This window comes from Nesterenkonia sp. HG001 (genome assembly GCF_034438835.1).
Classification (GTDB): domain Bacteria; phylum Actinomycetota; class Actinomycetes; order Actinomycetales; family Micrococcaceae; genus Nesterenkonia; species Nesterenkonia xinjiangensis.
This window is the reverse complement of record NZ_JAOSZD010000009.1, coordinates 114,338-167,674: the sequence shown is the minus strand read 5'-3', so window position 1 is coordinate 167,674 and position 53,337 is coordinate 114,338. Positions and strand designations below refer to the sequence as shown.

65 protein-coding genes (2 of these 65 only partly in view) are annotated in these 53,337 nt (G+C 67.3%); 31 read left to right on the top strand and 34 right to left on the bottom strand.

From position 1 onward, the window contains the following. The 3 genes in view from argB to argC are tightly spaced (at most 9 nt apart) and all read right to left on the bottom strand, a layout consistent with a single transcriptional unit that may run on beyond the window. Positions 1-133, bottom strand: partial view of an acetylglutamate kinase gene (gene argB, locus ODE13_RS14785; protein WP_322479945.1) — the 5' portion only. Its footprint begins 812 nt before the window's first position; only the first 133 of its 945 coding nucleotides appear in the window; it begins with the start codon at positions 131-133; its stop codon lies off the left edge, out of view. 9 nt (positions 134-142) lie between these two features. Then, a complete protein-coding gene (gene argJ, locus ODE13_RS14780; RefSeq protein ID WP_322479944.1) occupies positions 143-1,309 on the bottom strand; it encodes a bifunctional glutamate N-acetyltransferase/amino-acid acetyltransferase ArgJ in 1,167 nt (388 codons plus the stop codon). Continuing rightward, on the bottom strand, positions 1,306-2,337 hold the full coding sequence (gene argC, locus ODE13_RS14775) for an N-acetyl-gamma-glutamyl-phosphate reductase (RefSeq protein WP_322479943.1): 1,032 nt from the start codon (positions 2,335-2,337) through the stop codon (positions 1,306-1,308). Before argC ends, argJ begins: the two co-directional genes overlap by 4 nt. A gap of 105 nt (positions 2,338-2,442) precedes the next feature. Here argC and ODE13_RS14770 point away from each other — a divergent pair, with 105 nt between their 5' ends. Beyond that, positions 2,443-3,450 (top strand): quinone oxidoreductase, encoded by a 1,008-nt coding sequence (locus tag ODE13_RS14770; protein ID WP_322479942.1) that lies wholly within the window; start codon positions 2,443-2,445, stop codon positions 3,448-3,450. 93 nt (positions 3,451-3,543) lie between these two features. Here the strand turns inward: ODE13_RS14770 and pheT are convergent, their stop codons facing one another. The 4 genes from pheT to ODE13_RS14750 all read right to left on the bottom strand — a co-directional run bounded on the left by pheT (position 3,544) and on the right by ODE13_RS14750 (position 9,582). After that, on the bottom strand, positions 3,544-6,081 hold the full coding sequence (pheT, locus tag ODE13_RS14765) for a phenylalanine--tRNA ligase subunit beta (protein WP_322479941.1): 2,538 nt from the start codon (positions 6,079-6,081) through the stop codon (positions 3,544-3,546). Positions 6,082-6,085: 4 nt separating this feature from the next. Further along, positions 6,086-7,189, bottom strand: a complete 1,104-nt coding sequence (gene pheS, locus ODE13_RS14760; RefSeq protein WP_322479940.1) for a phenylalanine--tRNA ligase subunit alpha — start codon at positions 7,187-7,189, stop codon at positions 6,086-6,088. A gap of 508 nt (positions 7,190-7,697) precedes the next feature. Then, entirely contained in the window at positions 7,698-8,642 is a 945-nt protein-coding gene (locus ODE13_RS14755; protein WP_322479939.1) for a serine hydrolase, read from the bottom strand. A 34-nt stretch (positions 8,643-8,676) separates the two neighbouring features. Then, complete coding sequence (locus ODE13_RS14750; protein WP_322479938.1) at positions 8,677-9,582, bottom strand: LysR family transcriptional regulator; 906 nt, start codon at positions 9,580-9,582, stop codon at positions 8,677-8,679. Between the two features lie 267 nt (positions 9,583-9,849). Between ODE13_RS14750 and bla the strand changes: the two genes are divergently transcribed. After that, complete coding sequence (gene bla / locus ODE13_RS14745; protein WP_322479937.1) at positions 9,850-10,623, top strand: class A beta-lactamase; 774 nt, start codon at positions 9,850-9,852, stop codon at positions 10,621-10,623. A 673-nt stretch (positions 10,624-11,296) separates the two neighbouring features. Here bla and ODE13_RS14740 read toward each other — a convergent pair. Beyond that, positions 11,297-11,566 (bottom strand): hypothetical protein, encoded by a 270-nt coding sequence (locus ODE13_RS14740; protein ID WP_322479936.1) that lies wholly within the window; start codon positions 11,564-11,566, stop codon positions 11,297-11,299. 116 nt (positions 11,567-11,682) lie between these two features. On the opposite strand from ODE13_RS14740, the gene ODE13_RS14735 reads away from it, so the two are divergent. Both ODE13_RS14735 and ODE13_RS14730 read left to right on the top strand, forming a co-directional pair. Beyond that, a complete protein-coding gene (locus ODE13_RS14735) occupies positions 11,683-12,027 on the top strand; it encodes a hypothetical protein (RefSeq protein ID WP_322479935.1) in 345 nt (114 codons plus the stop codon). 2 nt (positions 12,028-12,029) lie between these two features. Beyond that, entirely contained in the window at positions 12,030-12,608 is a 579-nt protein-coding gene (locus ODE13_RS14730) for an OmpA family protein (protein WP_322479934.1), read from the top strand. A 194-nt stretch (positions 12,609-12,802) separates the two neighbouring features. On the opposite strand, the gene ODE13_RS14725 is transcribed toward ODE13_RS14730, so the two are convergent. Together ODE13_RS14725 and ODE13_RS14720 are read right to left on the bottom strand one after the other, a co-directional pair. Beyond that, positions 12,803-13,252 carry an NUDIX domain-containing protein gene (locus ODE13_RS14725; protein ID WP_322479933.1) on the bottom strand — a complete coding sequence of 150 codons (450 nt, stop codon included), beginning with the start codon at positions 13,250-13,252 and terminating at the stop codon, positions 12,803-12,805. After that, positions 13,249-13,800 carry an SRPBCC family protein gene (locus ODE13_RS14720; protein ID WP_322479932.1) on the bottom strand — a complete coding sequence of 184 codons (552 nt, stop codon included), beginning with the start codon at positions 13,798-13,800 and terminating at the stop codon, positions 13,249-13,251. Before ODE13_RS14720 ends, ODE13_RS14725 begins: the two co-directional genes overlap by 4 nt. A gap of 41 nt (positions 13,801-13,841) precedes the next feature. Here ODE13_RS14720 and ODE13_RS14715 point away from each other — a divergent pair, with 41 nt between their 5' ends. The 6 genes from ODE13_RS14715 (at position 13,842) to ODE13_RS14690 (ending at position 19,741) form a co-directional block, all read left to right on the top strand. Beyond that, positions 13,842-14,423 (top strand): GNAT family protein, encoded by a 582-nt coding sequence (locus ODE13_RS14715; protein WP_322479931.1) that lies wholly within the window; start codon positions 13,842-13,844, stop codon positions 14,421-14,423. 216 nt (positions 14,424-14,639) lie between these two features. Next, positions 14,640-16,241, top strand: a complete 1,602-nt coding sequence (locus tag ODE13_RS14710; protein ID WP_322479930.1) for an ABC-F family ATP-binding cassette domain-containing protein — start codon at positions 14,640-14,642, stop codon at positions 16,239-16,241. A gap of 401 nt (positions 16,242-16,642) precedes the next feature. Next, complete coding sequence (locus tag ODE13_RS14705) at positions 16,643-17,269, top strand: YitT family protein (RefSeq protein WP_322479929.1); 627 nt, start codon at positions 16,643-16,645, stop codon at positions 17,267-17,269. Between the two features lie 18 nt (positions 17,270-17,287). Continuing rightward, the gene (locus ODE13_RS14700; protein WP_179540355.1) at positions 17,288-17,803 is read left to right on the top strand and encodes an O-acetyl-ADP-ribose deacetylase; all 516 of its coding nucleotides are present in this window, start codon (positions 17,288-17,290) and stop codon (positions 17,801-17,803) included. 169 nt (positions 17,804-17,972) lie between these two features. Next, a complete protein-coding gene (locus ODE13_RS14695) occupies positions 17,973-19,421 on the top strand; it encodes a DUF1538 domain-containing protein (protein ID WP_322479928.1) in 1,449 nt (482 codons plus the stop codon). Then, entirely contained in the window at positions 19,418-19,741 is a 324-nt protein-coding gene (locus tag ODE13_RS14690) for a P-II family nitrogen regulator (RefSeq protein WP_322479927.1), read from the top strand. Before ODE13_RS14695 ends, ODE13_RS14690 begins: the two co-directional genes overlap by 4 nt. An 18-nt stretch (positions 19,742-19,759) precedes the next feature. Here ODE13_RS14690 and ODE13_RS14685 read toward each other — a convergent pair whose 3' ends face one another. Further along, positions 19,760-20,347 carry a DUF664 domain-containing protein gene (locus tag ODE13_RS14685; protein WP_322479926.1) on the bottom strand — a complete coding sequence of 196 codons (588 nt, stop codon included), beginning with the start codon at positions 20,345-20,347 and terminating at the stop codon, positions 19,760-19,762. 86 nt (positions 20,348-20,433) lie between these two features. Here ODE13_RS14685 and ODE13_RS14680 point away from each other — a divergent pair, with 86 nt between their 5' ends. Genes ODE13_RS14680 through ODE13_RS14665 form a run of 4 tightly spaced genes read left to right on the top strand, consistent with a single transcriptional unit; the run spans position 20,434 to position 25,704 of the window. Next, positions 20,434-21,423, top strand: a complete 990-nt coding sequence (locus ODE13_RS14680; RefSeq protein ID WP_322479925.1) for a YafY family protein — start codon at positions 20,434-20,436, stop codon at positions 21,421-21,423. Positions 21,424-21,428: 5 nt separating this feature from the next. Continuing rightward, positions 21,429-23,096 (top strand): phenylacetate--CoA ligase family protein, encoded by a 1,668-nt coding sequence (locus tag ODE13_RS14675; protein WP_322479924.1) that lies wholly within the window; start codon positions 21,429-21,431, stop codon positions 23,094-23,096. Positions 23,097-23,098: 2 nt separating this feature from the next. Continuing rightward, entirely contained in the window at positions 23,099-23,659 is a 561-nt protein-coding gene (locus ODE13_RS14670) for a hypothetical protein (RefSeq protein WP_322479923.1), read from the top strand. Further along, positions 23,659-25,704 (top strand): hypothetical protein, encoded by a 2,046-nt coding sequence (locus tag ODE13_RS14665; RefSeq protein ID WP_322479922.1) that lies wholly within the window; start codon positions 23,659-23,661, stop codon positions 25,702-25,704. The genes ODE13_RS14670 and ODE13_RS14665 overlap by 1 nt, the downstream gene beginning before the upstream one ends. Before the next feature lies 1 nt (position 25,705). Here ODE13_RS14665 and ODE13_RS14660 read toward each other — a convergent pair whose 3' ends face one another. The 4 genes from ODE13_RS14660 to ODE13_RS14645 all read right to left on the bottom strand — a co-directional run bounded on the left by ODE13_RS14660 (position 25,706) and on the right by ODE13_RS14645 (position 29,691). After that, a complete protein-coding gene (locus ODE13_RS14660; RefSeq protein WP_322479921.1) occupies positions 25,706-26,281 on the bottom strand; it encodes a protein-L-isoaspartate O-methyltransferase in 576 nt (191 codons plus the stop codon). A 61-nt stretch (positions 26,282-26,342) separates the two neighbouring features. Further along, complete coding sequence (locus tag ODE13_RS14655) at positions 26,343-27,278, bottom strand: aldo/keto reductase (RefSeq protein WP_322479920.1); 936 nt, start codon at positions 27,276-27,278, stop codon at positions 26,343-26,345. Between the two features lie 9 nt (positions 27,279-27,287). Further along, positions 27,288-28,874, bottom strand: a complete 1,587-nt coding sequence (locus ODE13_RS14650) for an NAD-dependent epimerase/dehydratase family protein (RefSeq protein WP_322479919.1) — start codon at positions 28,872-28,874, stop codon at positions 27,288-27,290. Between the two features lie 82 nt (positions 28,875-28,956). Further along, entirely contained in the window at positions 28,957-29,691 is a 735-nt protein-coding gene (locus ODE13_RS14645; RefSeq protein WP_322479918.1) for a sulfite exporter TauE/SafE family protein, read from the bottom strand. Positions 29,692-29,780: 89 nt separating this feature from the next. Between ODE13_RS14645 and ODE13_RS14640 the strand changes: the two genes are divergently transcribed. After that, positions 29,781-30,110: a VOC family protein gene (locus tag ODE13_RS14640; protein ID WP_322479917.1), complete on the top strand. Its 330-nt coding sequence runs from the start codon at positions 29,781-29,783 to the stop codon at positions 30,108-30,110. Between the two features lie 9 nt (positions 30,111-30,119). Here the strand turns inward: ODE13_RS14640 and ODE13_RS14635 are convergent, their stop codons facing one another. After that, positions 30,120-31,160 carry a zinc-dependent alcohol dehydrogenase family protein gene (locus ODE13_RS14635; RefSeq protein WP_322479916.1) on the bottom strand — a complete coding sequence of 347 codons (1,041 nt, stop codon included), beginning with the start codon at positions 31,158-31,160 and terminating at the stop codon, positions 30,120-30,122. Between the two features lie 360 nt (positions 31,161-31,520). Here ODE13_RS14635 and ODE13_RS14630 point away from each other — a divergent pair, with 360 nt between their 5' ends. Next, positions 31,521-32,246, top strand: a complete 726-nt coding sequence (locus tag ODE13_RS14630) for a maleylpyruvate isomerase family mycothiol-dependent enzyme (RefSeq protein WP_322479915.1) — start codon at positions 31,521-31,523, stop codon at positions 32,244-32,246. Here ODE13_RS14630 and ODE13_RS14625 read toward each other — a convergent pair. Together ODE13_RS14625 and ODE13_RS14620 are read right to left on the bottom strand one after the other, a co-directional pair. Beyond that, positions 32,236-33,150, bottom strand: coding sequence for an NADP-dependent oxidoreductase (locus tag ODE13_RS14625; RefSeq protein WP_322479914.1), 915 nt, complete (start codon positions 33,148-33,150; stop codon positions 32,236-32,238). The two genes, ODE13_RS14630 and ODE13_RS14625, sit on opposite strands and share 11 nt — an antisense overlap. A gap of 56 nt (positions 33,151-33,206) precedes the next feature. Then, complete coding sequence (locus tag ODE13_RS14620; protein ID WP_322479913.1) at positions 33,207-33,965, bottom strand: potassium channel family protein; 759 nt, start codon at positions 33,963-33,965, stop codon at positions 33,207-33,209. 60 nt (positions 33,966-34,025) lie between these two features. On the opposite strand from ODE13_RS14620, the gene ODE13_RS14615 reads away from it, so the two are divergent. Beyond that, positions 34,026-34,853, top strand: coding sequence for an aldo/keto reductase (locus ODE13_RS14615; protein WP_322479912.1), 828 nt, complete (start codon positions 34,026-34,028; stop codon positions 34,851-34,853). Between the two features lie 6 nt (positions 34,854-34,859). Here ODE13_RS14615 and ODE13_RS14610 read toward each other — a convergent pair whose 3' ends face one another. The 5 genes from ODE13_RS14610 to ODE13_RS14590 form a co-directional block, all read right to left on the bottom strand. Beyond that, complete coding sequence (locus tag ODE13_RS14610; protein WP_322479911.1) at positions 34,860-35,468, bottom strand: OmpA family protein; 609 nt, start codon at positions 35,466-35,468, stop codon at positions 34,860-34,862. Continuing rightward, positions 35,465-36,166: a hypothetical protein gene (locus ODE13_RS14605; protein WP_322479910.1), complete on the bottom strand. Its 702-nt coding sequence runs from the start codon at positions 36,164-36,166 to the stop codon at positions 35,465-35,467. Before ODE13_RS14605 ends, ODE13_RS14610 begins: the two co-directional genes overlap by 4 nt. A gap of 109 nt (positions 36,167-36,275) precedes the next feature. Next, positions 36,276-36,734, bottom strand: coding sequence for a GNAT family N-acetyltransferase (locus tag ODE13_RS14600; protein WP_179540373.1), 459 nt, complete (start codon positions 36,732-36,734; stop codon positions 36,276-36,278). Between the two features lie 9 nt (positions 36,735-36,743). Further along, positions 36,744-37,181 carry a hypothetical protein gene (locus tag ODE13_RS14595; protein WP_179540374.1) on the bottom strand — a complete coding sequence of 146 codons (438 nt, stop codon included), beginning with the start codon at positions 37,179-37,181 and terminating at the stop codon, positions 36,744-36,746. Between the two features lie 80 nt (positions 37,182-37,261). After that, on the bottom strand, positions 37,262-38,068 hold the full coding sequence (locus ODE13_RS14590; protein WP_322479909.1) for an alpha/beta fold hydrolase: 807 nt from the start codon (positions 38,066-38,068) through the stop codon (positions 37,262-37,264). Positions 38,069-38,138: 70 nt separating this feature from the next. On the opposite strand from ODE13_RS14590, the gene ODE13_RS14585 reads away from it, so the two are divergent. Next, positions 38,139-38,438, top strand: a complete 300-nt coding sequence (locus tag ODE13_RS14585; protein ID WP_322479908.1) for a DUF1905 domain-containing protein — start codon at positions 38,139-38,141, stop codon at positions 38,436-38,438. On the opposite strand, the gene ODE13_RS14580 is transcribed toward ODE13_RS14585, so the two are convergent. After that, complete coding sequence (locus ODE13_RS14580) at positions 38,423-39,028, bottom strand: class I SAM-dependent methyltransferase (protein ID WP_322479907.1); 606 nt, start codon at positions 39,026-39,028, stop codon at positions 38,423-38,425. The two genes, ODE13_RS14585 and ODE13_RS14580, sit on opposite strands and share 16 nt — an antisense overlap. A gap of 24 nt (positions 39,029-39,052) precedes the next feature. Then, positions 39,053-39,472, bottom strand: coding sequence for a nuclear transport factor 2 family protein (locus ODE13_RS14575; RefSeq protein WP_322479906.1), 420 nt, complete (start codon positions 39,470-39,472; stop codon positions 39,053-39,055). A 116-nt stretch (positions 39,473-39,588) separates the two neighbouring features. Here ODE13_RS14575 and ODE13_RS14570 point away from each other — a divergent pair, with 116 nt between their 5' ends. Together ODE13_RS14570 and ODE13_RS14565 are read left to right on the top strand one after the other, a co-directional pair. Beyond that, positions 39,589-39,774, top strand: coding sequence for a hypothetical protein (locus tag ODE13_RS14570; protein WP_322479905.1), 186 nt, complete (start codon positions 39,589-39,591; stop codon positions 39,772-39,774). Beyond that, positions 39,732-39,980, top strand: coding sequence for a GNAT family N-acetyltransferase (locus tag ODE13_RS14565; RefSeq protein ID WP_322479904.1), 249 nt, complete (start codon positions 39,732-39,734; stop codon positions 39,978-39,980). Before ODE13_RS14570 ends, ODE13_RS14565 begins: the two co-directional genes overlap by 43 nt. Before the next feature lie 7 nt (positions 39,981-39,987). On the opposite strand, the gene ODE13_RS14560 is transcribed toward ODE13_RS14565, so the two are convergent. Next, on the bottom strand, positions 39,988-40,584 hold the full coding sequence (locus ODE13_RS14560; RefSeq protein WP_322479903.1) for a CGNR zinc finger domain-containing protein: 597 nt from the start codon (positions 40,582-40,584) through the stop codon (positions 39,988-39,990). Between the two features lie 94 nt (positions 40,585-40,678). On the opposite strand from ODE13_RS14560, the gene ODE13_RS14555 reads away from it, so the two are divergent. Together ODE13_RS14555 and ODE13_RS14550 are read left to right on the top strand one after the other, a co-directional pair. Next, complete coding sequence (locus tag ODE13_RS14555; RefSeq protein WP_322479902.1) at positions 40,679-40,882, top strand: hypothetical protein; 204 nt, start codon at positions 40,679-40,681, stop codon at positions 40,880-40,882. Positions 40,883-40,898: 16 nt separating this feature from the next. Next, positions 40,899-41,528, top strand: coding sequence for an isochorismatase family protein (locus ODE13_RS14550; protein ID WP_322479901.1), 630 nt, complete (start codon positions 40,899-40,901; stop codon positions 41,526-41,528). Between the two features lie 64 nt (positions 41,529-41,592). On the opposite strand, the gene ODE13_RS14545 is transcribed toward ODE13_RS14550, so the two are convergent. Then, on the bottom strand, positions 41,593-41,994 hold the full coding sequence (locus ODE13_RS14545) for a nuclear transport factor 2 family protein (RefSeq protein ID WP_322479900.1): 402 nt from the start codon (positions 41,992-41,994) through the stop codon (positions 41,593-41,595). A 109-nt stretch (positions 41,995-42,103) separates the two neighbouring features. Here ODE13_RS14545 and ODE13_RS14540 point away from each other — a divergent pair, with 109 nt between their 5' ends. Then, on the top strand, positions 42,104-42,493 hold the full coding sequence (locus ODE13_RS14540) for a helix-turn-helix domain-containing protein (protein WP_322479899.1): 390 nt from the start codon (positions 42,104-42,106) through the stop codon (positions 42,491-42,493). Between the two features lie 160 nt (positions 42,494-42,653). Next, the gene (locus tag ODE13_RS14535; RefSeq protein WP_322479898.1) at positions 42,654-42,932 is read left to right on the top strand and encodes a VOC family protein; all 279 of its coding nucleotides are present in this window, start codon (positions 42,654-42,656) and stop codon (positions 42,930-42,932) included. Positions 42,933-42,973: 41 nt separating this feature from the next. Here the strand turns inward: ODE13_RS14535 and ODE13_RS14530 are convergent, their stop codons facing one another. The 4 genes from ODE13_RS14530 to ODE13_RS14515 form a co-directional block, all read right to left on the bottom strand. After that, positions 42,974-43,378 (bottom strand): VOC family protein, encoded by a 405-nt coding sequence (locus ODE13_RS14530; protein WP_322479897.1) that lies wholly within the window; start codon positions 43,376-43,378, stop codon positions 42,974-42,976. Between the two features lie 75 nt (positions 43,379-43,453). Continuing rightward, complete coding sequence (locus tag ODE13_RS14525) at positions 43,454-44,056, bottom strand: dihydrofolate reductase family protein (RefSeq protein ID WP_322479896.1); 603 nt, start codon at positions 44,054-44,056, stop codon at positions 43,454-43,456. 49 nt (positions 44,057-44,105) lie between these two features. Then, on the bottom strand, positions 44,106-44,753 hold the full coding sequence (locus ODE13_RS14520; protein WP_322479895.1) for a dihydrofolate reductase family protein: 648 nt from the start codon (positions 44,751-44,753) through the stop codon (positions 44,106-44,108). Between the two features lie 45 nt (positions 44,754-44,798). Next, positions 44,799-45,464 (bottom strand): helix-turn-helix domain-containing protein, encoded by a 666-nt coding sequence (locus ODE13_RS14515; RefSeq protein WP_322479894.1) that lies wholly within the window; start codon positions 45,462-45,464, stop codon positions 44,799-44,801. A 119-nt stretch (positions 45,465-45,583) separates the two neighbouring features. Between ODE13_RS14515 and arfB the strand changes: the two genes are divergently transcribed. Both arfB and ODE13_RS14505 read left to right on the top strand, forming a co-directional pair. Next, on the top strand, positions 45,584-46,024 hold the full coding sequence (gene arfB / locus ODE13_RS14510; RefSeq protein ID WP_179540406.1) for an alternative ribosome rescue aminoacyl-tRNA hydrolase ArfB: 441 nt from the start codon (positions 45,584-45,586) through the stop codon (positions 46,022-46,024). Between the two features lie 66 nt (positions 46,025-46,090). Next, positions 46,091-46,999: a cation diffusion facilitator family transporter gene (locus ODE13_RS14505; RefSeq protein ID WP_322479893.1), complete on the top strand. Its 909-nt coding sequence runs from the start codon at positions 46,091-46,093 to the stop codon at positions 46,997-46,999. A gap of 34 nt (positions 47,000-47,033) precedes the next feature. On the opposite strand, the gene ODE13_RS14500 is transcribed toward ODE13_RS14505, so the two are convergent. Together ODE13_RS14500 and ODE13_RS14495 are read right to left on the bottom strand one after the other, a co-directional pair. Next, positions 47,034-47,630 (bottom strand): hypothetical protein, encoded by a 597-nt coding sequence (locus ODE13_RS14500; protein ID WP_322479892.1) that lies wholly within the window; start codon positions 47,628-47,630, stop codon positions 47,034-47,036. A gap of 102 nt (positions 47,631-47,732) precedes the next feature. Then, complete coding sequence (locus ODE13_RS14495) at positions 47,733-48,059, bottom strand: YciI family protein (protein ID WP_322479891.1); 327 nt, start codon at positions 48,057-48,059, stop codon at positions 47,733-47,735. Between the two features lie 305 nt (positions 48,060-48,364). Here ODE13_RS14495 and ODE13_RS14490 point away from each other — a divergent pair, with 305 nt between their 5' ends. From ODE13_RS14490 to ODE13_RS14475, 4 genes are all read left to right on the top strand, one after another. Beyond that, positions 48,365-49,264: an alpha/beta hydrolase gene (locus tag ODE13_RS14490; protein WP_322479890.1), complete on the top strand. Its 900-nt coding sequence runs from the start codon at positions 48,365-48,367 to the stop codon at positions 49,262-49,264. A 208-nt stretch (positions 49,265-49,472) separates the two neighbouring features. Beyond that, positions 49,473-50,045 carry a CGNR zinc finger domain-containing protein gene (locus tag ODE13_RS14485; RefSeq protein ID WP_322479889.1) on the top strand — a complete coding sequence of 191 codons (573 nt, stop codon included), beginning with the start codon at positions 49,473-49,475 and terminating at the stop codon, positions 50,043-50,045. A 90-nt stretch (positions 50,046-50,135) separates the two neighbouring features. Continuing rightward, positions 50,136-50,837: a TetR/AcrR family transcriptional regulator gene (locus ODE13_RS14480; protein WP_322479888.1), complete on the top strand. Its 702-nt coding sequence runs from the start codon at positions 50,136-50,138 to the stop codon at positions 50,835-50,837. 39 nt (positions 50,838-50,876) lie between these two features. Further along, positions 50,877-51,641, top strand: a complete 765-nt coding sequence (locus tag ODE13_RS14475; RefSeq protein WP_322479887.1) for a maleylpyruvate isomerase family mycothiol-dependent enzyme — start codon at positions 50,877-50,879, stop codon at positions 51,639-51,641. A gap of 415 nt (positions 51,642-52,056) precedes the next feature. On the opposite strand, the gene ODE13_RS14470 is transcribed toward ODE13_RS14475, so the two are convergent. Further along, the gene (locus ODE13_RS14470) at positions 52,057-52,893 is read right to left on the bottom strand and encodes an oxidoreductase (protein ID WP_322479886.1); all 837 of its coding nucleotides are present in this window, start codon (positions 52,891-52,893) and stop codon (positions 52,057-52,059) included. 237 nt (positions 52,894-53,130) lie between these two features. Between ODE13_RS14470 and ODE13_RS14465 the strand changes: the two genes are divergently transcribed. Further along, on the top strand, positions 53,131-53,337 hold the 5' portion of the coding sequence (locus ODE13_RS14465) for a Smr/MutS family protein (protein WP_322479885.1). The gene runs 45 nt beyond the window's last position; 207 of the gene's 252 nt are visible here — the first part of the coding sequence; it begins with the start codon at positions 53,131-53,133; its stop codon lies off the right edge, out of view.

Here is a 53,337-nt window from a genome sequence, read left to right as displayed (position 1 = left end):
ACTTGATGACGATGGTCTCCCCGACGAACTTCTGCATCCAGGGCAGCGCCTCGATCAGTGTGGCGGCCTTCGCACCGGCGTCTGCCCGCGGGTCCCGCTCACGGGGCTGCAGGCTGGTGATCTTCTCGGTCACTGGTTCCCCTCAGGTGGAGTAGGCGCTGTTCTCGTGCACGTAGTCGTGGGTGAGGTCATTGGTGAGGATGGTGGCCTCGGAGTCTCCGGACTTGAGATCGATGGTGACCTGCACCGTCCGGCCGGTCAGGTCCACCCCTGCACGGTCCTCGCCGATGCCGCCGCCGCGGCAGATCCACACTCCGTTGACCGCCACGTCGATCGTGGCAGGGTCGAAGGCGACGTCGGTGGTGCCCACCGCCGAGAGGATGCGGCCCCAGTTGGGGTCCTGGCCGAAGATCGCCGTCTTGAACAGGTTGGACCGCGCCACCGAGCGTCCGGCGGTCTCGGCGTCCTCCTCGCTGGCGGCGTTCACCGTGGTGATGGCGATCTCGTGGGCCGCGCCCTCGGCGTCGGCGATCAGCTGAGCGGCCAGGTCTCGGCAGACCTCCGTCAGCGCGGCCTGGAACTCGTGCAGATCGACCTCGGACTCCTGTGCCTGCGGATGCGCCCCGGAGGCCATCGCGATGACGGTGTCGTTGGTGGACATGCAGCCGTCGGAGTCGGCACGGTCGAAGCTCACCCGCACCGCCTCGCGCAGGGCGGAGTCCAGATCCTGCTGGGAGATGACCGCGTCGGTGGTGATGACCGAGAGCATGGTCGCCATGCCCGGGGCCAGCATGCCGGCGCCCTTGGCCATGCCTCCGACCACGAAGCCGGCCCCGGCGGCCTGCGCGGTCTTGGAGACGCTGTCGGTGGTCCGGATGGCGTCGGCGGCGGACGAGGCGGCGTCATCGTCATCGGCCAGGGCGGCCACGGCGGCGTCCACCCCGGGCAACAGGGCGCCCATGTCCAGCCGCTCCCCGATCAGGCCGGTGGAGCAGACCAGGACGTCCTGGGCAGAGAGGTCGAGGGCTTCGGCCACACGCTCGGCGGTGTGGTGGGTGTCGGCGAAGCCCTCCGGGCCGGTGCAGGCGTTGGCGCCTCCGGAGTTGAGCACGACGGCGTCGGCCCGGCCGTCGCTGATCGCCTGACGAGACCAGAGCACCGGTGCGGCGGCGACCCGGTTGCTGGTGAACACGGCGGCCGCGTGCCGCAGCGGGCCGACGTTGACCACCAGGGCGAGGTCGCGGCCCGCCGACTTCAGCCCGGAGGTGACCCCGGCGGCGGTGAATCCTGCGGCTGCGGTGACGCTCATGGGGAGACTCCCAACAGGTTCAGCCCGGTGGTCTCCTCGAGACCCAGGGCGATGTTCATGGACTGGACGGCACCGCCTGCGGTGCCCTTGGTGAGGTTGTCGCTGGCGGAGACCACGATGACTCGCCCGGCACGCTCGTCGACGGCCAGCTGCACGGTGACGTGGTTGGAGCCGATGACGTGTTTGGTGGCCGGCCACTGGCCCTCGGGCAACAGGTGAACGAAGGGCTCGGCCTCGTAACGGGCTGTGTAGGCCTCCCGTAGCTGGCCGGCCGTCGTCCCCTCGGCCAGCCGTGCGGTGGAGGTGGCCAGGATGCCGCGTGCCATCGGAGCCAAGGTGGGAGTGAAGGAGATCTGCACCTCGGTGCCGGCGATCCCGCCCAGGCCTTGCTCGATCTCCGGGGTGTGACGGTGGATTCCGCCCACGCCGTAGGGGCTCATCCCACCCATCGTCTCGGAGCCCAGCAGGTGGGGTCTGAGCGACTTTCCGGCCCCGGAGGTACCGGTGGCGGCGACGATGACGACGTCGGTCGGCTGGACCAGACCGGAGGCGAAGGCTGGGGCCAGACCCAGGAGGATGGTCGTGGGATAGCAGCCGGGCACGGCGATACGCCGGGCACCGGCGAGCCTCTCGCGCTGATCGGGCAGCTCAGGAAGCCCATAGGGCCAGGCCCCCTGATGCTCGGAGCCGTAGAACGCCTCCCAGGCCCCGGCCGACTCCAGGCGATGGTCCGCGGCGGCGTCGATCACCAGCACGTCATCGGCGAGCTGGGCGGCGATCTCACCGCTGGCTCCATGCGGCAGGGCGAGGAAGACGACGTCGTGGCCCGCGAGGTTCTCCGCGGTGGTCTCCAGGATGGTCTTCTCCGCGAGCGGACGCAGATGGGGCTGCACCGAGCCCAGGAGCTCGCCGGCCGAGGAGTGCGCGGTGACCGCACCGACCTCGACCTCGGGGTGGCCCGCGAGCAGGCGCAGGACTTCACCGCCTGCATAGCCGGAGGCGCCGGAGACGGCGATCGAGTAGCTCATGTCCGCCAGTCTACGCACATGTATGCAGCTTGATCAATATTTATGCATTGCTGGTCGCAGGACGCTGCGTTCTTCATGTCCAGGGGACTTCGATAGTCTGACCGCATGAACGAAAAGAACGTCTTCCCCGAGGACCTGCCCGGCGCCGCACGTGTCACGCGCGCTGACCAGGCCGGCGGACCTGAAGTGTTCACGACGGTCGAGACCCCCTTGCCCGAGCCTGGCCCGGGCCAGGTGCTGGTCGAGACGCTCGCTGCCGGGGTGAACTTCATCGAGACCTACCAGCGCAGCGGGGTCTACCCCGTGGAGTATCCTTTCGTCCCCGGCACCGAGGGCGCCGGCACCGTCATCGCCCAGGGCGACGGCACTGAGGGCCCGCAGATCGGCCAACGGGTGACCACCACCGAGGCCGCCACCGGCACCTACGCCAGCCACTTCCTGGTGGACGCCGCCAAGGCGGTCACCGTGCCCGATGACGTCTCCGACGATCAGGCGGCGGCACTGCCCCTGCAGGGAGCCACCGCGCACTACCTGATCAACTCGACCTACCGCGTGGCCCCCGGAGAGACCGTGCTCACCCACGCCGGCGCCGGCGGGGTGGGCCAGATCCTCACCCAGCTGCTCAAGGCCAAGGGGGCTCGGGTCATCACCACCACCTCCACACCGGAGAAGGCGGAGATCGCCCAGGCCGCAGGCGCCGACTATGTGCTGACCTACGACACCTTCGCCGACCAGGTGCGAGAGATCACCAAGGGCGAAGGCGTCTCGGTGGTCTACGACGGCGTCGGCAAGGACACCTTCACCGGTTCGCTGGAGAGCCTCGGAGTCCGCGGAACCCTCGTGCTCTTCGGCGGCGCCTCCGGCCAGGTCCCGCCGCTCGACCTTCAGGAGCTCAACCGGCGCGGCGGGCTCTTCGTGACCCGCCCTGCCCTGCACTGGTACCTGCGCAACGCCGAGGAGCGCGCCTGGCGGTTCTCCGAGCTGTTCAAGTCGCTCACCGACGGGGACCTGACGCTGAGCATCGGAGGCGCCTACTCGCTCTCCGAGGCCGGGCGTGCCCACGACGACCTCGAGGCACGCCGCACCACCGGCAAGCTCCTGCTGACACCCTGACCGCACGCCCGACGGGCCCTTCTGCGAGCGACGACGGCCCCTCCCCTGGTGATCCAGGGTGAGGGGCCGTCGTCGTCGGGACGTGCGCGACGGTCAGCGCTGGACGGCGCCGTGCCGCTCCGCGGCCAGGGTCACGGCCGCGCCGCGCGCCTCCGAGGCTTCGTCCGCGGTGAGGGTGCGGTCGGCGGCGCGGAAGCGTAGCGCGTAGGCCAGCGACTTCCTGCCGACCTCGACCCCCTCTCCGGAATAGACGTCGAAGAGCTCGATGGCCTCCAGGAGTTCTCCCGCGCCCTCGGAGAGCGTGGATTCCAGGTCACCGGCCGGCAGCGCCTCATCCACGATCAGCGAGACGTCCTGGGTGGACGGCGGGAACGCCGCGATCGGCTCCGCGACGATCTTCTCCGGCACGGCCGCCAGCACAGCGGAGAGGTCCAGCTCCATGGCCGCGGTGCGGGCCGGCAGGTCCCACTCCTCGGTGACCTTCGGATGCAGTTCACCGGCATAACCGACGACGGCGCCAGAGACCACCAGCTCAGCGGTGCGACCAGGATGGAAGGCCTGGTGGCGTCCCTGCCGCAGGGTCAGCTCCACACCCAGCAGCCGAGCCGCGGTGCGGGCCGCGTCGACGGCGTCGGCCCAGTCCCGGGCCCTCCCTGGCAGTCCCGGGGAGGCGGCAGGCTCGGAGCCGGTCAGCGCCACGGCCAGGTGCCAGGGCTGAGGCGGGATGCCGGCCTCGAGCGCAGCGAGCGTCTCCTCCCCCGGGCGCACACCCAGCGGAGGGATCGACGGAGCGCCCACCGTCTCACCCGGCAGATAGACCAGACCTGCCTCATAGAAGGCGAGATCGCCGAATCCGCGGGAGACGTTGCGCCGCAGAGTGTCCAGCAGACCAGGCAGCACAGTGGTGCGCAGCGTGCCCTGCTGGGAGGCGATCGGGTTCTCCAGGCGCAGCATCGCCAGCTGCCCGTCGTCCGGACGGCCGAACAGCGTGTTGGCCTCCTCAGAGTAGAAGGGGTAGCTCAGCGTCTCCGTGAACCCGGCCGCGGCCATCCCGCCGAGCACCTGACGGCGGTGCTGCTGCTCCCGGGAAAGGCCTCGGCCGGCCGGGGCGGCCGGCAGGCGTGAGGGGATCCGGTCATAGCCGATCAGCCGGGCGATCTCCTCGACCAGGTCCTCCCCGATGGTGAGGTCAGGGCGCCAGCTGGGCGGGGTGACGCGCAGCATCTGACCCTCCTCGCTCAGCTCGGCGCCGATGGCCCGCAGCGTGGAGCTGATCTGCTCCGGCGTGTACGCCACACCGGTGAGCTTCTCCGGCAGCGCCGGATCCAGCAGGATCGGCTCCGGCAGCACCGGGGCGCCCGCATCGGTGACCTCGCCCGCGTCGGTCCCGCCGGCCAGCTCCACCAGCAGGTCCACCACGCGCTGGGCGGCCAACGGCGGAAGCAGCGGGTCCACTCCGCGCTCGAATCGCTTGGAGGCCTCGGAGGGGAGCTTGTGTCGGCGCTTGCTGCGACTGACGCTGATCGGGTCGAAATGAGCGGCCTCCACGATCACTGTGGAGGTGGTGCTGTCCACCTCGGTCCGGGCCCCGCCCATCACTCCGGCGATGCCGATCGGACCGCCCTGATCGGCGATGACCAGGTCCTCGGAGTGCAGGGCGCGGACCTTCTCGTCCAGGGTGGTGAGCTGCTCCCCCGCTGCGGCCCGGCGCACTTCGATGCCGCCGTCGAGCTTGGCGGCGTCATAACAGTGGTTGGGCTGGCCCAGCTCGAGCATCACGTAGTTGGAGATGTCTACCGGAAGCGAGATGGGCCGCATCCCGGCCAGGCGCAGCCGGGCCGCCATCCATGGCGGGGTGGGTGCCTCCGGGTTGATCCCGGTGACCTTGTGTGCGACGAAGCGGCTGCAGCCGTCGACCCCGTAGATGGGTGCCTGATCGGCGAGGCTGACCTCAAGGCCGGGCTGGGCGGCGTCGTCGGTGCTGATCTGCGCGGCGGGATCGCTGAAGGGAGTCCCGGTGGCGTGGGCGTACTCGCGAGCCACCCCGCGGATGGAGAACGCGTAGCCGCGGTCCGGGGTCACGTTGATCTCCGCCGCCGCATCGGTCAGGCCGAGCAGCTCGAGGGCGTCGGAGCCGATCTCCGGATCCAGGCCCAGGGTGGAGAGCACGAGGATGCCGTCGTGGTCCTCCCCGATGCCGAGCTCCCGGACCGAGGAGATCATGCCGGCGGAGACGTGGCCGTAGGTCTTCCGGGCGCTGATCCGGAAGTCCCCGGGCAGCACCGCACCGGGCAGGGTCACCACGACCTTGTCCCCGACCTCGAAGTTGTGGGCCCCGCAGACAACGCCCTGGATGCCGTCGGGCGAGATGCCCTCACCGGTGAGGGTCTGCTCCTGGCCCTCAGGGACCACGCGGACCTGACACCAGTTGATGGTCTTGCCGTTGCTCTGCGGCTCCGGGGTCTTCTCCAGGACCTGCCCGACGACGATCGGGCCGGTGATCTCGTCGGAGGGACGGTGGACGTCCTCCTCCTCGAGACCGACGCGGACCAAGTCCGCCATGAGGTCCTCGGGCGTGGCGTCCGCCGGGAGCTGGGTGTGTTCACGAAGCCATGACAGGGGGATGCGCATGCCCTCAGACCTCCATTCCGAAGTGCTGGCTGAAGCGGACGTCGCCCTCGATCATGTCGCGCATGTCGGAGACGTCGTTGCGGAACATGAGCGTGCGCTCCACGCCCATGCCGAAGGCGAACCCGGTATGGACCTCAGGGTCCACTCCGGCGGCGCGCAGCACGTTCGGGTGGACCATGCCGCAGCCGCCCCACTCGATCCACTGCGGGCCGCCCTTGGCCCCCGGATGCCAGATGTCCATCTCGGCGCTGGGCTCGGTGAACGGGAAGAAGGAGGGGCGCAGGCGGATGGCGGCCTCGGGGCCGAACATCTGCCGGGCGAAGTGCTCCAGGGTGCCGCGCAGGTCGGCCATGGTCAGGCCCTTGTCCACGGCGAGGCCCTCGAACTGGTGGAATACGGGAGTGTGCGTGGCGTCGAGCTCATCGGTGCGGAACGTCTTCCCGGGGCAGAGCACGTAGACCGGCAGCTCACGCTCCAGCAGCGAGCGCACCTGCACCGGCGAGGTGTGGGTGCGCAGCACCAGATGCGAATCCTTGGGCTCCACGAAGAAGGTGTCCTGCATCTCGCGCGCCGGGTGGTCCGGATCGAAGTTGAGGGCATCGAAGTTGAACCACTCCGACTCGACCTCGGGCCCCTCGGCGATCTCCCAGCCCATGCCCACGAACACGTCACTGACCCGCTCCTGCAGGACGGTCAGCGGGTGACGCGCGCCGGCAGGACGGCGGCGGGGCGCGGCGGTGACGTCGACGGTCTCCTCCACGAGGATCCGCTCGGCATGATCGGCCTCCAGCACCTCGGTGCGTGCGACGAGCGCCTTCTGGATCCGGCCGCGGGCACCGCCGAGCAGCTTGCCGGCCGCCTTCTTGTCCTCCTTCGGGAGGTCCTTGATCTGCCGGTTCGCCAGCGCGATGGGGGCCTTCTCACCGCTGTGCGCGAGCCGGACCTCCTTGAGCTGCTCGAGGTCGGAGGCCTGGTCGAAGGCGGCGAAGGCGTTCTGGACGCAGGCTTCGACGGCGGCCTCGTCGAGCGGGTGCGGGACGGCGCCGTCGACGACGCCGGGCGCAGCCTCCTGCTCCCGGGTCTCCGGGCTGGTGTCAGTGCTGGACATGCTTCTCCAACTGTCAGCGGGTGGGGGCGAACCTGCTCAGTTTATGCGGTTCGCGATGGCGCTGCCGAGTCGAGTCACGGCCAGCCCTCGAACCAGTGTTCTGACAGTTTTCTCACAGACTTCTCGACTCGAACACACCTTCGATAGTGGACCAGGAAGGCTTGCAGGATCCCTAGAATACGTGTTCTAATGGCAGGGCGCGATGGGAAGCGCGACGCGCGCAGAAGCCCTCCTCACTGCTTCTGCGCGCGTCTCCCATGTCTGGGGCCTCCATCCTTGACGCGCCAGAGGTGCGGGGCCGCGTGGACACCTCGCGAACAGGTGCCCACGTCTCAGCGGATGGCGCAGCGTCTGGAGCTCGACTCCACGCAGATGCTCCACCACATCAAGGGGGCACGCGGTCGTTCCGAGGAGGAGCTGAGCAGGGCGCCCAAGCCCGGCCCGTATGGGTCCATCACGGCAGCTCCATCAGCCAGGGGTCGAACTCGACAGCCACGCCAAGGCTGAGTCATCGGGCTGGGTGAGGGTCTTCGAGAGATCGCACGTAGTCATGGAGCTGGCGAGCAACGCCTGCCATCACCGCCTCGGCTCCGGGCTGTGCAGCGGCGGTCACCCGGGACTCCGTCAGCGCGGCGATCGCCACCACTGCACCATCGGCATGCTCCACCACGCCGATCTCGTGACGAAGGTTCAACTGCGTGCCGGTCTTCGACGACCAGCGACTCGCATCGGAGGCGAAATCTGGCGTCAGACGGTGACGATGGACGTTCGCGCCCATGAGGTCCCGCATACGACCTGCGACCCATGGGTCAAGCAATGAGGGGCCTCGTGACGACGGGGACCCTGCGGGCGAGAGGGCCGTCCAGACCGTGTCGAGCATGTCCACCAGCCCTCGCGCCGAACCCACGTTCGTGCGGTCGACGTCGAACTGCTCAAGTCGGTGACCACCTCCTTCAGTGCGCTTCTCAATCGCCAAGGCATGAGCCAGATCAGCGTCCTCCGGCGAAAGCACCTCGGCGGGCGTGCGAGTGAGCGGCGAGAGACCCTCCCGCACAGTGATCGAGCCGATGTTCCATCGCCCGAGGGCAGCCATCACGTCAGGAGGGGTGACCAATCCGAACAGCGCGTCGGCCGCAGCATTGTCGCTGAGAGAGACCGCCAGCGAGAGCGCATCTTCGACCGCGATGTCGGCGACGTGCTGAAACCTCGTGATCCCTGTGGGACCAGGCACTGTGATGCGCCCAGGCCGAACGTGCAGTCGGCTGGCAGGATCGAGTGTCCCGAGTCGGATGTTCTCCAGAACTGCCAACCCCAGCGGCACTTTCACCAAAGAGGCCAAGGGCAGCGGCAGATCAGGCTCGACGCTGAGCTCCTCGCCGGTCGAAAGGTCTCTGACGAGGTATGAACCTCTCAGGCCCGCTCGTTCGAGCTGGCCGCGCAGGTCATCCGTCAAAGCCGCGGCGGGTATGTCAGCATTCGTAGGCACACTATGAAGATACGCCGTCCATCATGGTATTAGCATCGCCGACTCCCAGCGCTTGGCCGATCGGCTCACGGAGTGACTCAGCGAGTCCCCCGGGGTCACTGCCAGAGACGCCACGAAGGGCGTATGTGCGTTCAAACGCGCCGACGGCGATAGCGCGCCAGTGAAGTCCGAACTCAGCGGCCTGTCGGGACGAACACATCACCAGGTCCCCCGAGGCGAGTGTCTCGGTGACAGCGCCGGTCAGGGTCGATGCCAGCTGCACCTGGGAGGGAGCCAATCCGACTGCGTCTCGGAGGCGCAGGAAGCGGTCCCGGGTCGTCGCTACGTCGTCCTCGGGCTGCAGCCAGATTCGCCGTGCCACGCCTGCGGGGCTGTGGCGTCGAGCCCTCAACGTATCGAGATGGACAGGACGGGAGCCTTCATCGTGGCCCGAGGCCAGCCCCAACGGCACAGTCCAGTGTGCTTGATCCGGTGCGACAGCGATGAGCGCGACCTCGACGTCGTGGGTGCGCAACTGTTCAGCCCGGTCGGCGGGGTCTGCCTGGTGCAGGTCCAAGACCACGCCTGCTTCTTTGCTCGTCTTCCCCAATTCCGCGAGGTCTCTTACTGTGCAGATCGCTGGTACGGCGCATCGTACGGGAGCCTCGCGGGCATGTGCGGCGTCGCGGCGCAAGGAATCGGCAAGGTGGACCAGCCGCCGGGCTCGGGGCAACAGCTTGACGCCGAAAGGGGTGGGAGCGGCTCGACGACCTGAGCGGTCGATCAGTCGGGCGCCGAGCTCACGTTCCAGAGCGGCGACCCGTCGACTGGCAACTGATTGAGGTATCTGGGCCACGGCAGCACCGATCGTGAAGCTGCCCATGTCGCTGACGCTGACGAAGGCGCGACAGGCCGCCAAGAAGTCCATCCCCACATCGTATGCCGTTTCAGCATCATTATGGTGCTTTCGTGCTTGGACGGCATGAGACCTCGTACTGCACGCTGAAAATCGCTCGATCCGCATCTCGCTGATCAGTTGAACCCGTAAGGAGACCCCATGACTTCCCCCAGCCTTCGACGCCTCAGTGCTTTCGGCATGTTCGCGCCTGTGGCGTTTCTGATGGCCGCATGTTCTGGCGCCGCACCCGACGACGCCACCTCGTCGGCGAGTCCTTCCCCAGAGCAGACACCGATCGTGGACAGTTTCGAGGAGCTGGAGTCGCGTTTCGATGCCACCCTCGGCGTCTATGCCGTTGACACCGCTACCGGTGAAGAAGTGACCTGGCGTGAGGATGAGCGGTTCGCCTATACCTCCACGATCAAGGCGATCGCCGCTGGCGCGGTCCTGGACGACGTCGGCGTCGCCGGACTCGAGACAGAGATTCCCGTCGAGGAAGAGGACATCGTGCCCCACTCTCCGGTCACCGAGAACCATGTCGGTCAGACGATGACTCTCGGAGAGATCGCGGAGGCCGCTGTGACGGTGAGTGACAACGCGGCTGCCAACTTCCTCTTCGATGCGCTCGGCGGTCCTGGCCAGCTCGACGCTGCCCTGGAGGATTTGGGCGATGACGTCACTGAGGTGGTACGTCGTGAGCCCGATCTCAATGAGGCGACTCCAGGTGATGACCGGGATACCACCACGGCTCGTGCGATCACAGGCGATCTGCGGGAGTACCTCTTCGGCACGGTCTTGGATGACGAGGAGAAGTCTCAGCTCGGCGAGTGGTTGATCGACAGTGAAACCGGCGGCACTCTCATCCGCGCCAATCTTCCTTCCGACTGGACCATCGGGGACAAATCTGGAAACGGCGGCTATGCGAGTCGCGGCAACGTCGCGGTGATCTGGCCTACCGATGGTGATCCGATCGTGATGGCGGTCCTGTCCTCACGCGATGAAGCGGACGCCGAACACGATGACCAACTCATCGCCGAGGCAGCCGAGGTGGCCATCTCCCAGCTTCGCTGACGATGCTCCACGTTCTGTCCCACGAACCTCGCCGAGGTGGGTTCTGGCTTCGGCCTGCCTCGGCGAGGACGCTGTCGCAAGAACCTGCGCCGATTCTCGGTATGGCCCGCGGCTATACACCGACCACCTGAACTGCTTCTCGAGACAGGCAGAAGCCCTCCTCACTGCTTCTGCGAGCGTCTCCCATGTCCGGGGTCTCCATCCTTGATGTGCTGGTTCTGTCGCCGGGGCGTGACGCAGGATCCCCTGAAGAAGAACTACAGCCCCCAGCAACTCACTCCGGCTGCGTCACAAGTTCCCCACACCTGACGAGATCGCCCGGCACCGCGCGTCTCGACGTTGATGGTCACCCCGACGAGTCAGTCGCCTGAACCGCGGAATCAGCGACGGCCCTCGAGGTTAGTCATCACGAGCCTGAGAAGTCGACGCGAAAAACTGAACTGACAACATCGTCAAGATGGATGATGAAACAATGGACGCTGACGCTCTCGAGGACACTCGACTGGGGCTCGGTACATTGCGGACCCCAGGGGGCGAAGAACCGGCGCAGAAAGTCCGGATGCCACGCACCTGATGGGCGTCGAGCTTCGCTTCGAAGATGACAACACCCCCGGCGGAACCGTCTCACGCATGGGATGACAGATACCGAAAGGTAAGCATCATGAATCGTATTTCAGACCAGGACTGGCTTCCCCGTGCCGGCCTCGGCGTGACCGCCCTGGCGGCTCTGACCCTCACTGGCTGCGCTTCCGGTGAGGATCTTGAGCTCGAAGACGACGAATCGACGAGCCACGACGAAGGTGCCGAGGAGGCTGGGGAGACCGCCGATCCCCAGGGCGCCGCTGATGAGGATGGCGCAGGGGTCGACGAAGAAGACCTGGATGCTGATCCCACGGGTGCGGCTGAAGGCGATGGGACGCCCCCGAAGAGGACGACACCGCATCAGCCGGGCCGCTCGACCCCGACGACGCCATCGAGGCCATTGCCTACGAGGTGCCGGGAGAGAGCAGCTCCACGATCGACGTCGGCCTCCATGATCTGCGTGTCGAGGATGACGTGATGCTGCTGGAGCTCTCATTCACAGGGGATTTCGCCGGCGACGACGCCAAGAACATCTACACCATGTTCAGCAGAACTGCTGTCTACCCAGAACTGAACGACCGGGAGAACCTCACGCAGTACACCGTGATCGGCGACAGTCACAACCGATGGGCGACGGATTCCACCAACTCAGGAGTTCAGTACGAGAGTGGCCAGACCGCACCCTATTGGGCCTATTACCCAGCGCCGGTGGATGATATCGAAACCATCGCCGTCACAGTCGTCCCCGGTGCAGTGGAGTTCGAGGACGTGGAGATCGACTGGGATGGGAATGAGCATTCCGATGTCGAGGATGGTGAGTGACGATGACTGCACAGACACCCGGCCTGCGCGTCCTGCCCCTCCTGACCGCCTGGGCCGTCACCGGCCTGCTATCTGTCAGCACCTTGCCGGCAGCTGCGGCGCAGATGGACGACCACGAGCCTCCGCCCGAGCCCGAGGGCGGAGTTTCACAAGGAGACCTCGATGCGTCGATCCATGTCTGGGACGTCACAGACAACATCATCGATTTGGGGCAGAACGAGGACGAGGATGACGTCGTCGTCCTCGAGACCGACCTCCTCTTCGCCTCCAATGCGTGGGAGCTGACGAACAGGGCCAGCGCGCGGATCACTGAGCTCATCGAGGAGATCGCCGAGGGAGCCTCGGTAGAGGTACAGGGCCACACAGACTCACGCCCGGTGGATGAGGCTCGATACGGCTTCGACAACCAGGAGCTCTCAGAGAACCGCGCGCAGGCGGTGGCCGAGGTGCTCGAGGAAGGGCGGTCCGACCTCAGCTTGGACGTGGAGGGCTTCGGCGCCTCCGAACCCGCGGTCACCGAAGACCCAGACGACCCCAGCACCTACGCCGACAACCGCCGAGTAGAGATCCGCTACAGCTGAGGGGGTACGGGTGGCGGCGTGCCTCGAGATCACCTCTCCGGAAGAGCATCTGTTCAGCACATCGTGGCTGGAGTCGGCCTCCGTGTGCCGCGCGTTGAGACGCCGAAAGTTGGCTGGACGGCAGGAAAAGCAGCTCCTCTTGATCTGGTCTCGGAGACTGTCAACCTCTCTCCGTCTCCGCTGCCCGGTCACCATCAGCTGATGACGCGTCGCAGCAGCTCCTCCACGATGGGCCGGTCCGCCGGAATCCAGGGGCGATCGAGCAGGCCGGCAGTCAACGGCGCCCAGTCCAACCGATCATGGTCCTGCAGCGGCCAGGGCTCACCTTCAAGGATCTCACCCAGGTACAGGCGCATCACGGCCGTGCCGGTGAGCCTCCACCCCAGATCAGGCAGGTATGCCTCGTCCTGTCCGTCGACCTCTTCGCCGAGGGCCACTCGAATGCCGAGCTCCTCAGCGATCTCACGATGCACGGCCTCCACCGGGCCCTCCCCCGGCTCCAGCTTGCCGCCCGGGAACTCCCACAGGCGCCTGACCGGCTCCGGCTGGGTCCGTCGGGCGACCAGCATCTCAGCGGGGCCGCGATCGGGGCGACGGATCAGTGCCGCCGCAACGATGGTCTTGACCTGAAGCGCCGACCTCACACTGACTCGGCCAGCGTCTTCAGCCGACTGATCGACGCGGCGAGCATGTCCGACGAGGTGCTGCGGGCTCGCTCGACGCGGGCCGGGTCGGTGAGCTGCGACCAGTCATAGGTGTGCGTCACCTCCACTGCGCCCGACGGCAGCGTGGCAAGCGACCAGCGCCAGAGGTGTCCGGCCGGCGGCTCCCCCATGGTGGCGGGCTTCCAGGCGACGAGCTCACCTTCGAGGAACTCCACCACGTGGTTCTCCCGCGTCTTGCCGTTGGTGAGCGTCATGCGGAAGACGTCACCCACCCCGGTGACACGCTGGTCCCGCTCAGCGTGGGAGAGGTTGCTGTTGCCGTCCCACTCGGCTTGCCGTGCCGGGTCGGCGATGAGTTCGAAGATCGCGGAGGCAGGAGCGTCGATGACGTCGTGGGCGGTCACGACGCGCCCGCAGTGGTCTGGATCGTAGGCCAGGTCCTCGGCACCGTTCTCCCCATAGGCGGCACACTCACGTGGCGCCCCGGGGACTCCGCCGTCTCTGTCAGCACGCTGTTCTGCGCTCATGGGATCCAGAGTACGCGAAGCGATCGGTAAGGTGTCGGCCCATGGGAGATTTTGACGAGCTGAGGACCTGGGCCGCAGGCTTGCTGATGGGAGAGGTAGCGGCACTGCGCGCCACCGCTGCTGAGGACCTTCCGATCCTCGCTGAATGGTGGAATCAGCCTGATGTCGCCCTGTTCCAACAGCCCCGGATCGTCCAGCAGCCCCGCGCACAGGTGGAGGAACTCTTCACCACGTGGTCGCGGAACGACTCTCCGGGCGCCGTCGGCTACACCGTGACCCGCGCCCACGACGGCGAAGTGGCCGGTCACGTCTCTCTGCACAGCCTCACCGTCCCTGCCCGGATCGCGACGCTGGGGATCGTGCTCGGTCCCCCGGCCCAAGGGCAAGGACTCGGCGAAGAGGCCGTCAGCCTCATGCTGCGCCTGGCCTTCGATGAGATGGGTGCCAGGAAAGTCGAGTTGAAGGTCTTCTCCTTCAACGATCGTGCGAAGCGCCTCTACGACAAGCTCGGGTTCTGCGTCGAGGGGCGCCGCCGCGAAGCCGTCCTGCACGGGGGCCGATTCCATGACGAGATCTCCATGGGTCTGCTGGAGCCGGAGTATCGGGCCTGGTCGCAAGACTGATCCGCGGCTACGCTATTGATGGCACTGTCGTCGACCACGAGGTGACCGGTGAAGTCCTGACGTCTGAGACCTGCGCAGTCCAGCCGCCGTCGTGCGGCGTGGCCACTGTGCACTCCGACGGATCAGCACTTCACAGAACAGCCAGCTGACTCGACCGCCACTTCACTGTGCAGCGTCTCCACGCATCCCCACCCCTGCGTCCTCTGGAGACCACACATGTTGCATCCCACCGGTGCCGTCACCTGCACCGACCTCATCTTCCGCCATGCCGACGGCACATCCGTCCTGGACGGCGTCACCTTCAGCCTCGGCCCGGGCCGGCATGGCATCGTCGGCGACAACGGCTCCGGTAAAACGACCCTGCTGGGGCTTCTCGCCGGGGAGCTGAGATCCACGTCGGGCACCGCCCACGTGGTGGGCGAGCTCGCCAGCCTGCCGCAGGACCCCGCACCGGATCCGCGCCGACCCGTGGCCGCGCTCCTCGGGGTCGCTGACACGTTCACCGCGCTCCGCCGCATCGAGGCAGGCTCCGTCGCCGTCGAGGACTTCGAGACCGTCGGCGACGACTGGGACCTCGACGAACGGCTGACCGCCTCACTCGCCCGCGTCGGGCTGGAGGGCATCGACCTCGACCGTCCGTCCGGAACGCTCTCCGGTGGGGAGCTGATGCTGCTCAGCCTCACCGGCCTGCTCCTGCGGCGACCCGACGTCCTGCTGCTCGACGAACCGACGAACAACCTCGACGCACAGACCCGGAGCCGCGTCCACGACGTCGTCGCGACCTTCCCCGGGACGCTGCTGGTGGTCAGCCACGACCGCACGCTCCTGGATAGGCTCGACGCGATCGGGGAGGTCCGCGACGGCGGGGTCCGTTGGTTCGGGGGCGGACTGTCCTTCTACGAAGACGTGGTCGCCGCGGAGCAGGAGGCTGCCGCCCAAGCGGTGGCCACAGCCCGTTCTGATGCCAGACGTCAGCAGCGGGATCTCGTCACCCAGCACGTGAAACAGGCACGCCGGGACCGCCAAGGTCGCAAGAAGGCGGACAGCCTGCCTCCCATCGTGGCCCATGCGTACCGGCGACGAGCCGAAGAGTCCGCAGGACGCCTGCGGACCATGCACGAAGGCCGACTCGAGGACGCCCGCGAACACCTGCAGGAGGCTGAACGGCGTGTGCGCCATGATGCCGAGATCCGCATCGACCTGCCCGATACCGCAGTGCCCGCCCAGCGGGACGTGCTACGTGCCCGAGGACTCCGTGCGCCCCATGGCTCCACCGCCCTAGACCTGACGATGCGCGGCCCCGAGCGGGTGGCCCTCACCGGCCCCAACGGCGTGGGGAAGACCTCCCTGCTGCGCTGCCTCACCGGACAACAACCAGCCCTGTCCGGGGAGGCGGAGATCTTGGTGCCTCACCGGCTGCTGCCGCAGAACCTCCACGTGCTCGACCCGGCGCTGAGCGTGCTGGAGAACGTGCAGCGGGCGGCTCCGGAGACGGACCCTACCCGGATCCGCCACCAACTGGCCCTGTTCCTGCTGCGGGGCGACGCCGTCCACCAGCCGGCCGGCAGCCTCTCCGGAGGGGAACGCTGGAGGGCCACGCTGGCCAGCATGTTGCTGGCCGAACCGGCGCCGCAGCTGCTGATCCTCGATGAACCCACCAACAACCTGGACTTCGCCAGCGTGCGGCACCTGATCCAATCCCTGCAGGCCCATCACGGCGCACTGCTGGTGGTCAGCCACGACGAGCACTTTCTCGACCAGCTCGACCTGGACCGCCGCATCACCCTCACCGGCACGAAGGAGCCATCCGATGCCTGAGCCGCGGCACCTGAGTTCACCATCGACCTGCCGACGTGGGGTCGCCTTCGCCATGATTCCGTTCTTGCAGGAAGTCGACTCATCATTAACACGACAGAAACATCATTGAATCACATCGCTTAAGCAGTTTTGCGATGATGGAGCGGTCGCTGCATCGGCGGCGACCTCCACAGAAATGATCCCTGATGAAAGGTACCGCACCATGGTCTCTGGTCTGCTTGGAACTGTTCTGGACATCGTCGGAGGGCTGACCGACACGCTCCTCGACCTGCTGACCGGCCTGGGGCTCTGAGCCTCCACGCACACCCACGGCGTGCCGCCCGTCGCTGAGCCCCACGCTCAGCTGTGACGGGCGGCACTGTCATGATCGGCACCATCGCCAGCGACCGTAGAATCGCTCCATGCCCGCCGACTCCCTGCAGCCACTGCCTGACGTCCGCTTCCCGCACTCCCCCGCGGAGGACCTCCTGGGCATGCTGACCGGCACGTTCCTGGCCTCCTTCGGCCTCCACCTGCTGCATGCCTCGCAGGCGGTCACCGGCGGAACAGCCGGGCTCTCCCTGCTGCTCACGTATGCGACGCCGTTGAGTTTCGCTGGGCTCTTCATGCTCGTGAACATCCCGTTCTTCGTCCTGGCGATCTGGAAGAAGGGATGGAGATTCACCCTCCGCACCGCACTCGCAGTGGCGATGGTCTCCGGGTTCTCCCTGGTGCATGAGCGTTTCATCCCGCTGCCTGAGCTGCACCCCATCTACGCAGTGGTCGCCGGGAATCTCCTCGCCGGTGTCGGCCTGCTCATCCTGTTCCGCCACGGCGCGAGTCTCGGCGGCTTCAACATCGTGGCTCTGATCCTCCAGGAGCGTGCGGGGCTCCGTGCCGGGTATGTACAGATGGGCATGGACCTGTGTGTGATCCTGCTGGCGCTGACCGTGATGGCCCCGGCCCAGGTAGCTCTGTCCGCGCTCGGCGCCATCGTGCTCAACATCGTGCTGGCCTTCAACCACCGCCCGGAACGATACCGCGCCTGACCCTCTAGGCTGTCGTCCATGCGGATCACCATCGTCGAAGGCGACATCACCATCCAGGACGTTGATGCCATCGTCAATGCGGCGAACTCCTCTCTGCTCGGCGGGGGCGGGGTGGACGGCGCTATCCATCGCGCCGCCGGTGAGGAGCTCTTGGAGCACTGCCGAGAACTGCGAGCCCGAGACTGGCCCGAGGGACTGCCACCGGGCCGCGCCGCCTCCACTCCGGCGGGCCGCCTCCCGGCTGATCACGTCATCCACACCGTCGGTCCGAACCGCCGGGCGGGTCAGACCGATCCCGATGTGCTCGCCTCCTGCTTCAGAGAGTCCCTGGCCGAGGCTGTCAGACTGGGCGTGCGACGCGTGGCCTTCCCTGCCATCGGGGCCGGCGTCTACGGCTGGGACGCCGACGACGTCGCCGCGGCGGCCCACCAGGTGCTCACCGACGAGTCCTCACGCTGGGAACCCTTGGACGAGGTCAGATTCGTCCTCTTCTCCGAAGCGGTCGCGGCGGTTTTCCGACGTCGAATGCTATGACTCTTCGATCACACGGTCTGGTCCCTGCCGGAGCGGATGGGGAACGCTGTAGACACCGCCACCACGGATCCCGTGCAGCGCGGGCCTCCCGCCACGCCATGCAGCAGGGAAGCTCATGAAACTCCTGCACGCCCTCAGGAAGAGATTCATACACGCCCTCAGGGCGCTGGTGCCGATCCTCTGCGTCGTGGTGCTCTTCCAGGCGGCGGTGTTCCGCCAGGTGCCGGAGGGCTGGGGCTCCATCCTCATCGGTCTCCTCATCGTCGCTGCAGGGATCGCCCTCTTCCTCGAGGGCCTGGAGCGCAGCGTCTTCCCCGTCGGGAAGTCCATCACGAACAAGCTCGTCAAGTCGGCCTCGTTGTGGAAGCTGCTTCCCTTCTGCTTCGCCATCGGATTCGCGGCCGTCATCGCAGAACCGGCGCTGATCTCAGTCGCCGACCAGGCCGAACTCGTCAGCGAAGGACGTCTCGACAGCCTCGTCCTACGACTCGTCATCGCCCTCAGCGTCGGCGCCGTCATGATCCTGGGGGCGTTGCGAGTCTTCCTCGGCTGGCCCCTGCACAGGGTGCTGATCGTCGGCTACGCGGCCGTCCTGGCCCTGACCTCCGTGGCGCCGCCCGAAGTTTCCAGCCTCGCCTACGATTCGGGCGGAGTGACGACCAACATCGTCACCGTGCCCCTCATCGCCGCCATCGGCATCGGCATGGCCGCTTCCATCACCGGGCGCAGCAGACTCAGGGATGGGTTCGGCCTCGTCGCGCTGTGTGTGATGGTCCCTATGATCAGCGTCCAGCTCTACGGCATCCTGGTCTACCAGTTCGGCGATGCCGAGAGTGTGGCCGCCGAGGGGGCACAGGGGTCGGACGCCTGGTGGCTCGACCTGCTGGCAGGCCTCGGGACCGTGATCAGGGATGTCGCTCCGGTGATCGGCGTCGTGCTCTTCTTCCAGTTCGTCGTTCTGCGCCGACGCCTGGGAAACCCCGTCCAGGCGACCGTCGGTTTCAGCATGGTCATCCTCGGCCTCTTCGGTTTCATCGTGGGCCTGGAGATCGGGCTGCTGCCGATGGGGAGCCGGATGGCTGAGCAGCTCATCGAGACCGACCAGCGTCTGCTCATCATCGGTTTCGGCGTGCTGATCGGATTCGCCACGACGATGGCAGAGCCAGCGCTGATGGCCATCGCCGAGGAGGCCGAGGACGTCTCCGAGAAGGGCCTCCGTGCGAACACCCTGCGCGTCCTCGTCGCCTGCGGAGTCGCGGGAGGCATCGGCATCGGCGTTCTGAGGATCCTCACCGGTGGCTCCTTCGCCCTCATCATCGCCAGCATGTACCTCCTAGTCCTGTCGCTGGTTCTGCTGGCACCCAAGGAGCTCGTTCCGATCGCCTTCGACCTCGGCGGAGTGACGACCAGTGAGATCACGGTTCCACTCATCACAGCCCTGGGGATCGGGCTCGCATCGGCGATCCCTGGTCGCGACATCCTCATCGACGGCTTCGGCCTCATCGCCTTCGCATCCGTGGGTCCAGTCCTGGCTGTACTTGGCTATGCTGTGCTAGTCAGGTTCACCACGAAGGCGGAGCCCCGCTCCTCCGCACCTGCCGCTCCGAGGGAGGCATGATGTCTCAGAAGGCCGTGTTCGTCGTCATCCCGGATGATCGGGAGGAGAGGGCCATCGCTCTCGTCGAGGACGCCGGAGCCACCGGTGTCACAGCCCTGTCGGCGCGAGGCGTCGGCAAGCACGCCCGCAAGACGTTCTTCGGAGCGAGGTTCTCCGGCGCACAATCTGCGTTGATCATGCTTGTGCCGGAGGACAAGGTGACACCGATCATGTCCTGCCTCGACGAGGTCATCTACGAGGGGCAGGAAGCCCACGGAATCTGCTTCACCGTCCCTGTGGAACAGATCTCTCCACCCGAGCCCTCAACCGGCTCCTCCTGACGTTCTCACCTCGTCCATTCAGCCCGCATAAGCCTTCCAGTCAAAGGTCTCCCCGACGTCCTGGGCGTTGAGCGCGTAGGAGATCTGCCCGTCCAGGTGCTCACGGATGAGATCGGCATGCCCCGCATGGCGTGCCACCTCTGCGACCAGATGCTGAGCCACCCAGCGCACGTTCCAGGACTCCAGGTCCTGCGGGAACCACGGAGCGTCCGGAATCGGCACCCGGGTGTCGAAGTCCACGGCGCCCAGCACAGGTCGTACCAGGTCCCGGGCCGTATTGAGCCGGGCGCGCAGTGTGGCACCGTCGACCTCAGGCACCTCCTCGCCGGTCCAGAAGCCGTCGAAGCCCAGGGCGAAGGCCTCCTCGGCAAGCCCTCTGTCCGACTCGGCGACTCCGTGGACGTAGACATGGTGCAGCCAGCGGATCACGGTCTGGGTCACATGGGCGAACAGACCTCCCATGCTCAACGTGCCTGCGGTGGGGGCGGCACGCAGCTGGACATCGTCGAGGTCCAGCGCGGAGATGCGCAGCTGCTCAAGCTGCTGGATGACATAGGTGGCGCAGGCGTCGCGCTCATCGGTCACCTCGGGGGTCAGGAAGGGCATGACATTCTCCTCTCGGGGTTCGTGGTGCCGAGTCTTCCTCCCTCTGCGGACAGATACTGTCCGCATCCCAGGCGTATCCTGAGGGCATGGCCAGCGACACCACCGACCCCACTCGCCGGGCGCTCCAGATCCTCGGGTTCATGCAGGCCCGCTCCTCCGCCAGCGCCGAGGAGATCGCGAAGCGACTGGGCGTCACCACGCGCACCGTGCGGCGCGACGTGCAACGCCTTCGAGACCTCGGATACGGGATCGAGTCGACGGCCGGACAGGGCGGCGGGTACCGCCTGGTGGCAGGCTCCAACCGGCCGGTGCTGGTGCTGGAGCCGGAGGAGGCCTCCGCCGTCGTGCTCGGCCTGGCCCACCTCACCGACCTCGGCCTCTCCGGCCTGGAGGACGCCGCACTCTCCGCCCTGGCCAAGGTCAGCCGCACCATGCCGCCGCAGGTCTCGGCTGCGGCGGAGAAGGTTCGGCGCGGCACCGCCGTCGTCGGCGCACGCGATGCACAGACCCCGGTGGAGCACGTGGCGCTGCTGGCCGAAGCCGCCGCCGAGCGACGCACCGTCACCTTCTCCCACCGCCGCGAGGGCAGCCCGAGGGATCGGCGGGCGGATCCCTACCGGGTCGTGTCGTTCGCCGGCCGCTGGTACCTGTTCGCCTGGTGCCACCTGCGCCAGGACTGGCGCACCTTCCGAGTGGACCGGATCGGCGATGTCCATGTCACCACGCTGCACTACACGGTCGCTCCCTCCCCTGACCCGGTGGCCACGGTGAAGGACGCGGTGCTCCGCTCCCCGTACCCCCTGGTGGCGCGGGTGATCGTGGAGGCACCGGCCGACCAGGTGCGGCCTCGGCTGTCTCCGCATGCCGCCGACGTCGAGCCTGCCGGCCCTCACCACGCGCTGGTGACCATCGGCGCACAGGAGGCCGACTGGGTGGCAGTCCACCTGGCAGGGCTGAGGCTTCCGCTGCAGGTGATCGAGCCCCCTGAACTCGTCGAGGAGCTGCGGCTGCTGGGGCGGGACCTCACCGCCGTGACGCTCGTGGCTGACCCCGGTGTGGCCCGCGCCATAGACTGACCCCCATGGCGCGATCGACACTCTTGTCCTCCCTGAAGGCCCTCCGGCTGCGTCCGGCCGTCCCCGACGAAGATCAGGCGCATCTGCGGCGACTGCCGATCCGCCGTGGGCCGGTGAACATCGCCCGGCAAGTGATGCTGCGTTCGGCCAATGTGGGCCTCACCGCCGCATATCGGCTCTACCGCGCTGACCCCGCGCTCTGGCGGTTCACCGCACGCAACTATCACCCAGCACTGGAGCGCTTCGCACAGCTCAACGCCTGGATGATCTGCCAACACGCCTCGTTGGATGTCCCCGCCTATCAGGACCACCTGGCCCGCAGCGGCTACGAGTTCAGCTGGTGGGATCTGAACTCCTACACCCCCACCTCCAAGGACGGCTACGTGCGCCGCTACCAGGAGGCCACTCGGTGTTGGAACGGACGCATCGACGTCGCCGGCACCGTGGTGGACGAATCCTCGGGCTCCTCGGGGACCCCGTTCAACTGGATGAGGTCCAAGCAGGAGCTCGACACCGTGCACAAGAACGTCGCCGGGTATGTGACGACGCTCTTCGGCGAGGAGAACCTGTTCTGCATCAACGCGTTCTCCATGGGCGCCTGGGCCACCGGCACCAACACCGGGCAGGCCATGGCAAAGATCGCCATGGTCAAGAACACCGGCCCGGACCTGGACAAGATCCTGGACACCATGCGCCACTTCGGCCCACGGTTCACCTACCTGATCACCGCCTACCCGCCCTTCCTCAAGCATCTGACAGACCGGATGGAGGCTGCCGGAGACGAGTTCGCCGAGTTTCGGCTCAACGGTTTCGTCGGCGGCGAGGCGATGACCGAGGGACTGCGCGACCACCTGCAGCGCCGCTTCCACCGGGTCTACTCCGGCTACGGCGCCTCGGACCTGACGATCGGCATGGGCGGCGAGACCGACCTGTCCGTGACCCTGCGGCGGGAGCTGATCGCAGACTCGGCCTTCCGCACCCGGGTGCTCGGCGAGGACGAGACGCGCATCCCGATGGTGTTCCAGTACAACCCGCTGGAGACCTATCTGGAGACCACCAAGGATGATGAACTGGTGGTGACGATCAACTCAGCGGCGGTGATGAGCCCCCGGCTGCGGTACAACATCGGCGACGAGGCCCGGCTGCTCTCCTTCCCAGAGATGGTGGAGCTCACCGCCGACTTCCCAGACCTGGTCCCCCGACTCAAGCGCGCCTACCGGCACCAGCGGATGAAGCTGCCCTTCCTGCTGCTCTTCGGCCGCACTGATTCGACCATCTCCTACATGGGCGCGAACATCTACCCGGTGGACGTGCAGAACGGCCTCTACCGGGACCCGCAGGTCGCCCGGCTCATCGAGTCGTTCCAGATCGAGCTGTTGCAGACCGACGAGCTGGAGCAGCGCCCCACCCTGCACGTTCAGCTGCACGAGCCGCAGCTCCACCCGGACGCCGACCTCGACGACGACGCCCGCGCCGACCTGGCCCAGACCCTGGCCTCCGGGATGCTGAAGCATCTGGCCTCCGTCTCCCGGGACGTGGCCGAATCGCTGGAGGAGGACGAGAGCGCCGGGGATCTGCGGGTCCACGTGCACCGCTGGCGCACGGGCCCCTTCGCCGACGACGCCTCCCGCCGCAAGATCAAGAACGTCTACCTCAGGACCGGGGAGAGCTGACCATGCGCACCCGCGACTTCTCCGCCTGCCGTGCACCGCAGGCCCGCACCGGTGCGCTCTTCCTGGGCTGCAACGAATACCGCAGCCCCAAGGCCTTCGCCGAGCAGCTGATCACCTGGGCGCCGCTGGGCCGGGCGCTGAAGCGGGCGCCGGGCTACCTGTGGCACCGCAGCTACTACGAGTTCCCGCTGCGCATCGGCCTGGTGGTCAGCTTCGAGTCCCGGGAGTCGCTGATGGAGTTCGCCAAGATGCCGGAGCACCAGGCGATCATGCATTGGCTCGTCGGAACCTCTCCGGAGACCGGCACCCGCTCCGCAGACCCGGCGAAGGCTCCGGTGGTCGGTGGGTTCATCCGCATTCTGGAGGCCGAGGACGTCGGCTATGCCAACGGCACCTGGCGGGCCGACTCCGAGGAGCTGCATATGGTAGAGCGGTGGCAGGACCAGCGGCCCGGAGATCGACGCCCGGGGGATCTCCCGGATCGGCTGCGCGCCACGGTCACCGGCGTGGGCCAGATCACCGCCCTGGCGCGAGCGCTGAATCCGCTGCGCCGGAGGCGCTGATGCCGACGTCGCGACTCACCCTGGAGGAGGTCCGCACCCCGGCGGCCTGCGAGGAGTTCCTGGCGCTGCCCGCCACCGACCCCCGCGAGGTGCCGGTGCTGGCCGACGACGTACGCGCCTGGTCCCGCGGGGAGCATCCGCATGTCGACTCGGTGGTGCTGCTGCTGGTCCGAGACGAGAGCGGCGCCCCGGTGGGCCGGTGTCTCACCCACCGGTCCTCTGAGGCCGACGCCGTGCTGGCCGCCGGGCTCGGGCCCGGCCCGTTCCAGCTCTTCGGCGCGGTGGCGGCCGGGTCCGCGAAGGTGCTGAAAGCTCTGCTCGATGAGGTCCTCCGGCGTGCGCAGGCCGCAGGCGCAGCAGGAGTCTTCGGACCGGTGACCTTGCTGCCGAATCAGCTCGGCGGCGCGCTGACCGCAGGGTTCGAGGAGGCGGGGTTCTTCGACTCGCCCTGGACTCCGCCGCTGCTGGCCCAGAGCCTCACTGCCGCGGGCTTCCAGCCCTGGTACCCGGCGGCCACCTGGGAGATCCCGGTGCGGCATATCCCGCCCGAGAAGCGCCGACGACCCACCGAGACGGAGCTCGCCTCGGCCGGGGTGCGCCGCATCCCGGCCTCGCGCCTGCGACTGCGCGGGTCCCGCGGCCAGGTGGAGCTGATCCGCCAGGCCCTCAACGCCTCCTTCGCCCAGCTGCCCTACTACACGTCGATCTCCCGGCGACAGATGACCCGCCAGACCGCGGGTCTGGAGCTGCTGATGGACCCGCGCCTGGTGGTGATGCTCGGTGACGGCTCCGGCGATCTGGCGAGCTTCGCTCTGGTGGTGCCGGATCCTGCGCCTCTGCTGCGCCGCTGGCGCGGAGAGCTGGGGCTGCGTCAGCTTCCGGCGCTGCTCCGGCGGAGCCGGCCCAGGGATGCAGTGCTCATCGTCCAGGGCACCCGGCCGGACCGCCAGGGTCAGGGCCTGCTCACCCTGGTGGCCCGGGAGCTGTTCGCCTCGCTGCACGCAGGAGGCTGGGATCACCTGCGGGTCACGTTCATCGGCGAGGAGAATCAAGGGTCCTCGGCGGTGTTCGCGAAGGCGGGAGGCCGCCCGCTGCACCGGCTGAGCTTCTTCCATCGCCGTCTGCCCCGTCCTGGCCGTTCTCCGGACCCTCAGTCCTGGTGTCTGATCGCAGCCCGTGCCCCGAGCGCACACAACACTCAGCCCTGGGAACCTCAGCTCCTCGACGACGGCGCCGAGCCGCGCCTCGAGCTGACAGTGGACCCGGCACGCACCCTGCCGGTGGGAGATCCGGATCACCGCGACCTGCACCTGAGCCTGGGGGCCTGGATCGAGTCCTTCGCCGTCGCCGCAGCCGCCGAGGGCCAGCAGGTGCGGGTCGACGATGTCCGGGGTGCCGGGCCGGAGATTCGCATCGTGCTGACCTGGACCGCCGGTGAGGTGCAGGAGGTGACCGCCGACGTCGATGACGTGCTCACCCGCCGGGTCCACCGCGGCACGTTGCTGCCCCCGGGCGAGCTGCACCTTCCAGAGGGTTTCCATTCCCTCGATGCCCTGGACGCCGACCCGCTGGAACGGCGTGCGGGCCGCTATCTCGCCTCCTCCCCGTCCTTGGTCGCGGAGCTGTTGGACTGGCTGCGCCTGGACCCGTCGGATCCACGCTGGCATGAGGATGGTCTCTCGGCGGAATGTCTCCAACTTCCCCGGCCCCTGCGCAGGGGCCTGAGCCTCGGACTCCGAGCGCTGCGCCCTGTGCTGCCTCCTCTGCTGGGCCGGTTCTCCCCTCCGCTGGCCGGGGCCGGCACCGGTGTCCCGGTGGTCATGGAGGCGCGGGACCTCTCCCCCGCAGGGCTGGTTGAGGCCGGACGCCGCCTCCAACGGCTCTGGCTGGAGCTGCACCGGCAGGGCATGGCAGCGTCCCCGGCCTCTCAGGTCATCGACTGCCCGGCCACTGTCGGCTCCTTGGGCGTGGACCACCCGGTCGCCTACTTCAGAGTGGGGATCCCCGACGACGTGCCGCCGCGCTCGGCGCGGCGGCACCGGTGAGTCAGTGCAGCGGCACGAACCGGTACTGTCCGTGCACACTGGCCTGGACGCCGTCGGCACTGCGCCGGATGCGGCACATCTCCCCGACCACGGGGACCACGAGCACGCCGTCGTCGTCGAGCTGGTCGATCAGGTCGAAAGGGGTCCGCGGCGCGTCGGCGGAGACGAGGATCCGGTCGAAGGGTGCGGCGTCGGGCAGCCCGAGCACGCCCCGCTGGGCCTGATGCACCTGCACCCAGGGCATCTCTTGCCGAGCGACCGCCTCCTGGGCGTGGGCCACCAGTTCGGGGATCAGCTCCACCCCGAGGACCTCGCCCTCCGGACCGACCAGACGGCCCAGCAGCGCAGCGGACCACCCAGAGCCGGAGCCGACGTCGAGCACCCGCTGCCCGGGGCGCACATCGAGCAGACGCAGCATGCGCGCCACCGTGCTCGGCTGGGAGTTCGTCTGGCCGTGGCCGATCGACAGAGGCTCGTCCGCAGCAGCGAGCTGCCGCTGCGGCCCGGGCAGGAAGTCGACGCGGCGCACCTCGTCCATCGCGCGGACGACGGGATCGGCTCCGGCAGGATCGTCCATGGTGCCCTCATGATAAGGGTCGTCACCATGCTGGGCGAAGGGCCTGGGATCTCCCGGCGGCTCAGGGCACGCGGTGCCCGGCGACGCGCAGCAGCTCGTACCATTCGGACCTGGTCAACGGGATCTCGGAGCCTGTGGCGGCTTCCGTGACACGGTCCGGACGAGTGGTGCCCAGCACCACCTGCATCCCTGCAGGATGGCGGGTGATCCACGCGGTGGCGATCGCCGTCGGGGTGACGGCGTACTTCTGCGCCAGGCGGTCCAGCACCGCATTGAGCTCCGGGTACTGCGGAGAGCCGATGAACACTCCGTGCGGGGACTGGTAGGGCGACCAGGCCTGCAGGGTGATGCCGTTGATCCGGCAGTACTCCACGATCCCTTCCCCGTTCGGGGACACCACGGAGGACAGCCCCAGGGTGTTGGCCATGATCCCCTCCGCGAGGATCGCCGCATGGGGCAGCGAGAGCTGCACCTGGTTGACCACCAGAGGCTGGCTGACAGCGGTGCGCAGCAGTTCGATCTGCCCCGGAGTGTGGTTGGAGACACCGAAGTGGCGGACCTTCCCGGTCGAGGCCAGGTGGTCGAAGGCCCGGGCGACCTCCTCCGGTTCGACGAGGATGTCCGGACGGTGGAGCAGCAGGATGTCGAGGTAGTCGGTCTGCAGAGACCGCAGCGACTCCTCCGCCGAACTGACGATGTGCTCATAGGAGAAGTCGTAGTAGGGGCCGTCCTTGACGATCCCGGTCTTCGTCTGGAGAGTGATCTCCTCCCGCTCGGCAGAGCTCAGCTGCATCGCCTCGGCGAAACGCCGCTCACACCCGTGCGTGGTCAGGCCTGGGCCGTAGATGTCCGCGTGGTCGAAGAAGTCGATCCCCGCCCTCCGGGCGGTGCTGACCAGCTCGCGGATCTCCTCGTCGGACTTCTCCGGGATCCTCATCAGACCGAGCGTGACGTTGGGTGCGGTGATGTCGGTATGGGCGATGCTCTGAGTGCGCATGATCACAGCCTACTCCGGAAGGGCGTCCGGCCGGTTCCGGAAAGCACGCTCCCGCACATGACGATGTGCCTCCCGCAGGGTGGTGAGCTGCTCCTCCGCATCCTCCACCAGCTGAGCGAACACCGCCTCATCCATACCGAGCTCTTCGGCGTGCTCCTGCAGGACCAGCCATCCATGCATCTTGGCGGTGATCGCGCTGGACATCAGTTCGCATTCGAGCAGCAGCTCCGAGGGCGAACGGTTCAAGGGTGCCCGGCCGTAGGGCTTCAGCCGCGCGGCCTTCTCCCCCACCCAGGCCAGTGCGGAGGATGCTCCGGGGCGGGGGAAGTCCTGGCTGGCCATGAGCTTCTGCAGGAAGGTGTGTTCCCGACGGATCTCCTCGGCCACCTTGGAGAGCTCAGGGAAGACGGGGGTGTCCGAGTAGGCCTCGGCCATGGCCTCGATGCGCTCCACCCCGGCGGTGGCCCCGGTGAGATGGTCAGCCATGTATTGACGCAGCAGGTCGGCGTCGAGGTCCCGTGGCAGCTGGTGGTCCCGCGTCGGCAGCGGAGTGGGGTCCACACGCGGGCCGGACCGTGGGCGCATCGGCAGCGAGGCGGCGCCCTCGCCCTGGGCCATGCCCTGCAGCAGGCTCTCCGCCGCGTCGGCGGCGCTGCGGCGCGGACGCCAGCCCAGCTCCTCCCGGGCACGGCTGGTGTCCATGATCGGCGCCTTCATCCCCATGTCCAGCCACCCCTCGTCCGCAGGCAGCAGCCGAGCCCGGTGGGCGGCCCGCATCGCGGTCCGCAGCGGGCGGGACGGAAGGACCACGGCTCTGCCACGGCCGCCTGAGACGATCTGCGCCAAACGCTGCGCATCGAGCAGATCATCGGCCGCGATGTTGAAAGGACCATGAGCGCCTCGGATCACCGCTTCGGCGTAGGCCGAGGCGACGTCGGCGGCGTGCACCGCCTGGGCGCGCACACCTCGAGGCAGCGGCACCACGGGTGGGCGGACGGCGTCGAGCACTTGCACCGGGGCCCACCGTCCGGCGAAGTATCGTTGGATCTCCGATCCGGCACAGCCTTGGAAGATGAGTCCGGGGCGCAGGCGCGCCAGCGCGATGCCGGGGTGCGCGGTCTCGAACTCATCCAGCACCCGCTCCTGGGCGGCCTTGTCCACGCTGTAGTGCGACCCCGGAATCCCTTCAGTGGGCCAGTCCTCGCGGCGCGGCTCATCGTCGTCGACCGGCGAGTACGCGCCCACCGAGGAGGCCACGGCGATCCGCTCCACCCCAGCCTCAGCCGCTGCCTCGAGCACGTGACGCGTGCCGTCCACGTTGACCCGGCGCAGCAGCTCACGCTCCGAGTTGGGCTGGATCAGCCAGGCCAGGTGGATGACGGCGTCGGCATCCTGGAACGCCTGTGCAAGGGACTCCCGAGATTCAGGGAACTGGATGTCGATGGTGGCCCACTCAGGATGCGAGTACGGCTCGGTGTCCGTGTCCGGAAGGCGCCGCGCGATGCCGATCACGGATGTGACCTCCGGACGCAGATGCAGCTCCCTGAGCACGGCCGTGCCGGCATTCCCGGTGGCTCCGACGACAGCGATCCGCACGGAGTCCTCCTTCTCCTCGGTGTCCTTGACCTGCTGGTCCTTTCCTACAAGACCACGCCGCGGCGCCGGACACAAGGGCGCCTCAGACGAGCAGGTTGACGGCTCCCACGGCGGTCAGCACCAGGACGAGCCGATCGAACACCCGCTGCGAGATGCGGGTGGCCAACCAACGACCGGCGAAGGCCGCGACCACGACCAACGGCACCAGGACGGCGGCGATCGTCAACACCTCCAGGGTCAGCAGACCCAGCCCCACCTGGAACGGAAGCTTGGCGAGGTTGACCGCGAAGAAGAAGTAGGCGGTGGTGCCCAGGAAGGCCTTCACCGGCAGGCGCATGGCCAGCAGGTACATGCTCATCACCGGACCTCCCGCGTTCGCGACCATCGTGGTGAACCCGCCCAACCATCCATAGCCGTAGGCTGCCGTGCGACCGAGCTCCGAGGCGTCGGTGCGGGATCGCCGCCGCCACAGCGTGAAGGCGAGCAGCGCCAGCAGGATCCCACCGATGACGCGGCGAACGACGGCGTCGGAGGAGAGGCCCAGGAAGACCACCCCGACCAGCAGGCCCACCAGGACCGCAGGCACCAGTCGGCGCAGAGTGGCCCAGTCGACGTCGTGCCGGTACATCCAGACGGCGAACAGGTCTCCGACCAGCAGCAGGATCAGCAGGGCCGCCGTGGACTCTCGGGCGGGCATGGTCGCGGCGAAGATCGCCACCGCCAGCGTGGCCGCACCAGGCAGTGCGGTCTTGGACAGACCGACGATGAGGGCGCCGAGGGCGAGCAGGAGCCAGCTGAGGGAATCGAGGTCGATCACCGTGACAGCCTAGTGCGCGGCGGCTCAGCGAGCGGGCTCTTGCCCTAAGATTTCTCACCGGGTTCCATGGATGCATGTCGGTACAGCGCGTGACACCTATCCTGACGGTGGACGACCTCCCTGCAGCCATCCGCCGGCACCGCGAGATCCTGGAGCTGGACGTGGTGATGGACCTCGGATGGGTGGCCTTCTTGGCCGACGACGCCGGACATCAGCTCGGCCTGATGACCCAAGACGCCTCCGCCTCGGTGAATCCGGAGGTCTCGGTGTTCGTCGACGACGTCGAGCGCGCCTACCGCCTCGCCCAGGAGTCGGGGGCCGAGATCGTGCACCCGTTGACGCTGGAGGCCTGGGGTGTGAAGAGGTTCTTCTACCGCGACGACTCAGGCCGGGTGGTCAATGTCGGGACGCACGTGTGACGCCACCGTTCAGCGCCGCGGGTCGATCATCGTCATGCCCGCCCGTGGTGCGGTCTCCATGGAAGGCAGCGCCGATGCGGCGTCCTCCAGCCCGATGGTGCGGGCGATGAGCTGCTCAGGGTCCAGACGGGCCTGGGCGATCATGGCGAGCATCCCCGGGTAGGCGCCGGCTGCCATGCCGTGGCTGCCGAAGACGTCGAGCTCCCAGGCGATCACCCGGTCCATGGGGACGCGCGGGTGCCCTTCGATCGCCGGAAGCAGACCTATCTGGACATGTCTGCCCCGGCGGCGGAGGCTGTGGATCGCATCCGCACAGGTCTGTTCAGTCCCCACGGCGTCGACGGTCACCTGGGCGCCTCCCCCGGTGAGGTTGCTGATGACGGCGGGCACGTCGACGTCAGGTCCGGCCATGATGGTGTCGTCGGCGCCCAGCTCGGCGGCAAGGTCCAGTGCCGGCTGGCTGCGGTCCACGGCGATGACGCGGGCACCCAGGGCATGTCCGATCATGACCGCGCTGAGCCCCACCCCTCCGACGCCGATCACGGCGAGCGTCTGACCCTCGCTGAGTCCGGCGCGGCTGATGAGCCCTCGGTAGGCCGTCGCGAAGCGGCAGCCGAGGCTCGCGGCGGCCTCTGCGCTCACACTCTGCGGGACGGCGACCAGGTTGGCGTCGGCGGCATGGAGCGCCACACGTTCGGCGAACGATCCCCAGTGGGTGAAGCCGGGCTGCTCCTGGTCCGGACAGACCTGCGGCTCACCCTGAAGGCACCATCGACAGCGGCCACAGCCGCACACGAAGGGCACGGTGACGCGGTCCCCCGCCTGCCACCTCTGCACTCCGGCGCCGACAGCGGTGATCGTACCGGCGAGCTCATGGCCAGGAACATGCGGGAGCGTGATCTCTTCGTGGCCGGCCCACGCGTGCCAGTCGCTGCGGCACAGTCCGCTGGCATGGACCTCGACGACGACGCCTCCCTCGGGCGCGACGGGCTCGGGAACGTCGCGGACCTCGGGCTGAGCGCGGATGGCATCGAAGACGACTGCTCGCATGGGATCGATCATGGCACAGCGGCGCCACCGTGAAGCCCTAGCCGTCGGACTTGACCTGCCCTCAACGCCGCGCCACCCGCGACGCCGCCGGCACCCTACTCCGCCCTGAATTGGTGGAACGCTTCGATGCCGCCGACGCCCCCGACTGAAGTCCCACGGTCTGCTCGTCCTCCGCTACCCATCCGACAAGGCAGTACCGGCAACCACGATGACACCGCCGTCATCGCCATCCGAACGGCCACCGCGACCCCACCGCTCCCAGCACATGCCCCCGCCCCACACGCTGAGGACCGCACCCACCCGGGTGTAGCCCTCAGCATGCCCACGCCACTCCGTGGCCGCCGCAGCTACGCTGTCTCCATGAGTGACGTCTCCCGCCGGACTGACATCGATCATCTCGCGCTGCTCGCCGCTCTGCAGCGGGAGTTCCACGCGCATCTGCTCGTCGCCGACTCCGAGGCACCAGTGCCTGCCTGCGGCTGGTGGACCGTCGAGGACCTCACCGAGCACCTCAGTGACGTCTACATCTGGGCGGCAGACATGGCCCGGGGCCGGGCCGCGACTCCCAGGGAGGAGCGCCCCGCAGAACGCCCGGAGGGCCTCGCCGCGTACTATCGATCCTGCGCCGCCCATCTCCACGAGACCCTCACTCAGCTGGGCCCCGAGGCTCCCGCTCGGATCTTCGGAGGCGACGGGGCGGCGTCGTTCTGGCATCGCCGCCAGGTCCACGAGACCCTGGTCCACCTCGATGACCTCGCCGCGGCCCTCGACGCCGACCCACCACACGTGGCGGCGGAGGTCTGGGCCGACGGGATCGATGAGATCGTCACGGTCCTGTATGCCCGTCAGCTGCGATTGGGACGTGCGGAGCCGCCGTCGTCTCCGGTCCTGATCACTGCGACAGACGCCGAGAGCAGCTGGACCATGCCCGCAGGCACAGAGAACCCGGCCGCGGAGATCCGCGGCCGGGCTCAGGAGGTCGATCTTCTGCTGTGGGGGCGCCGTGGCCTCGCGAACTCATCCCTCGAGGTGCGGGGCGATCGCGTCCCTGTGCGGCAGCTGCTGGATCAGCCGGTCACTCCGTGACGTCGATGATGATCTTCCCGGATCCGTCACCGGACTGGTTGTGCCTCATCGCCTCGGCCGCCTGCTTCAGCGGGAAGTGCCGGTCGATCTCCACGCTCAGAGTGCCGTCTGCGACCTTCGTGAGGAGCTGTCCCAGCCTCTGCCCGTCGGGGCGCACCCACACCCAGCGACCGTCGTGCTCCTCCACCGTGGGGTCCGCGATCGACACGTGGCGACCGCCCTCGGCCAGCACAGCGAGAGTCTGCTCGAGGACTCCGCCGGCGAAGTCGGCCACGGCGGTGACCCCTGTGGGTGCCAGGTCGCGGACACGCTCCTCGAGCCCGGCACCATAGGTGAGCGGCTCCACTCCCAGGGCACGGAGCTTCTCGTGATTCCGCTCCGAGGCGGTGCCGAGGACCCGTGCACCATCGGCCGCTGCCAACTGGGCCGCGACATGACCCACCCCGCCTGAAGCGCCGTGGATCAGCAGAGTGTCGTCTCCGGACAGGTTCAGCATCTCCAGGGAGCGCAGCGCGGTGAGTCCCACCAGCGGCAGGCCTGCGGCGGCGTCGAAGGAGACGCCCTCGGGGACGCGCGCCACGGAGGCGGCCGGCACCGCCACATACTGGGCGTAGGTGCCGCCGTGGACGACGTCCTTGCGGGCGTAGGACGCCACCCGGTCACCGGGAGAGAACTCCGGGACGTCCGGGCCCACGGCCTCGACCACCCCGGAGACGTCCCAGCCCGGGATCACAGGGAACACGGCGTCAAGCATGCCGTCGAGCCCTCCGGCCATGAGTTTCCAGTCCACGGGGTTGACCGCGGCACGCTCCACCGCGATGAGCACCGCGCCAGGGCCCAGCTTCGGGGTCGGCTGCTCGGTGAGATGCAGAGTGTCAGGGGATCCGTACTCGGAATAGGTCATTGCACGCATGGTGGCGGCAACCGTCACGGATCCGCACACATTCCCGGTGTTCACTCTCAGGAGAGCTGCCGAACGCCGGCTGCGACCCGAGAGAATCCGCAGGCCTTGAACAGAGCACGGTCCTGAGCGTCAGCGAAGTCGGCGAAGAGCCGGCAGTGTCCGGCCGCCCGCGCCTCCTCGGCGGCCCGCTGCACCAGCACCTCCCCCAGTTGGTGGTGCTCAGGATCGAGGAGCAGCTCCATCAGGACGGCATCCCGATCCCCGTCGCCTACCATCCGGACGAACCCCACCAGGCGATCGGAGATCGTCGCCGCCACCCAGCTCTCCCGACCGTCGGCGGTGCGCGGAGACCAGGTCGAGGCGGACCCGTCCGGGTGGGCCCGGGCGCGCAGGGCCTCGAGCGCCTCCTCATCGAGTTCACCGGCGACCTGCAGCTGCGGCTCCGACGCTGACGCACCGTCCCGCCGTCGACGACGCCGACCCACGCGACGCTCGGACCGGTTCCTGGCGAAGGCACCGCCCAGAGAGGCGGCGATGGTGACGAACAGCCCCACGGCCAGCATGGCGTAGAGCATGGTGAAGATCTTCGCCAGCGGGCTGCTCGGCGTCAGGTCCCCGTACCCGACGGTGAGGCCGCTGATGACGGAGAAGTACAGTGCGTCGAGGACGGTCCAGCCCTCAGTGAGCGTGTAGAAGATCGTGGCGCTGAGCACCAGCATCAGCAGGCTCAGCAGCGCCCCGCGGAACACGAGGTCCTGCCACGCCGTCCGGAGAGCAGAGAGGAAACGGGTGAACATCAGCGTCAGACCGAACATGACGGCATCCTACGCCGACACCGATCACCCCGGACCGACGCTGACGCGTATGCTCGGCCCATGGAACACCTGCAGCTGAATTCTGGCACCAGCATCCCGCAGATCGGTTATGGCACCGGACGATCCTCGGATCCGGCGAGGAACGTCGCCGCCGCCCTCGAGGCCGGCTACCGGCATGTGGACACCGCCCAGATGTACGACAACGAGGCCGGCGTCGGCGAAGGAGTCCGTGCATCCGGAGTGCCGCGTGACGACGTCTTCATCGCCACCAAGCTGGACAACGGGAATCACGCGCCCGACGCCGTCGACCGCACTCTGGACGAGTCGCTGGCGCGCCTCGGCGTCGACGCGGTGGACCTGTTCCTCGTCCACTGGCCCCTGCCTGGGCTGGACATCGACTACGTGGACACCTGGCGGGCCATGATCTCCGTGGCCGAGACCGGGCGGGCTCGAGCGATCGGCGTCTCGAACTTCGAATCCCACCACCTGGAACGGATTATCGAGGCCACCGGCGTCTTTCCTGCGGTGAACCAGATCGAGATCCACCCGTACTTCGCCAACAACGAGCTGCGCCGCTGGTGCTGGAACCACGGGATCGCCGTCGAGGCGTGGAGCCCTCTGGGCAAGGGCGACGACCTCGACGATCCAGCCGTCCAGGAGCTGGCCACACGGCTGGGCCGCACCCCGGCCCAGGTGATCCTGCGCTGGCACCTGCAGCGCGGTGACGTGATCATCCCCAAGACCGATCACCTCGAGCGGATGGCGAGCAACCTGGAGATCCTCGACTGGCAGCTCGATGAGCACGACGCGGCAGTCCTGGACGCTTTGGACCGCGGTGAGGAAGGTCGGCGCACCGCCCATCCGGACCACGCCGTATCGACACGTTGACCGGGGTCAGTCTCCGTAGGTGATCTCCACCCGACGATTCGCCGCGAAGGTGGCGGGATCCTCCTCGTCCTCTGTGACCGCAGGTTCGGTGTCTCCGCGGCCGGCCACGTGGAGCTCGAGGTCCGGACGCTCCTGTTCGAGAGCCTCGGCCACAGCCTCGGCACGGTTCTCCGAGAGCACCTGGTTGTCGAAGTCCTCCCCGGTGGGGACCGAATCGGTGTGCCCGGTGACCTGCACCTCTGCCCCGTCAGGGATCTCGGCCACCAGCTCCGCGATGCGTACCCCTGCCCCGTCCGGCAGCTCCCAGCTGTTGATCCGAAAGAGGATGTCGGTGGACAGAGAGATCAGATTCGCCTCCTCATCCTCAGTCCGTGGGTCACCGAGCTGTTCGATGAAGTCTTGAGGATCGAAGCGGTAGATGAACGGGTCGGCGTCAAACGGGACCACGGCGTCATCCGTCTGCAGGCCCTCTGGACGCTCCGGTGGGGCGTCGAGCTGCTCCTGATCCGGCACCGGAGCGCCGACGTGCCCCGGGGAGACCGCCCCCGTCAGGACGACGAGCAGCGCGAGCCCCGCGGCAGCGATCCCAGCCGGGGCGGTGCCGTAGGCGCTCATCGCTGGATCTCCACGCCCTCGAACTCCTGCACACCGGGTATCACGGCGACGTCGACGATGTCGACGTCGTCCACCGGAGCCGGGAAGTAGGCCCAATGGGTGACCTGCTCACCCGACTGGACCTCGACGTCGCCGATCGCTGAGGCCCACGCACCCTGCCCGAAGGCCCCACTGAGCCAGCCCCCGCCCTGGGCGAACTGGTTCGAGGTCTGACGTGGCACGTGATAGGCGGTGAAGTTCTGGCGGTCATTGATCACTGGGAGCAGCACCGAGCCGGCATCGTGGCCGTGAAGAGTCCGGAAGCGGTGAACCGCATTCTCATCCTCGTATTCGGGGATGAAGCTGACGGTGAGCAGCATGCCCTGGTCATCGACCTCCAACGAGTGCAGGCCCATGGTGATCTCGCCTTCGGCCGCATCTCCCTGGATCGGGTAGGTCACCGTGTACTGGGCGTCCGCGATGTCCAGGGACATATCCTCGCCGGCCCCCTCGGGGTCCTCAGGGTCCTCAGAAGGCTCCTCCGCAGTTTCTTCTGCGCCCCCTTCGGCCTCTCCCTCGGTATCCTCCGCTGGTTCCGGGGTCGCATCGGGGGACGCATCGGGAGTCGCATCGTCGCCGTCGCCGTCGAGCAGACCGCAGCCGGTGAGCGCGAGGAGTCCCGCGATGCTCAGGGTGGTAAGTGCCGGTCGGATGTTCACAGGTGCCTCCAGGATGACGATCTCGCGTTTGCTATAGCAACACCTTACTGCTGTTCACAGTTGCGAACAACCCCGAGGCACAGATGTCCGAAACTTCTCCGGGTTCCATTCACCGACCACAACGATCGGGACGCTCCCACGGCCACTCGGCGATGATCCAGGACTCGAGCGCCTCGGCCAACGGCGCGTCGAGTCCGGCACGGTCGGCACGCACCCAGGACTGGACGGTGACGTCATGGCCCTCCGCTTCGGGGGGATACAGGTAGACGCACCCGATCACCTCACCCTCATCCGGGTCCATCACGGTGAACGTGAAGCCCTTGCGCGCCGTGAAGTCGGCAGCATGACGCCTCAGGTCGGCCAGGTTCGCCTCCAGCGACATCCCCTCCACGGGCGGCCAGGAGCCGTCCGGATACCCGGGAGTCGCGCGGATGTGCTCGATGCTCGAAGACCATGCCGCGTGGTCCGCCTCATTGTGCTGCGGCCCGAGGGGTTCCAGGCGGAACGCTTCAGTGACCAGCGACGTCGGGGGCTCGAAGTCAGACGGGACGAAGTGATCGGTGGACATGGCGAAATCCTACGCGGCCCATGGATCCGGGGATGAGCCTGCAGGCTCGAGTTCCACCTGCTCGACGCTGAACGGCCAGCCGCAGAAGAAGCCGATCAGGCGAGTCCCCGCGGCGGAGAAGGCAGACTCCACATCGGAATGCCATCTGCGGACGAGCTCATCGGGCAGTCTGTGTGAGGAGGACACCGCCACGGCGACCGAGGGGACACCGATGCCGGCCAACGCTGCCAGGATCTCGCGACGCTCCTCCTCCGGCGCGGACCATTCCACCTCGGCGATGGCGATCGGAGAGGGGTAGGCGATGTCATGCTCATCGCAGGGCAGGAGCAGCAGAGTGTCCTCGGCACGCATGGACTCGCGGAGGACCAGATCGACGACGTCGACTGCGAGGCCCGGGGTCGACAGCGGAAGGTGGGTCCAGTTCTGGGGGAGATCCTCAAAGCTCATGCTCCGATACTCGCCACCCGGCAGAGCGTCACGCCACCCCGCGGATGCAACTGTGGACAACTTCTCCACAGGCGCGTCACTCAGTCCTGGTGCGCGAAGAAATGGCGCAGCACGGAGGTGAAGACCTCCGGCTGGTCCGCGTGGACCCAATGGCCGGCGTCGTTGATCCGCAACAGATGTGTCTGAGGGAACAGGGTCCGCATGGGCGACCGGTGCTCCTCGGTGATGTAGTCGGAGTCCGCGCCCGCGACCCAGAGCACAGGACCGGTGAACTGTGTGTCCGTGAGGTCAGGGAATCCACCGATGACGTCGAGCTCGGCGCGCAGCAGGTCCAGGTTCGAGAGCCAGCCGAATCCGCCGTCGCGCCGGACCAGACTCTGCAGCAGGAATCCGCGGATCATCGGATCGGCGATGTTCTCCTGAAGCTGCTCGTCGGCCTCTCCCCGGGAGGAGATCTGCGTCAGGTCCAGCTCCGCCAGGCTTCCCAGCAGGTGCTCGAACTGCCCCATGGAGCCGCCGGTGGCCACCGGGGCGATGTCGACGACGACCAGCCTGTCGATCAGCTCCGGATGGCGCAGGGCCAGCACCATGGCGACTTTGCCGCCCATGGAGTGGCCCACCAGATGGACCGGCTGATCAGCGGCGACGCCGGCCCGCAGCTCCTCGGCGACCAGGTCAGCCATCTCCCGGTAGTCGAGCTCCTCGGTCCAGTCGGAGCGTCCGTGGTTGGGCAGGTCCACCAGCAGGCTCTGATGGTCCGGCGTCAGCCCCTTGGCGATCTGGGTGAAGTTCTTGCCCTGCCCGAAGAGCCCATGCAGGAAGACGACCGTCGAGCCGGTGTCCCCGACCGTCGTCGTGTGCAGGCTGAAATCTGCTGAGATGCTCACCCACCCAGCCTACTGGGCGTCGGGACGGCGTTCGTTCGCCGGAAAGCTCTCCGTTGCTAGCCTGACGGCCATGCCCTGGAGCTTCGTCACCGAGCTCATCGAGTGGCGTGGACCCGCGCCGTTCGTGTTCGCACCCATGCCGGAGGAGATGTCCGCCGAGCTGAAGGAGGCCGCACGCGGACTCATGTACTGGGGGCAGGTGCCCGTCACCGCGATCATCGGGGCCACCGAGTTCGACACTGCCGCCTGGCCCCGGGACGGGCGCTTTCTGGTGCCGATCAAGGCGGTGGTCCAACGCGCGGAACGTGTCGACGTCGGCGACGCCGTCTCCGTCCGCCTGGACGTGAGGGAAGATCAGCTCCGGGACTGACGCAGCACGGTGACGGCGAAGTCGGCGTCATCGTGCCAGGCCTTCAGATCCCAGGTGGCGAACCGGTGTTCCACGCGCAGTCCGGCTTCAGCCACGTACTGGTCGAAATCGGTGAGCTTGAGGTGCCGGTCCACGTGGAAGCCGAGGATGATGAAGCCTTCGGCCGTGAGGCAGGCCCGCAGCCGGCGCAGCACCTGTGTTTCCGTGCCCGGTGCGAGGAAGACCATGACGTTGCCCGCCGCGAGCACGGCGTCGAAGGGCTGGCCCATACCGAGCGCGTCCAGATCCAGCTCGGTCAGGTCGACCACAGCGTAGGACGGACCCGGATGGTCCTGTGCGGCGGCTGCGATCAGCTCAGGGTCCGCATCGACGCCGACGACGGCGTGCCCCCGCTGGTGCAGGTCCCCCGAGAGCCGGCCGGTGCCGCATCCCGCATCCAGAATCCTGGCCTGTCGTGGGACCATGGCATCGACCAGCCGGGCCTCACCGACGAGGTCCTCCCCCTGAGCCGCCATCCTGCGGAATCGGTCGATGTACCACTGGGAGTGGTCATCCTTGGTCGCGGTCACCCAACGCGTCGGTTCTGCCATGGATCCCACTGTACTGTCGGCTCGTCATGCATCGATGGCAGGATCGCCGCTCCCGGCCGAGCCTGTGCTGAACCGTTCCGCCAGCGAACGCCGCCAAGCTGGCGGCTCCTCGCCTCCGAGGTGCACCCAGTATTCGACCGATCTCGTGATCCGTCCGTCCACGACCTCCATGAAGGCCGCCGTCCGGAAGACCCCGACCTCGGCCTGCGGCACCTCGACTTCAGCGACCACCAACGAGCCACTGCCCACCAGCCGCACCACCCGGATCTCCCACCCCTCCGGATACTCGGCGTTCACGGCGACCACATGGTCGGCTCCGAAGAAGGTCTCGTTCGTCACCGGCCATTCCACCACCACGTCCTCAGCCAATGTCGCCCGCACACCGTGCCAGTCACGACGCTGCATGTGCTCCCAGAATGCACGGACCGTCTCGACAGGATTCATGGTGGCTCCTCGGCTGGGGGCGTCTTGGGTAGATCTTCAGAATATCCTTGGCGACGGGCTCTTGCCTCACCCTGGGTGTCACACACGCCCGACTCATGCCCAGCTACGATGCAGCCATGCGCATACGACCCGCAGTCCCCGAGGACGCCGGGGAGCTGACCGATCTCCACCTCGACGTCTGGGATGAGGCCTACAGCGGTCTCATCTCCGAGGATGTGCTGGCAGAACGCCGCGCACGCCGCGACCAGCGGCTCCACAAGTGGAAGTCGACTACGCCCAGGACCTGCCCAGCCGCGAGGTGAAGGCACTGTATGTGCTCGCCGAGGTGTACGGGACCGGCGTCGGCCATGCTCTGCTCACCTCTGGGATCGGCGAGGACCCCGCGTATCTCTGGGTGCTTGCCGGCAACGACCGGGCCATCGCCTTCTACGCCAGGCAGGGCTTCCGGCTCGACGGCGCGGCGAAATCTGATCCGGTCGGGACGGAAAAGCGCATGGTACGCCCGTGAGGCAGGCTCAGCGCACCGGGCCGCCCCGCTGGGCCCGCTTGCGGGCATAGGCGCGCGCGGCACGGACTCGATCTCCACACCGCGTCGAGCACCACTGCCGGCGAGCATGCGTGCGTAGGAAGAACCACTGGCATGAGGGTGCCTCGCAGGCCGCGAGTGACGGCTCCTCGCTTCCCGTGAGCAGAGAGGCAGCGTCCTCCGCGATGACGGCCATGGCATGCTCGACGACCTGCGTGGCCGGGTGATCCACGCTCCGGCTGAACCGCACTGTCGGATCGAACCGGAGAAGCAGAGCACCGGGTGCGCTGGTCAGAGCCCGGTTGACGGCGTCGAGCGCTTCAGGACTCGGACTATCGCCGGTGACATGCGCAGTGAACAGATCACGGAGATCCTCGCGCAGCCCGACCAGCCGACGCTGACAGTGCTCGTACAGCACCGCTTCCGGTGCGATCAGGTCATGCTCGGCCAACCAGGCGGTCGCCCCTTCCGGCGTGGACAGGGCATCGCTGCTCCTGCCCGGTGCGCCGCCCTCGACGCTGTCGACCAGCGCGAGGCTGGGGTGCTCATGCGCGCCGGGCACAAGGGGCTTCGGTGACTCAGGCATAGGTCTCATGGTAACTATTTTCGCTTTCCATGACACCTCTGCTAGCCTGACTCACGCCAAAAGCTCTTTCCTCCCATGAGAGCAGAGACCACCCATGCAGTTCGGCTCCCCTGCCGGCACCGCGCCGTTCGCGCTGTCCGTCCTCGCAGGAGGTGGCACCGGCGTCGGCACCACCGCCGCGGAAGGACTGGCCGCCACGGCCTCCCTGGCCCGGACCGCCGACCAGCACGGGTACCACCGGTTCTGGATGTCAGAGCATCACGCCATGGGAGCGACCTCCCATATGAACAACCCCTGATGAAACGGAGAACACCATGACCGCACCCCGCCGAGCCCTCATCGTCATCGACGCCCAGCAGGAGTATTTCGAGGGTCTGCTGCCGATCCAGCATCCCGACCGCGACGAGTCCGTCGCACGAGTCCGCTCCGCCATCGATGCCGCCGCCGAATCCGGGGCACCCGTAGTGGTCGTGCAGCACGAGCTGCCGGAGGGCACCCCCGTCTTCGCCGCCAGATCCACCACCTGGCAGAACCACCCGGACATCGCCGCCGTCCAGGATCACGCCTCGACGCGGATCAGCAAGCGGTACTCCAGCGTCTTTGCCGGAACCGGCCTCGAGGACTGGTTGCGCGAACAGGAGATCGACACGATCACCTTGGTCGGCTACATGACGAATAACTGCGTACTGGCCTCGGCCGCGGCCGCAGAGCCGCTCGGGATCGCCGTCGAGGTGCTCTCGGACGCGACCGGCGCCGTCGATCTCGCCAACGACGCCGGCAGCGCGTCCGCCCAGCAGGTCCACGAGATCTTGATGGCTCTGCTGCAGTCAAACTGGGCGGCAGTCGCCGACACGGAGACCTGGATCAGCGCACTGAAGGCCGGCGACCCGCTGGAGACTAGCGATCTGGTCACCTCTGCGGCCCAGGGCCGCGAGAGCGCCTGAGCGTAGATCACCGGCAGGCCTCAGGCCGTGCTGGCGCCTCCACCGCAGGAGGCGCCAGCACACCTCACGCCCCGCCCCAGAATGCGTCCTCAGCGGCTCCGTCCTCGGAGAACAGAAGCACCGCGACGATCTTGCCGTCCTGGATGGTCAGCAGGTCCACCCCTGCCATGTCCATCGCGGCGCCGGATCGCGTGGCGCTGAAGCGGACCGGCACGGCGATGAACCCACCGTTGACCATCGCGGGCCCCGTGGGCGCCAACTGGAAGGTCCCTTCGCTGGCCTCCATCATGCGCCCCAGGTGTGCACCGACGGCCTCGACGCCGACGTGCTGGCCGGAGAACCGGTGCGCCCCCGGCTGGTGCCACACCACCTGCTCACCGAGCTGGGCCATCGCCCTCGGCATGTCGCCGCGCGCCAGGGCCTCGAAGTACGTGGCGGCTACTGCCGCCGGAGTGCTCTCACTCATGGTGTCATCCTTGTCGTCGGGAGGTCGCGGAATCGTCTGATCCGCGCCACCCCTGACAGTAACCAGTGGTAACCTGTTACCCCAACGTAACTGTAGATGAGGGGCCCTGATGGAACAGCCACCGTGGAACGTGATGGTCGCGACGTGCCCGTCGCGCACGTCCCTGGCGCGCATCGCGAACAAGTGGACGGCGATGATCGTCATCGCTCTCAGCAGAGGACGCCTCCGCTTCGGGGAGATCCGTCGAGCAGTGGACGGCATCAGCGGCAAGGTCCTGGCCGACACGCTGCGGGACCTCGAACGCGACGGAATCGTCTCTCGGACCGCCTATGACGAGATGCCGCCGCGCGTCGAGTATGACCTCACGCCCCTCGGCCGCTCACTGCGCGAGCCCCTCACGGCGCTCGGCCAGTGGGCGGAGGCGCATATCGAGGAAGTCGAGGCCGCCCGGGCGGCGTACGACGAGAAGACCATGCCCGAGGAGATCTCGACGCGTTGATCAGTTGGACAACGCATCGTCGCACAGTAGGTTGTTGGTGATGATGACCAGTCAGGCCATGACCGGCCGCTCCCGGACAGGCGACCTGGTCGTGCCCTGACCCGCGCACCTCCTTGCGTGAGTGCCCTGCCCCACCCACTCACGACCCACAAGGAGAACCATGACAGCGCGTTTCAACCACACGATCATCGCCTCAACTGACCCCGCCGAGATGGCGGGGTTCTACCGCGACCTGCTCGAAGCAGACGAGGCCCCCTCGTGGGGCCCCTTCCACAACGTCCAGCTCACCGACGGCGTGCTCCTCCAGTTCGCCACACCGCCGATAGAGTTTCCGCCGCAGCACTACGCGTACCTGGTCGACGACGACCACTTCGATCGCGTCTATCTGCTGGATCCTTCAGGGCACTATCTGGAGCTCCTCACCCGCCCCTACCTATGACGGAAAAGCGCACCCTCCAGCGGAGCTTCGGACGAGGAGGACTATGGGGCGATGATCTGCCACAGGTGCCCGTCGACGTCAGCGCAGACCGCGACGTATCCCCAGTCCTGACGCTGCGGAGGGGAGGTCACCTCCCCTCCTGCCGCGTGAGCGCGCTCGGCCAGACGGCCGACCTCCGCCGCGCCGTCCACCATGAGGCTCAGCACACATTCGCTCTGGCCTGTGGGGGCGGCCGGCCGGGGGCCGATCACCCAGCCGAATCCTCCCCTCGGGATCAACATCAGAGTGACACCGGCAGCGACGCTGAACTGCAGCGGCTCGGGGACGCCGTCGTCGGCGAGCGGGCCGACCGGTTCGAAGCCGAAGGCGTCACGGTAGAAGTCCATGGCACGCCGCCTGTCATCGATCGGCAGGCAGAGGGTGAAGGGCTGGGTGGGTGTCGTCATGAGAGTTTCCTTCTGTCAGAAATGACGCAGCAATGAGCTGCTAGCTGGAACCTGGCAGATGTCTCGCGCGCTCCGTCAGCGGACATCGAAGCTGAGGTGAGTGGCGTGTGGAGAGGCGACGACTTCGGCCTGCCTCAGTGCCAGGGGCGCACCCACGAGATCGAACAGTCGCGTCCCCGATCCCATGATGACGGGCGAGAGATGGATGCGCAGTCGATCGACCAGTCCGGCCACGAGTGCGGTGTCGATGACCTCGGCTCCGCCCATGATGACGACCTCACGGTCCCCTGCCAGCCGGCGGGCTGCGCTCACCGCCGCATCGATTCCCTCAGTGACGAAGTTGAATCCCTCCGCATGGCGAGTCTCCTCCGGCGCGGAGTGCGTGAGGACGACCACTGGCGGTCGCTCGGGGACATCATGATCGTACGCATAGTTGATCGTGTCGTCCCAGCCGTTCGGGCCGTCGACGAAATCGAAGGTCCGGCGGCCCATGACCACCGCTCCGGCCCTTTCTCCACCCTGCTCGAGGACCTTGCGGTCCTCAGGCGACTCCGCCGAGCGGAAGACCCATTCCTGGATGGCCTCACCGCCGGCGCCCAAGCCGCTCTCACGGCTCGGATGCGGTCCTGTGACATACCCGTCCAGGGACATGCTGATGTCTGCACTGACAAAGCTCATGGCGATCCTTCTCTGGGTCGTGGGTCTGGCAGATGGTGGGCCTGTGGGCTCACTGCTCGACGATGACGTCCTGGCCGTCCTGAACGGCCGCTGCGAGCGAGTTGTCGAAGGCACGTGGGGTCATCTCGAGGGAGAGGACTCCACTCGACGTCACAGTGCTCTGCTCGATGCGCATCGCGGAGGCGGGACCGTCCATGCCGAAGACACGCGAGCCCCCTCCGACGACGGCGGGCGCCACCAGGAAACGGTAGATGTCGACGAGGCCCGCCTCGTGCAGCGTCCGGGCCAGGTGGATGCTGCCGTGGACCTGCAGCTCGAGATCGTCGTCGGCCTCTCTGAATCGGGCGATCTCCTCGAGGAACCCCTCACCGAGGGTCGTGCTGGAGTCTTCCCAGACCGTGCCCAGCGGGGACGAGGTGACCACGTACTTACGGAGATTGTTGATCTTCCAGGCCACGGCATCTGCCGGGTCGGTGACGTGGGGCCAGTGAGAGGCGAAGGTGTCGAACGTGCGTCGCCCCAGCAGCAGAGCGCCGCAGCGCTGGTACCACGAGTCGACCGCCTGGCCGCAGCCCTCATCGAAGAACGGCATGAGCCATCCCCCGCGGGTGAAGTCGCCGCGGGTGTCCTCCTCCGCGCTGCCTGGACCCTGGCTGACCCCGTCCAACGTGGTGAACAGGTTGATGCTGAGCTTCATGATGGAGCGCCCTTCTGAAATCGTCGTGGGATCGGGTTCGTCAAGTCATGCCACGGTGGTGACGTCATCGAGGGGCACGTGGAACGCCTGGAGGAAGGTCAACAGCTCCGTGTCGGACCCTTTGATCTCGAGTGCACCGTCGGAGATCGCCTCAGCCGGTGAGAGCCGCCCGGCCAGCAGCAGCCTCAGCTGCGGCCCGGCGTGGATGGTCAGATCCGGGTCGGATTCGGGAAGGCCAGTCTCGATGACGACCTCCTCTCCGTCGACCATGACCCAGGCCGTCACCGGGCCGGCGTGGATCAGATAGGTCCTGGAGGCCGTGATGACCCCGGGCCGGTAGGCCGCCCGCAGCGCAGCGGCCAGCGATGAACTCGTGATGACGTCCTCCTGTGCCGGCGCGCTCATGCGCCGGGCACCCCATCGTCCGAGGCTGTCGAGGATCGGCGTGAGCTCGGCCCCGTACGGAGTGAGCGCGTAGAGCACTCCGCGTCCGGGCTGCTTCACAGTCCGCCGCTCCACGATGTCCATCTGTTCCAGCTCCCGCAGGCGGGTGGTGAGCACGCTCGTCGGAACTCCAGGGAGGCCCTCGTGGAGTTCCTTGAATCGCCGCGACCCCACGCTCAGATCACGCACGATGAGAAGCGCCCACCGCTCCCCCAGCACACGGGCAGCCTTCGCGAGGCCGCAGAACTGGCCGTAGTCCTTCGTCATGACTTCATAATATGGAGTTGACTTTGAAATGGCAAGCATTTTCTCAGGGCGGCGACGCCACCAGTTGAGCGACCCGCCCTGCTCTGCACCACACGCCTGGCATGCGGCACACTCGTCCTATGGACGATCTGCGCGTGCCACCGGGGCCCGGAGCGCCCCGCGGCCTCAGAATCCCCGAGGGAGAGCTCATCGAGCAGTTCTCCCGCGCCTCCGGCCCCGGGGGCCAGGGCGTCAACACCACGGACTCACGGGTGCAGCTCAGCCTGGACCTGGGCACGACGACGGCGCTGGACGACACCCAGCGGTCCCGCGCCCTCGACCGGCTCGCCGAGAGGCTCACCGGCACCGTGCTGACGATCAGCGCCTCCGAGCATCGCTCCCAGCGGCGGAACCGGAGTGCGGCGAGGCAGCGCCTCTCCGCCCTGCTCGGTGAGGCGGTGGCCCCCGCCGTCGTCCGCCGTCCGACCCGCCCCACAAGAGGCTCCCGACGTCGACGACTGGACGCAAAGCGCAGACGCTCTGAGACGAAGAGCTACCGCAGGCCGCCCAGAGCCGAGTGAGGTTGCCGACGGATAGACTTCGGCATCGCAGACGATGAGGCGATCTACCGCGGAGGGGAAGGAACCATGCGCACGGAACAGCAGGCATTGTCCATCTCACTGGCAGGCGTTCTTCTGGTGTCAGCACTGGGCATCAGCTTCGGGCTGGTGTCCGGCTCGTTCGCGATCATCTTCGACGGCATGATCTCGATCGTGGACGCGGTGATCTCCATCCTGTCGATCTGGGTGGCGCGGCTGATCCTCCGCTCCACCACACAGGGCCTCAGTAAGCGGTTCAGCATGGGATTCTGGCACCTGGAGCCTCTTCTCCTCGCCTTCAGCTCACTGTTGATGATGCTGATCGCCGGATACGCGGTGGCTCAAGCCGTGTCGGCGCTCCTTTCGGGCGGCCGGGAGATGGAGTTCGGTCCGGCCATCATCTACGCGGTCGTCGTGATGGTGCTGACCACCGTGTTCGCACTCGTCGAACACCGCGCGAATCGCCGCATCGGTTCTGCACTGGTCGCCATGGACGTCAAAGGCTGGATCATGACCGGCGGCGTCACGAGCGCCCTTCTCGTGGCATTCGTCGTCGGGATCTTCCTCGACGGCACCGACCTTGAGCACCTGACCCCATACGTCGACCCGCTGATCCTGATCATCGTCGCGACGGTGCTGATCCCGCTGCCGTTCTCGACGTTCCGGCGCGCGCTGTCCGAGATAGGACTCGCAACACCGGCCCCGCTGCGTCGCGAAGTCGAGAACGTCGCTGAACGGGTGACCGCGGATGAGGGTTTCCTCTCGAGCCATGTGTACACAGCCACGGTCGGACGATCACGCCAGGTGGAACTGGTCTTCCTCGTCCCAGAAGGCCTGCCAGAGCGCCCGCTGGAGGACTGGGACGCCATCCGTCGCGAGGTCACCGACGAGCTGGGGCACGGAGACCCGAACAGCTGGATCACAGTGGCCTTCACGACGGATCCGCAGCTGGTCTAGGCGCAGGCGTCAGAGCCCGGAGGCGGAACCGCGATCATGTGACGACACGAAAGACCCTTCGGCCCTTGCCTCGGGTGAATCCGAATCGCTCACAGGCTGCCAGGAGGTCATCGTCGTCGGCTGCCGCGACGGCGACGGCGCCACGAGGCAATGTGCCCATGAGGTTGCGGGTCAGGAGCAGCGCAGACATTCTCGTTCCTGGCCTCTGAGCCAGAGCCGCGACCTGCCACCGCTCCCCCACGGGGGTCTCAGGCCCGGTCGGGGTCGCCGAGAGCGAGCCGGCATTCATCTGCCACAGACCCACGATGAAAGGCAGCCACAGGAGGACGGCCAAGCCGATGCCCCTCGGCCCGTCGTTGCCTACGACCAGGACGAGGGTCGTCATGAAAAGCAGTGCCAGCAGCACTCCTGCGATGATCTCGTGGAGGAGCCGGAAGCGTCCGAAGACGACCATGCCATGGCCATCTGAAGATTCGTAGAGCTGCCGACGCAACGCGGAGAACCCCACGATCAGCAGAGACAGAGGGTACGCCATGATCCCCCCGGGCCGGTGCCGGGTGAAGGCGCGCGCCATGATCCAACTCAGGATGAACACCCGGTGCAGCGGGGCGGGCTCTACCGCTGGTCTCATGAGGCACGATCCTACTCAACGGCCACCGCTGCCTCAACGACGCCCCCTCACGACACCGGGAAGCGCCGCCGTGCCTTTCAGGCGCCCTGAGCACGATCTGGGTCAGTCCCCTAAGGGCCAGACCTCGACGACACCGTGTGCGACCGCGCAGGGAGTATCGGCTGCCAGAGCTGCTGCATGGTCGAGGTCCTTCGCCTCGATGATGGTGAACCCTGCGACCGGCAGGTCTGAGCTCATGAAGGTGCCGGGTTGATAGTGGGCACCTGCCCCCTCCGGGTTTCGGACCTGTACCGGTCTCCCCGCGATGCCCATTAGCGCACCGTGCTCGCGCAGTTTCTCGTCATGCGCGTGCGCCCGGCCGCGAACGTCCGGCGCCGTTCTCTCGTACCCGTCGGCGTCGCCATAGCCGATGGCGATGAATGTTGGCATGTGTGGCACCCTCCGGTCGAAGAACTCGGGCCAGATCCTTGCCCGTGGGTCACCTTCAGCTCGGTGAGGGCATTGTGTGCCGAGATTCCCGGCAGCCTGATCATGACGCCGTCAGAGTACATCGGCCGGTTGCCCGGTGACGATGGCTGATGGGCGGTATCGGTGCTGCGGATGCCCCCCGGACTACGCCGGCATGCCCGGCGAATCTCCGCTGCTCGCTCTCCTCCATCCGATGCGCGACGTAGCCTAGTAACCGTTAAATTCCCTTGATACGGTTATTTAGAGTTGCCGCAGAACAGGAGGGCATGATGAAGCGCTCAGCAAAGACGAGACACAGGCACCTGAAGGTGGACGGCCTGCAGCTGCGTTACCGCGAGGCAGGAGTGCCCTCATCGACTGCAGTCATCCTGCTGCATGGAGCCCCGAGCTCGTCCCACTCCTTCCGTGAGGTCCTGCCGACCCTGGGCCATCACGCGTACGTGGTTGCACCGGACATCCCCGGATTCGGATTCTCGGATGCACCTGGCGTGGACGAGTACGAGTACACCTACGAGAACCTGTCACACGTGATCGATGCATTGATCGAGGAGCTCGGTGTGCACAGGTACGTGCTGTACGTGACGGACTACAGCACTCCGGTGGGGTATTTCATGGCCACTCGACACCCCGAGCGGGTTCTGGGGCTCGTGGTGCAGAACGGCAACGCGCACGAGGCGGGACTCAATGAGGGATGGGACTCTGCTCGCAGGTTCTGGGTGGAGCCGACCGCGGAGAACAGGGCCGCCTTGCCGGAATGGCTGACCTTCGAGGGAACTCGAGACACCTACCTCGCGGGCCTGCCTGAACATCTCGCAGAGCTGCACCCGCGCGAGTCGTGGCATCTGGACTGGGAGCGCCTGTGCCGACCAGGCAACACGGAAGTGTACTTCCAGTTCTTCTACGACTACCGCAAGCACGTGGCACGTTTCCCCGAGATCGCCGAATACCATGCGGCGTTCCAACCGCCGTGCCTGGTGCTCTGGGGCCGCCACGACACTGCGTTCGACATCGCTGAGGTGTTCGCCTACCACCAGGCGTTGGCCCATGTTGAGGCGCACATCTACGACGCCGGACACTTCCTTCTGGAGACCCACGCCACCGAGGTCGCAGACCTCCTGGTCACCTTTGTCCACGACATACTCGAGCGCACGAGTATGGCCGCATGACTTCTCTTCAGCGGACGATCACCCCGTTGACACAGGAGAACTGGTCCGACTTCGAGGCAGTGATGGGCGACCGGGGCGGATCACGTGGCTGCTGCTCCATGCACTGGCGACTGAAGCGCAGAGACCTCCTCAATCCGGACCGTCGAGGCCTACCCGGTCGAGCCGCCCCATGGCCGGACGGCCGACCCGTGAGGAGGTACCAGCTGCCATGACCGCCACCACCGAGTGGGTCGAGGATCATTTCATCGCTGGAGACTTCGCCCTGGATTTCGCCAACACCGTCTTCCGCCGCCTGCCAGAATCAGGCGCGGACCTGTTCACCGACACGACTGCGCTCAACGCCTGGCTCGCCCACACAGGCTTGCTACCCGCGTCTGACGATAGTGGTAGCGGAACCACGGAAGCCGACCTGGCGGATGCCCGTGCGTTGCGTGCACTGCTCTGGACGGTCTTCGACGCACAGAAGGAGCATCGGACAATCCCCTCAGGCGCATTCACAGAGCTGCTCGAGACAGCCCGTCACCGGCTTGAGGACCTGAGCATCCACCCTGATGGATCCACCACGCCACGCACGGCGCAGGGCGCTTTCGCCACCGTGGCGCTGCGTGCCATCACGCTGATACTCAATCCACCAGCGCAGACCATTCGCGCCTGTGACCGGTGCGGCTGGTTCTTCATCGACTCGTCACGGGGCCGTCGGCGTCGCTGGTGCAGCATGAAGACCTGCGGAAACCAGGCCAAAGCCGCCCGTTATCGGTCGGCGAATACACAGGATGGCTGAAGGCCTGGGCCGGCGTCGCCACGGTGAACAACCTCGACTTCCCCGTGAAGCCAGATGAGGTCTTCCCCTGACACGCAGGTGCTGGTGCCCGTGGAGGTGTCCCACGATCAGCAAGGTGCCGCCAAGGGCGACCCAGCAGGCGATGCGCCGGCTGGCGGATCTGGACAATCTGATGCCGACAGTGGTCTTCTTCTAACTATGTTAGGTAAAACTACGCGTGATAGGCAGGCCGAGCGTCGTGAGGCGACTCGGGCAGAGATCATTGAGGCCGCCTGGGACATGACACGAGAAGTAGGGCTGGCACAGATCACGCTGCGCGGGGTGGCCGACCGAGTGGGCATGCGGGCGCCGTCGCTCTACACACACTTCGACTCGAAGAATGCCATCTACGATGCGATGTTCGGCCAGGCCTGGACCGAGTGTCTCGCGCATTTCGAGTCACTCAAGGACCAGGAGCCCCCGGATGCGCGTGAGGCGCTCCGGTTCACCGCGCGCACCTTCTTCGAGTTCGCGGTCAGAGATCTGGCCCGTCATCAGCTCATGAACCTCCGAACGATTCCCGGTTTCGATCCCAGCGAGAAGAACTACGCCCCTGCGGTCGCCACACTCGACCTGGCACAAGAGCTCTTCCTCAGACACGGCATCACCGCCACGGAGGATCTGGATCTGTTCACCGCACTGATAGGGGGCCTGATCGACGCGCAGCACGCCAACGATCCGGGAGGCGACCGATGGACCCGCCTGCTCGACCGTGCTGTCGACATGTTTGCCGACCACCTCGATCTGCCCTAGCCCACACCTACCCACATCCAGCACTAAGGAGCAGTCATCATGGGCACCACATCACAAACGCCCACTGCCAGAGAGAATGCACGCCGTTCTCAGCTTGACCACGACTCCGCGATGCGACTGGCCACCACCGAGTATGCGCGCGTCTCTGAACTTCTGGGCCGGGTGACTCCTGAGCAGTGGTCTGCCCAGACCGACTGCCCCGCGTGGGACGTGCGCGCGATGGCCGGTCACATGCTGGGCATGGTCCAGATGGTCACGTCGGTTCCCGAACTCATGCGTCAGCAGTTGACCGCCACCCGCAGGGCCAAGCACGACGGCGGCTTCCAGATCGACGCGCTCACAGCTTGGCAGGTCGAGAAGAACCTCACCCTCACCCCTGACGAGGTCGTCAGGGAATACAGAAGGCTGAGCCCCCGGGCGGTGAGAAACAGACGTCGATCACCGGCCTTCCTCCGAAATCGAACGATGCAGGACGAGACAGATGGTCAATGGACCTTCGGCTATCTCCTCGACGTGATCCTCACCCGTGACCCCTTCATGCACCGGATCGACATCAGCCGCGCCACGGGGCTGCCGATGGTTGCCACTGCGGAGCACGAAGGGACCATCGTCGACGACGTCGTGCACGAATGGGCACAACGCCACGGCGAGCCGTACACCCTGGAGCTCAGTGGACCCGCGGGCGGACATTGGCAGGCCGGGGATGGTGACCGCATCGCCCTGGACCCGTTCGAGTTCTGCCGCGCAGTCAGCGGACGCATACCGGGGACCGCCGGGCAGCTCGCAACAGAGGTCCCGTTCTGAACCTCCAGGACAGGGCCTTCAGGGAGAGACTCAGCCTGGGGGGGGCGAGTCGAGTGCGAGGCGACCACGTCTCCAGGTGGAGAAACCCCTGCTTCGCTGTGGCACTAGACGGGATACCGACCTGACGTGCAGATTCCGCCGAGAACAAACATGGTTCGGCGATCGTAGTCCGCCCGGGCCGGTCGGCCACCATACTTGAGGGCAAGGGCGTTGTGCATAGTCATCGCCCGAAAATCTCTGAACTGCAGGAGCCTTCTCCTCGCTGCGGTTCCCGAAACCGTCACGCGCACGGAAGCGGGTGCATCCCTCGACGGCGTCCCGCGCCGCCCAGGAGAGCTCGCCGTCCGGCAACACCCACATCACAGGCCGGAACGTCCGATACCACCTTGGGGAGCTTACAGCCGCCGGGCCGTGGTCATCGTCGGACACCGAAGGCACGCGCGATGAGGCGATCGAACACCCGATCCGGGAGGACTGTGCTGAGCGCTATCGCCGGGGCCGATCCGCGGCCGATCGCGTATCGGGACCGTGGACGGCGCGCACCCGCAGCCCTGACGATCCCTCGTGCGACGACCTCGGGGTCGGAGGCCGCGCGGAAGTCGGGGCGCGCGCTGGCATCGAGAGTCTTCGCGACGGCTTCCGCCTGCCGGGCATACGGGCCGGAGCCTGACGCGTGGCGGACCTTCTCAGCGGCGATCGAGCCCCATGCGGATCGGATCGAGCCGGGCTCGATGACGACGACGTCGATGCCGAAGGGGGCGAGCTCGAGTCGCATCGCGTCACTGAGAGCCTCGACGGCGTACTTGCTGGCGTGATACCAGCCGCCGAGCGGGGTGACGAACCGGCCTCCCATCGAGCTGATGTTGATGATCGTCCCGGACCCGCGCGCACGCATCCCCGGCAACACCAACTGGGCCATTCGAGCCAGGCCGAGGACGTTGACGTCGAGCTGTGCCTGAGCCTCTGTGAGGGGCACATCCTCCACGGCTCCGTACGAGCCGTATCCGGCGTTGTTCACCAGGACGTCGATCCCACCTGACTCAGCGACGATCTCCTCGACTGCCCGGCGGGCTGAGGCCTCGTCGGTGACGTCGAGCGTGACCGTATGCACCCCCGCCCCTTCGAGGCCGGCCATCTTGTCGGTACGACGTGCCGCGGCGTAGACCGTGAATCCGGCGTCGCGCAGCTGCCGGGCCGTGATCTCGCCGATGCCGGAGGAACCGCCGGTGACGAGCGCGACGTCGCCACCCATGTCTTGCTCCTCCCGCTGGGCCGCCCGTCGCGTACCAGCGAGCCCTAACCTAAGAGATTGGCGATCTGCGGTCAATGGACCGTCAGCGTCAGCTCTGAGCGCCTCCACATGGAGCTTGTAGCCTGATCGCAGCGACACGTTGAACACCGATCCGACCCAGGTGGGGCATCCCACGACCCGTGAGTGGCGCTGAATGTACGTCAGCACGCTGAGCCGACACCACGCCGAGGAGCACCGATGCGACTCAAGCTGGACCTGCACGAGATCTACAACAAGGGCCGAGACATCGACCACGCGCTCGCCGACATCCTCGACGAGGCCGAGCGCACCAAAGCGAAGACCGTCGAGATCATCCCAGGAAAAGGCAGCGGGCAGCTGAAGAAGCGTGTGCTGCGCTTCTTGGATCGCAAGGACGTCAAGGCCCGCTACCACCGGGTGGAGAAA

Excerpts from the sequence above, each read along its gene's own strand:
- ODE13_RS14680 (WP_322479925.1), top strand. The coding sequence starts at position 20,434 with ATGGCCAGCGACACCACCGACCCCACTCGCCGGGCGCTCCAGATCCTC.
- ODE13_RS14610 (WP_322479911.1), bottom strand. The coding sequence starts at position 35,468 with ATGAGCGCCTACGGCACCGCCCCGGCTGGGATCGCTGCCGCGGGGCTC.
- ODE13_RS14665 (WP_322479922.1), top strand. The coding sequence starts at position 23,659 with ATGCCGACGTCGCGACTCACCCTGGAGGAGGTCCGCACCCCGGCGGCC.
- ODE13_RS14655 (WP_322479920.1), bottom strand. The coding sequence starts at position 27,278 with ATGCGCACTCAGAGCATCGCCCATACCGACATCACCGCACCCAACGTC.
- argJ (WP_322479944.1), bottom strand. The coding sequence starts at position 1,309 with ATGAGCGTCACCGCAGCCGCAGGATTCACCGCCGCCGGGGTCACCTCC.
- ODE13_RS14720 (WP_322479932.1), bottom strand. The coding sequence starts at position 13,800 with ATGAGCGCAGAACAGCGTGCTGACAGAGACGGCGGAGTCCCCGGGGCG.
- ODE13_RS14525 (WP_322479896.1), bottom strand. The coding sequence starts at position 44,056 with ATGAGCTTTGTCAGTGCAGACATCAGCATGTCCCTGGACGGGTATGTC.
- ODE13_RS14675 (WP_322479924.1), top strand. The coding sequence starts at position 21,429 with ATGGCGCGATCGACACTCTTGTCCTCCCTGAAGGCCCTCCGGCTGCGT.
- argC (WP_322479943.1), bottom strand. The coding sequence starts at position 2,337 with ATGAGCTACTCGATCGCCGTCTCCGGCGCCTCCGGCTATGCAGGCGGT.
- ODE13_RS14550 (WP_322479901.1), top strand. The coding sequence starts at position 40,899 with ATGACCGCACCCCGCCGAGCCCTCATCGTCATCGACGCCCAGCAGGAG.
- ODE13_RS14530 (WP_322479897.1), bottom strand. The coding sequence starts at position 43,378 with ATGACGACACCCACCCAGCCCTTCACCCTCTGCCTGCCGATCGATGAC.
- ODE13_RS14710 (WP_322479930.1), top strand. The coding sequence starts at position 14,640 with ATGTTGCATCCCACCGGTGCCGTCACCTGCACCGACCTCATCTTCCGC.
- ODE13_RS14730 (WP_322479934.1), top strand. The coding sequence starts at position 12,030 with ATGACTGCACAGACACCCGGCCTGCGCGTCCTGCCCCTCCTGACCGCC.
- ODE13_RS14505 (WP_322479893.1), top strand. The coding sequence starts at position 46,091 with ATGCGCACGGAACAGCAGGCATTGTCCATCTCACTGGCAGGCGTTCTT.
- ODE13_RS14715 (WP_322479931.1), top strand. The coding sequence starts at position 13,842 with ATGGGAGATTTTGACGAGCTGAGGACCTGGGCCGCAGGCTTGCTGATG.
- ODE13_RS14520 (WP_322479895.1), bottom strand. The coding sequence starts at position 44,753 with ATGAAGCTCAGCATCAACCTGTTCACCACGTTGGACGGGGTCAGCCAG.
- ODE13_RS14705 (WP_322479929.1), top strand. The coding sequence starts at position 16,643 with ATGCCCGCCGACTCCCTGCAGCCACTGCCTGACGTCCGCTTCCCGCAC.
- ODE13_RS14580 (WP_322479907.1), bottom strand. The coding sequence starts at position 39,028 with ATGGCAGAACCGACGCGTTGGGTGACCGCGACCAAGGATGACCACTCC.
- ODE13_RS14490 (WP_322479890.1), top strand. The coding sequence starts at position 48,365 with ATGATGAAGCGCTCAGCAAAGACGAGACACAGGCACCTGAAGGTGGAC.
- arfB (WP_179540406.1), top strand. The coding sequence starts at position 45,584 with ATGGACGATCTGCGCGTGCCACCGGGGCCCGGAGCGCCCCGCGGCCTC.
- ODE13_RS14685 (WP_322479926.1), bottom strand. The coding sequence starts at position 20,347 with ATGCCCTTCCTGACCCCCGAGGTGACCGATGAGCGCGACGCCTGCGCC.
- ODE13_RS14560 (WP_322479903.1), bottom strand. The coding sequence starts at position 40,584 with ATGCCTGAGTCACCGAAGCCCCTTGTGCCCGGCGCGCATGAGCACCCC.
- ODE13_RS14690 (WP_322479927.1), top strand. The coding sequence starts at position 19,418 with ATGATGTCTCAGAAGGCCGTGTTCGTCGTCATCCCGGATGATCGGGAG.
- ODE13_RS14535 (WP_322479898.1), top strand. The coding sequence starts at position 42,654 with ATGACAGCGCGTTTCAACCACACGATCATCGCCTCAACTGACCCCGCC.
- pheT (WP_322479941.1), bottom strand. The coding sequence starts at position 6,081 with ATGCGCATCCCCCTGTCATGGCTTCGTGAACACACCCAGCTCCCGGCG.
- ODE13_RS14770 (WP_322479942.1), top strand. The coding sequence starts at position 2,443 with ATGAACGAAAAGAACGTCTTCCCCGAGGACCTGCCCGGCGCCGCACGT.
- ODE13_RS14570 (WP_322479905.1), top strand. The coding sequence starts at position 39,589 with ATGCGCATACGACCCGCAGTCCCCGAGGACGCCGGGGAGCTGACCGAT.
- ODE13_RS14495 (WP_322479891.1), bottom strand. The coding sequence starts at position 48,059 with ATGCCAACATTCATCGCCATCGGCTATGGCGACGCCGACGGGTACGAG.
- ODE13_RS14555 (WP_322479902.1), top strand. The coding sequence starts at position 40,679 with ATGCAGTTCGGCTCCCCTGCCGGCACCGCGCCGTTCGCGCTGTCCGTC.
- ODE13_RS14575 (WP_322479906.1), bottom strand. The coding sequence starts at position 39,472 with ATGAATCCTGTCGAGACGGTCCGTGCATTCTGGGAGCACATGCAGCGT.
- ODE13_RS14615 (WP_322479912.1), top strand. The coding sequence starts at position 34,026 with ATGGAACACCTGCAGCTGAATTCTGGCACCAGCATCCCGCAGATCGGT.
- ODE13_RS14475 (WP_322479887.1), top strand. The coding sequence starts at position 50,877 with ATGGGCACCACATCACAAACGCCCACTGCCAGAGAGAATGCACGCCGT.
- ODE13_RS14470 (WP_322479886.1), bottom strand. The coding sequence starts at position 52,893 with ATGGGTGGCGACGTCGCGCTCGTCACCGGCGGTTCCTCCGGCATCGGC.
- ODE13_RS14625 (WP_322479914.1), bottom strand. The coding sequence starts at position 33,150 with ATGACCTATTCCGAGTACGGATCCCCTGACACTCTGCATCTCACCGAG.
- ODE13_RS14630 (WP_322479915.1), top strand. The coding sequence starts at position 31,521 with ATGAGTGACGTCTCCCGCCGGACTGACATCGATCATCTCGCGCTGCTC.
- ODE13_RS14545 (WP_322479900.1), bottom strand. The coding sequence starts at position 41,994 with ATGAGTGAGAGCACTCCGGCGGCAGTAGCCGCCACGTACTTCGAGGCC.
- ODE13_RS14600 (WP_179540373.1), bottom strand. The coding sequence starts at position 36,734 with ATGTCCACCGATCACTTCGTCCCGTCTGACTTCGAGCCCCCGACGTCG.
- ODE13_RS14585 (WP_322479908.1), top strand. The coding sequence starts at position 38,139 with ATGCCCTGGAGCTTCGTCACCGAGCTCATCGAGTGGCGTGGACCCGCG.
- ODE13_RS14540 (WP_322479899.1), top strand. The coding sequence starts at position 42,104 with ATGGAACAGCCACCGTGGAACGTGATGGTCGCGACGTGCCCGTCGCGC.
- ODE13_RS14635 (WP_322479916.1), bottom strand. The coding sequence starts at position 31,160 with ATGCGAGCAGTCGTCTTCGATGCCATCCGCGCTCAGCCCGAGGTCCGC.
- ODE13_RS14660 (WP_322479921.1), bottom strand. The coding sequence starts at position 26,281 with ATGGACGATCCTGCCGGAGCCGATCCCGTCGTCCGCGCGATGGACGAG.
- ODE13_RS14700 (WP_179540355.1), top strand. The coding sequence starts at position 17,288 with ATGCGGATCACCATCGTCGAAGGCGACATCACCATCCAGGACGTTGAT.
- ODE13_RS14670 (WP_322479923.1), top strand. The coding sequence starts at position 23,099 with ATGCGCACCCGCGACTTCTCCGCCTGCCGTGCACCGCAGGCCCGCACC.
- pheS (WP_322479940.1), bottom strand. The coding sequence starts at position 7,189 with ATGTCCAGCACTGACACCAGCCCGGAGACCCGGGAGCAGGAGGCTGCG.
- ODE13_RS14485 (WP_322479889.1), top strand. The coding sequence starts at position 49,473 with ATGACCGCCACCACCGAGTGGGTCGAGGATCATTTCATCGCTGGAGAC.
- ODE13_RS14595 (WP_179540374.1), bottom strand. The coding sequence starts at position 37,181 with ATGAGCTTTGAGGATCTCCCCCAGAACTGGACCCACCTTCCGCTGTCG.
- ODE13_RS14740 (WP_322479936.1), bottom strand. The coding sequence starts at position 11,566 with ATGCGGTGTCGTCCTCTTCGGGGGCGTCCCATCGCCTTCAGCCGCACC.
- ODE13_RS14735 (WP_322479935.1), top strand. The coding sequence starts at position 11,683 with ATGCTGCTGGAGCTCTCATTCACAGGGGATTTCGCCGGCGACGACGCC.
- ODE13_RS14750 (WP_322479938.1), bottom strand. The coding sequence starts at position 9,582 with ATGGACTTCTTGGCGGCCTGTCGCGCCTTCGTCAGCGTCAGCGACATG.
- ODE13_RS14620 (WP_322479913.1), bottom strand. The coding sequence starts at position 33,965 with ATGTTCGGTCTGACGCTGATGTTCACCCGTTTCCTCTCTGCTCTCCGG.
- ODE13_RS14515 (WP_322479894.1), bottom strand. The coding sequence starts at position 45,464 with ATGACGAAGGACTACGGCCAGTTCTGCGGCCTCGCGAAGGCTGCCCGT.
- ODE13_RS14500 (WP_322479892.1), bottom strand. The coding sequence starts at position 47,630 with ATGAGACCAGCGGTAGAGCCCGCCCCGCTGCACCGGGTGTTCATCCTG.